General features: G+C 41.3%; 46 protein-coding genes, 1 tRNA gene and 3 pseudogenes (1 of these 50 cut by a window edge). 24 read left to right on the forward strand and 26 right to left on the reverse strand.

Going from position 1 to position 57,671, the window contains the following annotated elements; genetic code table 11:
* The 4 genes from AC1F2U_RS05995 to AC1F2U_RS06010 all read right to left on the reverse strand — a co-directional run.
* A protein-coding gene (locus AC1F2U_RS05995) for a hybrid sensor histidine kinase/response regulator (RefSeq protein WP_480260277.1) crosses the window boundary here: on the reverse strand, positions 1-5,253 show its 5' portion. Its footprint begins 714 nt before the window's first position; 5,253 of the gene's 5,967 nt are visible here — the first part of the coding sequence; the start codon lies at positions 5,251-5,253; its stop codon lies off the left edge, out of view.
* A 497-nt stretch (positions 5,254-5,750) separates the two neighbouring features.
* The gene (locus tag AC1F2U_RS06000; RefSeq protein WP_480260278.1) at positions 5,751-5,933 is read right to left on the reverse strand and encodes a hypothetical protein; all 183 of its coding nucleotides are present in this window, start codon (positions 5,931-5,933) and stop codon (positions 5,751-5,753) included.
* 256 nt (positions 5,934-6,189) lie between these two features.
* Positions 6,190-6,822 carry a response regulator transcription factor gene (locus AC1F2U_RS06005; RefSeq protein WP_480260279.1) on the reverse strand — a complete coding sequence of 211 codons (633 nt, stop codon included), beginning with the start codon at positions 6,820-6,822 and terminating at the stop codon, positions 6,190-6,192.
* Positions 6,819-7,655 (reverse strand): S1C family serine protease, encoded by an 837-nt coding sequence (locus AC1F2U_RS06010; RefSeq protein WP_480260280.1) that lies wholly within the window; start codon positions 7,653-7,655, stop codon positions 6,819-6,821. The genes AC1F2U_RS06005 and AC1F2U_RS06010 overlap by 4 nt, the downstream gene beginning before the upstream one ends.
* 98 nt (positions 7,656-7,753) lie before the next feature.
* Between AC1F2U_RS06010 and AC1F2U_RS06015 the strand changes: the two genes are divergently transcribed.
* Positions 7,754-8,104: a hypothetical protein gene (locus AC1F2U_RS06015; RefSeq protein WP_480260281.1), complete on the forward strand. Its 351-nt coding sequence runs from the start codon at positions 7,754-7,756 to the stop codon at positions 8,102-8,104.
* Here AC1F2U_RS06015 and AC1F2U_RS06020 read toward each other — a convergent pair.
* Entirely contained in the window at positions 8,034-8,936 is a 903-nt protein-coding gene (locus AC1F2U_RS06020; RefSeq protein WP_480260282.1) for a S1C family serine protease, read from the reverse strand. The two genes, AC1F2U_RS06015 and AC1F2U_RS06020, sit on opposite strands and share 71 nt — an antisense overlap.
* Positions 8,937-9,120: 184 nt before the next feature.
* Between AC1F2U_RS06020 and AC1F2U_RS06025 the strand changes: the two genes are divergently transcribed.
* From AC1F2U_RS06025 to AC1F2U_RS06050, 6 genes and pseudogenes are all read left to right on the forward strand, one after another.
* Complete coding sequence (locus AC1F2U_RS06025; protein ID WP_480260283.1) at positions 9,121-9,351, forward strand: hypothetical protein; 231 nt, start codon at positions 9,121-9,123, stop codon at positions 9,349-9,351.
* A 288-nt stretch (positions 9,352-9,639) separates the two neighbouring features.
* Positions 9,640-10,488, forward strand: a complete 849-nt coding sequence (locus AC1F2U_RS06030) for a uroporphyrinogen-III synthase (RefSeq protein WP_480260284.1) — start codon at positions 9,640-9,642, stop codon at positions 10,486-10,488.
* Positions 10,489-10,597: 109 nt separating this feature from the next.
* Positions 10,598-10,897 carry a 2Fe-2S iron-sulfur cluster-binding protein gene (locus AC1F2U_RS06035; protein WP_480260285.1) on the forward strand — a complete coding sequence of 100 codons (300 nt, stop codon included), beginning with the start codon at positions 10,598-10,600 and terminating at the stop codon, positions 10,895-10,897.
* A 25-nt stretch (positions 10,898-10,922) separates the two neighbouring features.
* Positions 10,923-11,126: a hypothetical protein gene (locus AC1F2U_RS06040; RefSeq protein WP_480260286.1), complete on the forward strand. Its 204-nt coding sequence runs from the start codon at positions 10,923-10,925 to the stop codon at positions 11,124-11,126.
* A gap of 154 nt (positions 11,127-11,280) precedes the next feature.
* Positions 11,281-11,490 (forward strand): annotated as a pseudogene (locus AC1F2U_RS06045) (transposase); the annotation flags it as partial.
* 153 nt (positions 11,491-11,643) lie between these two features.
* Positions 11,644-11,716: transfer RNA gene (locus AC1F2U_RS06050), tRNA-Ala, on the forward strand.
* A 129-nt stretch (positions 11,717-11,845) separates the two neighbouring features.
* Here the strand turns inward: AC1F2U_RS06050 and AC1F2U_RS06055 are convergent.
* The 5 genes and pseudogenes from AC1F2U_RS06055 to AC1F2U_RS06075 form a co-directional block, all read right to left on the reverse strand.
* A complete protein-coding gene (locus tag AC1F2U_RS06055; RefSeq protein ID WP_480260287.1) occupies positions 11,846-12,319 on the reverse strand; it encodes a hypothetical protein in 474 nt (157 codons plus the stop codon).
* Positions 12,306-12,485: pseudogene (locus AC1F2U_RS06060) on the reverse strand (transposase); the annotation flags it as partial. The pseudogene AC1F2U_RS06060 and the gene AC1F2U_RS06055, both read right to left, overlap by 14 nt.
* A 372-nt stretch (positions 12,486-12,857) precedes the next feature.
* Positions 12,858-15,443, reverse strand: a complete 2,586-nt coding sequence (locus AC1F2U_RS06065; RefSeq protein WP_480260288.1) for a GAF domain-containing protein — start codon at positions 15,441-15,443, stop codon at positions 12,858-12,860.
* Between the two features lie 760 nt (positions 15,444-16,203).
* Complete coding sequence (locus AC1F2U_RS06070; RefSeq protein ID WP_480260289.1) at positions 16,204-17,148, reverse strand: hypothetical protein; 945 nt, start codon at positions 17,146-17,148, stop codon at positions 16,204-16,206.
* 489 nt (positions 17,149-17,637) lie between these two features.
* Positions 17,638-17,868 (reverse strand): annotated as a pseudogene (locus AC1F2U_RS06075) (transposase); the annotation flags it as partial.
* A 325-nt stretch (positions 17,869-18,193) separates the two neighbouring features.
* On the opposite strand from AC1F2U_RS06075, the gene AC1F2U_RS06080 reads away from it, so the two are divergent.
* The 5 genes from AC1F2U_RS06080 to AC1F2U_RS06100 all read left to right on the forward strand — a co-directional run bounded on the left by AC1F2U_RS06080 (position 18,194) and on the right by AC1F2U_RS06100 (position 25,379).
* Positions 18,194-19,087 (forward strand): hypothetical protein, encoded by an 894-nt coding sequence (locus tag AC1F2U_RS06080; protein ID WP_480260290.1) that lies wholly within the window; start codon positions 18,194-18,196, stop codon positions 19,085-19,087.
* A gap of 12 nt (positions 19,088-19,099) precedes the next feature.
* Positions 19,100-20,077: an SDR family NAD(P)-dependent oxidoreductase gene (locus tag AC1F2U_RS06085; protein ID WP_480260291.1), complete on the forward strand. Its 978-nt coding sequence runs from the start codon at positions 19,100-19,102 to the stop codon at positions 20,075-20,077.
* 57 nt (positions 20,078-20,134) lie between these two features.
* Positions 20,135-20,593 carry a hypothetical protein gene (locus AC1F2U_RS06090; RefSeq protein ID WP_480260292.1) on the forward strand — a complete coding sequence of 153 codons (459 nt, stop codon included), beginning with the start codon at positions 20,135-20,137 and terminating at the stop codon, positions 20,591-20,593.
* Between the two features lie 93 nt (positions 20,594-20,686).
* Positions 20,687-23,026, forward strand: coding sequence for a monovalent cation:proton antiporter family protein (locus tag AC1F2U_RS06095; protein WP_480260293.1), 2,340 nt, complete (start codon positions 20,687-20,689; stop codon positions 23,024-23,026).
* Positions 23,027-23,594: 568 nt separating this feature from the next.
* Positions 23,595-25,379, forward strand: coding sequence for a diguanylate cyclase domain-containing protein (locus tag AC1F2U_RS06100; RefSeq protein ID WP_480260294.1), 1,785 nt, complete (start codon positions 23,595-23,597; stop codon positions 25,377-25,379).
* A 208-nt stretch (positions 25,380-25,587) separates the two neighbouring features.
* Here AC1F2U_RS06100 and AC1F2U_RS06105 read toward each other — a convergent pair whose 3' ends face one another.
* Positions 25,588-25,806, reverse strand: a complete 219-nt coding sequence (locus AC1F2U_RS06105) for an Hfq-related RNA-binding protein (RefSeq protein ID WP_480260295.1) — start codon at positions 25,804-25,806, stop codon at positions 25,588-25,590.
* Between the two features lie 69 nt (positions 25,807-25,875).
* Here AC1F2U_RS06105 and dapF point away from each other — a divergent pair, with 69 nt between their 5' ends.
* Entirely contained in the window at positions 25,876-26,715 is an 840-nt protein-coding gene (gene dapF, locus AC1F2U_RS06110; RefSeq protein WP_480260296.1) for a diaminopimelate epimerase, read from the forward strand.
* 95 nt (positions 26,716-26,810) lie between these two features.
* Here dapF and AC1F2U_RS06115 read toward each other — a convergent pair whose 3' ends face one another.
* Genes AC1F2U_RS06115 through ada form a run of 3 tightly spaced genes read right to left on the reverse strand, consistent with a single transcriptional unit; the run spans position 26,811 to position 29,564 of the window.
* Positions 26,811-27,806 (reverse strand): DMT family transporter, encoded by a 996-nt coding sequence (locus AC1F2U_RS06115; RefSeq protein WP_480260297.1) that lies wholly within the window; start codon positions 27,804-27,806, stop codon positions 26,811-26,813.
* 56 nt (positions 27,807-27,862) lie between these two features.
* Positions 27,863-28,501, reverse strand: coding sequence for a DNA-3-methyladenine glycosylase family protein (locus tag AC1F2U_RS06120; protein WP_480260298.1), 639 nt, complete (start codon positions 28,499-28,501; stop codon positions 27,863-27,865).
* Entirely contained in the window at positions 28,485-29,564 is a 1,080-nt protein-coding gene (gene ada, locus AC1F2U_RS06125) for a bifunctional DNA-binding transcriptional regulator/O6-methylguanine-DNA methyltransferase Ada (protein WP_480260299.1), read from the reverse strand. Before ada ends, AC1F2U_RS06120 begins: the two co-directional genes overlap by 17 nt.
* A 223-nt stretch (positions 29,565-29,787) precedes the next feature.
* Here ada and AC1F2U_RS06130 point away from each other — a divergent pair, with 223 nt between their 5' ends.
* The 6 genes from AC1F2U_RS06130 (at position 29,788) to ureG (ending at position 36,805) form a co-directional block, all read left to right on the forward strand.
* The gene (locus AC1F2U_RS06130; protein ID WP_480260300.1) at positions 29,788-29,970 is read left to right on the forward strand and encodes a hypothetical protein; all 183 of its coding nucleotides are present in this window, start codon (positions 29,788-29,790) and stop codon (positions 29,968-29,970) included.
* A gap of 225 nt (positions 29,971-30,195) precedes the next feature.
* Positions 30,196-32,874 (forward strand): sensor histidine kinase, encoded by a 2,679-nt coding sequence (locus AC1F2U_RS06135; RefSeq protein ID WP_480260301.1) that lies wholly within the window; start codon positions 30,196-30,198, stop codon positions 32,872-32,874.
* 87 nt (positions 32,875-32,961) lie between these two features.
* Entirely contained in the window at positions 32,962-34,701 is a 1,740-nt protein-coding gene (locus AC1F2U_RS06140) for a PAS domain-containing sensor histidine kinase (protein ID WP_480260302.1), read from the forward strand.
* Between the two features lie 327 nt (positions 34,702-35,028).
* Positions 35,029-35,475, forward strand: a complete 447-nt coding sequence (ureE, locus tag AC1F2U_RS06145; RefSeq protein ID WP_480260303.1) for an urease accessory protein UreE — start codon at positions 35,029-35,031, stop codon at positions 35,473-35,475.
* Positions 35,450-36,142, forward strand: a complete 693-nt coding sequence (locus AC1F2U_RS06150; protein WP_480260304.1) for an urease accessory protein UreF — start codon at positions 35,450-35,452, stop codon at positions 36,140-36,142. The genes ureE and AC1F2U_RS06150 overlap by 26 nt, the downstream gene beginning before the upstream one ends.
* Positions 36,143-36,208: 66 nt before the next feature.
* Positions 36,209-36,805, forward strand: coding sequence for an urease accessory protein UreG (gene ureG, locus AC1F2U_RS06155; RefSeq protein ID WP_480260305.1), 597 nt, complete (start codon positions 36,209-36,211; stop codon positions 36,803-36,805).
* A gap of 47 nt (positions 36,806-36,852) precedes the next feature.
* On the opposite strand, the gene AC1F2U_RS06160 is transcribed toward ureG, so the two are convergent.
* From AC1F2U_RS06160 to AC1F2U_RS06175, 4 genes are all read right to left on the reverse strand, one after another.
* Positions 36,853-38,736 carry an ABC transporter ATP-binding protein gene (locus tag AC1F2U_RS06160; RefSeq protein ID WP_480260306.1) on the reverse strand — a complete coding sequence of 628 codons (1,884 nt, stop codon included), beginning with the start codon at positions 38,734-38,736 and terminating at the stop codon, positions 36,853-36,855.
* Between the two features lie 231 nt (positions 38,737-38,967).
* Positions 38,968-39,714 carry a class I SAM-dependent methyltransferase gene (locus tag AC1F2U_RS06165; RefSeq protein WP_322706562.1) on the reverse strand — a complete coding sequence of 249 codons (747 nt, stop codon included), beginning with the start codon at positions 39,712-39,714 and terminating at the stop codon, positions 38,968-38,970.
* Between the two features lie 362 nt (positions 39,715-40,076).
* Positions 40,077-40,649 carry a single-stranded DNA-binding protein gene (locus AC1F2U_RS06170; protein WP_480260307.1) on the reverse strand — a complete coding sequence of 191 codons (573 nt, stop codon included), beginning with the start codon at positions 40,647-40,649 and terminating at the stop codon, positions 40,077-40,079.
* 423 nt (positions 40,650-41,072) lie between these two features.
* On the reverse strand, positions 41,073-42,329 hold the full coding sequence (locus AC1F2U_RS06175; protein ID WP_480260308.1) for an FAD-dependent oxidoreductase: 1,257 nt from the start codon (positions 42,327-42,329) through the stop codon (positions 41,073-41,075).
* Positions 42,330-42,513: 184 nt separating this feature from the next.
* Between AC1F2U_RS06175 and AC1F2U_RS06180 the strand changes: the two genes are divergently transcribed.
* Positions 42,514-43,860, forward strand: coding sequence for an ABC transporter ATP-binding protein (locus AC1F2U_RS06180; RefSeq protein ID WP_480260309.1), 1,347 nt, complete (start codon positions 42,514-42,516; stop codon positions 43,858-43,860).
* Positions 43,861-43,903: 43 nt separating this feature from the next.
* Here the strand turns inward: AC1F2U_RS06180 and cydB are convergent, their stop codons facing one another.
* Together cydB and AC1F2U_RS06190 are read right to left on the reverse strand one after the other, a co-directional pair.
* Positions 43,904-44,917: a cytochrome d ubiquinol oxidase subunit II gene (gene cydB / locus AC1F2U_RS06185; protein ID WP_334837728.1), complete on the reverse strand. Its 1,014-nt coding sequence runs from the start codon at positions 44,915-44,917 to the stop codon at positions 43,904-43,906.
* A 249-nt stretch (positions 44,918-45,166) separates the two neighbouring features.
* A complete protein-coding gene (locus tag AC1F2U_RS06190; protein ID WP_480260310.1) occupies positions 45,167-46,609 on the reverse strand; it encodes a cytochrome ubiquinol oxidase subunit I in 1,443 nt (480 codons plus the stop codon).
* Between the two features lie 106 nt (positions 46,610-46,715).
* On the opposite strand from AC1F2U_RS06190, the gene AC1F2U_RS06195 reads away from it, so the two are divergent.
* Both AC1F2U_RS06195 and AC1F2U_RS06200 read left to right on the forward strand, forming a co-directional pair.
* Positions 46,716-47,039 carry a hypothetical protein gene (locus AC1F2U_RS06195; RefSeq protein ID WP_480260311.1) on the forward strand — a complete coding sequence of 108 codons (324 nt, stop codon included), beginning with the start codon at positions 46,716-46,718 and terminating at the stop codon, positions 47,037-47,039.
* 30 nt (positions 47,040-47,069) lie between these two features.
* Positions 47,070-49,706 carry an AAA-like domain-containing protein gene (locus tag AC1F2U_RS06200; protein ID WP_480260312.1) on the forward strand — a complete coding sequence of 879 codons (2,637 nt, stop codon included), beginning with the start codon at positions 47,070-47,072 and terminating at the stop codon, positions 49,704-49,706.
* A gap of 413 nt (positions 49,707-50,119) precedes the next feature.
* Here the strand turns inward: AC1F2U_RS06200 and AC1F2U_RS06205 are convergent, their stop codons facing one another.
* The 3 genes from AC1F2U_RS06205 to AC1F2U_RS06215 form a co-directional block, all read right to left on the reverse strand.
* Positions 50,120-50,353, reverse strand: a complete 234-nt coding sequence (locus AC1F2U_RS06205; protein WP_480260440.1) for a hypothetical protein — start codon at positions 50,351-50,353, stop codon at positions 50,120-50,122.
* A complete protein-coding gene (locus AC1F2U_RS06210; RefSeq protein WP_480260313.1) occupies positions 50,286-50,567 on the reverse strand; it encodes a transposase in 282 nt (93 codons plus the stop codon). Before AC1F2U_RS06210 ends, AC1F2U_RS06205 begins: the two co-directional genes overlap by 68 nt.
* 132 nt (positions 50,568-50,699) lie before the next feature.
* The gene (locus tag AC1F2U_RS06215) at positions 50,700-50,873 is read right to left on the reverse strand and encodes a hypothetical protein (protein WP_480260314.1); all 174 of its coding nucleotides are present in this window, start codon (positions 50,871-50,873) and stop codon (positions 50,700-50,702) included.
* 205 nt (positions 50,874-51,078) lie between these two features.
* On the opposite strand from AC1F2U_RS06215, the gene AC1F2U_RS06220 reads away from it, so the two are divergent.
* Positions 51,079-52,950, forward strand: a complete 1,872-nt coding sequence (locus tag AC1F2U_RS06220) for an AAA-like domain-containing protein (RefSeq protein ID WP_480260315.1) — start codon at positions 51,079-51,081, stop codon at positions 52,948-52,950.
* A 139-nt stretch (positions 52,951-53,089) separates the two neighbouring features.
* On the opposite strand, the gene AC1F2U_RS06225 is transcribed toward AC1F2U_RS06220, so the two are convergent.
* On the reverse strand, positions 53,090-53,842 hold the full coding sequence (locus AC1F2U_RS06225; RefSeq protein ID WP_480260316.1) for an alpha/beta fold hydrolase: 753 nt from the start codon (positions 53,840-53,842) through the stop codon (positions 53,090-53,092).
* A 68-nt stretch (positions 53,843-53,910) separates the two neighbouring features.
* Positions 53,911-54,423, reverse strand: a complete 513-nt coding sequence (gene fldA, locus AC1F2U_RS06230; protein ID WP_480260317.1) for a flavodoxin FldA — start codon at positions 54,421-54,423, stop codon at positions 53,911-53,913.
* 315 nt (positions 54,424-54,738) lie between these two features.
* Between fldA and AC1F2U_RS06235 the strand changes: the two genes are divergently transcribed.
* A complete protein-coding gene (locus tag AC1F2U_RS06235) occupies positions 54,739-55,041 on the forward strand; it encodes a hypothetical protein (RefSeq protein WP_480260318.1) in 303 nt (100 codons plus the stop codon).
* A gap of 72 nt (positions 55,042-55,113) precedes the next feature.
* On the opposite strand, the gene AC1F2U_RS06240 is transcribed toward AC1F2U_RS06235, so the two are convergent.
* Positions 55,114-57,642 (reverse strand): mannose-1-phosphate guanyltransferase, encoded by a 2,529-nt coding sequence (locus tag AC1F2U_RS06240; protein WP_480260319.1) that lies wholly within the window; start codon positions 57,640-57,642, stop codon positions 55,114-55,116.
* Positions 57,643-57,671: the final 29 nt, after the last annotated feature.

The raw sequence follows: 57,671 nt of genomic DNA on the forward strand, positions 1-57,671 counted from the left end.
ATCAAAGAAGAAAACGCTCCCTTTCCCTAAAGTACTCTTCACCTGGATTTCCCCACCCATCATCTGAACTAATTGACGGGTAATTGCCAGTCCCAATCCCGTTCCTTCTGCTTTGCGATCGCGATCTCCTACCTGCTGGAATGGCAAAAATATCTCTTCTAATTGCTCTGGTGCCATGCCAATTCCTGTATCTTCCACCTGGAACCGAATTCTACCTTCCTGATAGCCGACTTTGAAAGCCACGCCTCCAGTTTCAGTAAACTTAACGGCATTACCCAGTAAGTTAATCAAAGCTTGTCGCAACCGTTTTTCATCAGCCTTGACACCTATAGGAAGTTGAGTAATCTCTTCAAAAATTAAGCAAATACCTTTTTGTTCGGCGCGGATACGGCAGATTTCGGCAATGCCTTCGAGAAATTCTGGAAAATGAAAATCTGTTAGGTGGAGTTCCATTTTTCTCGCTTCAATTTTAGAGAGGTCTAAAATGTCATTGATCAGGTTCAAAAGGTGGTCGCCACACTGATGAATAATATTCACACCATCTTTTTGTGAGTTAGTTAAACTTTTTTCACGCTTGAGGATTTGGGCATAACCCAAAATGCCATTAAGTGGTGTTCTCAGTTCATGGCTCATGTTGGCAAGAAAATCACTTTTAGCGCGGTTGGCTGATTGGGCGATTTCTTCTGCTTTTTGCAGATGCACATTTTTTTCCTGTAACTCTAAAGTTCGCTCTTGCACTTTAGCTTCTAAGTTAGTGTTGGCTAATTTTAAATCTTTATAAAGACGAGCATTTTCAATGGAAATCGCCGCTTGAGAAGATAACAGTTGTAATACTTCTAAGCGATCTGATGTAAATGCGTCAATAGTCAAATTATTTTCTAAATAAAGAATGCCACTAAGTTTTCCTTGATGGATGAGCGGTGTACATAAAACCGATTTAGGTTTATGGGTGACGATGTATCTATCTGTGGTAAATGTTCCTTCACGAGTTGCATTGCTGAGGACAACATTTTCTTTAGTTCGGGCTACATAGTTAATCAGTGAAATTGGTAACTGTTGACTGGTTGATACTGGAATTCCTTGTAGCACAGTTATATCGTTTTTGTCTACTGCTCCTGATGCTTCTATTAACAAGTCTCCTGATTTTTCTAAAATTAAGTAGCCTGTTTGAGCGCCAGCATTTTCTAGCACAATTGTCATTAATTTAGTTAGCAAATTGCTCAAAACTATTTCTCCAGAAAGAGCTTGAGATGCTTTCATAACTGTGGCTAAATCCAGCGAGTCTGAAGCATTTTCACTCGTAGAGTTAATTATCCGAGTTACGTTCGTACTGACGCTTTCTCGCTTTGATATCCGAAATAGTTGAGGATATCTTTTTTCCAAGTCTTTAACTTTTGCCTTGGCTCCCCAGCAACCATATCCATAGTAGGCATCGCTGAGATAGGTATTAGCAACTTTCTCTCTACCACAAGCAAAATAGAACTCTGCTGCTAGTTCCGAGGCTAGGGCTTCTTCTTGAATATATCCATGTTCTCTGGCTCCAGTTATGGCTCGATCGTAAAATGCGATCGCTTTGGCATCTTGTTGCAATATTCGCGCCTTTTCTGCTTCCACTAGATCGTATTTATGCTGATAGTTCGCAGGAGAATGCAACGCCCATTGCTTCATTTTTTTCTGCTGCGCTGCTACTTGACTGAAATATTGTTGGCGATCGCTTTGTGATGCGCTGGGATACAAAGCTAGGAGAGTCAGAGAGGAGTAGAACTTATGTTCGGCTCTGTACATCAACCCTCGTCCACCTTGTTCGTATTTTTCTGCCAGCAAGGCATCCTCAGCAGCGCGATCGTAATTTTTAAATAAATAACCCAGAATCAGTTTAGAAACATAGATCGGATAAATAGCCATATAATTATTGCTATTTATCAGAATTGGCAACATTTTATTTTCATCAAAACTTTCGCCAATTAATCGATATGGTTCCGATGTTTTTTTAATTAAATTCAAGCCTGTCTGTCGAACTATCTTAGCATAAATAATTTGAAACTCTTGTTTCGTTCTTTGCATCAAAGCAATATAATGCGCTTGTTTCTGGAGAGCTATTTCTAGATTTTCACCGATAAAAAACAAATGCGTACAATAAAAACAAGCCGAGTAAGAAGCATACTCTAAATCTCCTGTTTCCAGCCCTTTTTGTACACCCTCAATTAACGGTTCTATAGTATTAATAGCTGGTTCTTTCCAATGCCTGATAAAATAATTAAATGTTTCATAGATTTTCGCCGTCATTTCCTTAGCATTGAATTGATTCAACAGCTTTAAGCCTAGCTGACCAAATTGATAGCCAGAATCTATATCTTCAAAAACGCCACATAGGAACATTCCATAAAGTACATACGTATAAGATGACATAGGAGAGTTCCCATATTTGAGACAGAGATTGGTCATTTTAAAAACGACCTGGGGATAAAGTTCGGGAGCTGCAATATAAACCGGAGGAATCAGGTTGATTAAGACTCGCAGTGCGGCTAATTTATAAACATCAGTCATTTCTGGCAATTCTGTTAAATCCTCAATTCGTTTTCCTCCTAAATTCAATCTAGTCAGTCTCGTCGGAGGGGTTTCCGATAAAGGCAACCCTAGCATTTTTAGCACTTGTAATCCGGTATTTAACGCAGCTTGCATTTGGTTTTTAGCAATATAAAACTGCATTTTTGTCTCATACACCTGGACTCGATCGAGTAGGGTTTTTGCCTGGGATAAAACTACATTAGAAAGTATTTCTGCTCGCTCGAAATTAGTGTTGAGGAATTCTACTGCTGCTGTTTCTACATAGAGGTTGAGTGTCATGTCATACTGACACTGCCAACTATCTGCTGCAAGTAGTTCCAAACCTACATTTAAATATTTAACAGATGATTCATACGCTGTTGCTGCTTTTGCTTTCTGTCCAGCTATAAGATTGAGTTGAGCCAGTCTATCTTTTTGAGGCTGTTGGGTGATGAATTCAGCACCAACATTCAGTTGGTTGACAATTTCAAAAATGTTTTCTTCAATGTCCGTTTCTGAGGTATGTATTAGTAGCAATTCACCAATTTTTAGATGAGTCTGTTTTTTCTGGTCATCTGGAATGAGAGAATAAGACGCTTGCTGTACCCGGTCGTGTAAGAACTTATAGGTAATGGGTGATGGGTGATGATTAATGGGCGATCGCCTGTTCTCAGTCTCCATTTCTTCTGAGTCGAAAACGAGCGGTGTTTTGTAGGAATTGTTGAGGGGTAGAACCAAACCTGATTGCAGAGCTTCCCACAAATCGGCTGCTGTTTCTGACTGAGATGTTTTATTAATCATCGCCAACATATCTAAAGTAAATTTGTCTCCAATGCAGGCGGCAAACTTTAATACATTCTGTGTTTTTTCAGATAGCTTTTGAATTTGACTGACCATCAATTCAACAACATTATCAGTTATATTAACTCCCTGAATAAATTCAATATTCCATTGCCAAAAACCGCGTTCAAAATCAAAGTATAATAAGTTATCTTGATAAAGAGATTTGAGTAACTGAGTTAAGAAAAAGGGGTTGCCTTGGGTTTTTGTAAAAACTAACTCAGCTAACGGCTTTACCTTTAAAAGTTCACTACGAAGAGTATCGGCTACTAACTGATTGACATGAGCGATATCCAAAAGCTGGAGGATAATGTTATTTACGATCGCACCAGTTTGTTGAATCTCCTCCAAGGTCTGAATCAAAGGATGAGTGGCATTTACCTCGTTATCTCGATATGCACCAATTAGTAATAGATATTGGCTATCTGGATCGGTCATAATTAACTGGATAAGCTTGAGGGAAGCTGAATCCGCCCACTGCAAGTCATCGAGAAACAAAACTAGCGGATGTTCGGGTTGACTAAATACATGAATGAATTGTTGAAACACCCGATTAAATCGGTTTTGTGATTCTGACGACCCTAATTGAGGAACTGCTAGCTGCGGGCTAATAATCCGTTCTAATTCGGGAATAACGTCTATAATCACTTGAGCGTTGGAGCCAAGGGCATCTATTAATTTTGATTTCCAAACGGCTATTTGGTCATCGGTTTCTGTTAGCAATTGCCGCATCAAATCTTGAAATGCTTGAATTAGAGAAGCAAAAGGAATATTCCGTTTGAACTGGTCAAATTTACCGGAGATAAAATAACCCCGCTGGCGCACAATCGGTTTGTGAACTTCGTAAACTAAGCACGATTTACCGATGCCTGAGTAACCAGAAACTAGCATCATTTCTGTACTACCAGAACTGACGCGATCGAATGCTTCTAACAAAGTAGCAACTTCTATTTCCCGTCCGTAGAGTTTTTGCGGGATGGAAAATTGGCTGTATGAATCTAGTTGACCGACAATAAAATGGGAAATCTCGCCATCCGTCTGTAACTGAGTCAGACAGGTTTCTAAATCGGCTTTTAGCCCGAGAGAGCTTTGATATCTATCTTCAGCAGTTTTCGCTAACAATTTCATTACAATGTCAGAAACCGCTGAAGGAATTTTGGGATTGAACTCTTGAGGCGCTATTGGTGTTTTGGCAATATGACAATGAACAAATTCTAGAGAGTCAGCGGCATTAAAGGGCAGCGCACCTGTCAGCATTTCATAAAAAGTAACGCCTAAAGAATAGAAGTCGGTACGGTAATCAATTGACCGATTCATTCGTCCGGTTTGCTCCGGTGACATATAGGCGAGAGTGCCTTCTAATAAATTGGGATTGCTGATACTTTGATTTTCTTTTTCTAACCGCGATGCAATACTGAAGTCGATAATTTTAACTTGTCCGGTTTTTGCGTTAATAACTATATTGTCAGGTTTAATATCTTTATGAATAATCTTGGCTTGATGCAGTTGAGTGAGAGTGGATGCTAGCTGAATGGCTATTGTGAGAAATTCTGTTAATGATAATTGGCGATCGCTAATATACTTTTTCAGAGATTCTGCACCAAAGTCTGCCAAAATTAGGGCTAGACCGTTATGATGATTTTCTAAAGCTAGGGACTTGACAATTCCTTCTATATCTACCAATGTCTGCGATATTTTATATTCATGTCTGAGTCGGGTTAGTTCTTCGAGGCTGGGATACTCAGCTTTCAGGGCTTTAACGATCGCAAGACTTCGATCTGACTGCTTGGAAGCTCGATAAATAACGGTATTCACACCTTCATGCAGAGCTTCAATAAAGTTGTAACCGGGAAGGACAGGTATCATTTTTCTAAGCCTAAGTAGTACGATGAACTGGGTATGATGCTAATGAACGTTATCCACAACTGTCAAATAAAAGGACAATCAAGTGCTTTCTTTAGCATTCCCAGCCAGCCCAAAATTTCTCTAAGGCTAAATAAAGCTCAACATTTGGAAATATACGTTTGCGTTAAAGCTTATTATTCTTTCAAGACGCGATAAATCGCGTCTCTACATCTGGGTTTTGTTGCTCATTCTGAACTGTATAGACGCTGCGCTATCGGCTTTTCGGTCAGAATACCCAACTGAATTATGTATTGATAACGATCTCATATTTTTAATAGTAGGACTTACGCAAAAATCGCCCAAAAGCTTAATTTGTCGAACCGCCAAGACGCCAAGACGCCAAGAATTCGTAAAGTGTGCGTAAGTCCTAAATAGATATCTTGCAAAAGTTATTTTTACAAGATGTTGGGGAAAGGTTACTGGGTTTGGGAAAATTCCACACCTTTACCCGAATGGCACTAAAAAAGCCCAAAGGCTTGTGTCCTCTTGTTCCCAGCCTGGAGGCTGGGAATGGATTTAAAAGAGGCTCTGCCTCTTGTCAAGCTACTGGAAGCGGAGCCTGCCAGAATGGGTTCCCTGCCTAGAGGCAGGGAACCAGTCATACCAGTCAGAGCAAGGGCTGTATCTTTTCTTAGTGCCATTACCCTTTACCCCTTACCGAATGGCACGCTTGATAAGCGTAAATCTCTGGTATTACTGGATGAAAGGGTGTGGGGTTGCAGGTTCGGGTGTAGGGAATTAGAAAGATGTTGAACTTTTTGACGTACTCGCATTCAATTGTCTGAAACACACTCAGCCTACACCCTATCCCCAACACCCTGCCCTGACGACGTTTCACCTTTTCTTAGTGCCATTCACCCCTTACCCTTTTCCCCACAATGCCAAGAAGTCTAAAGATTAAAGCATAATCAAACCCAGTCGCACACCCACAGCAACAGCCTCAGTGCGGCTGGAGACAGTGAGCTTTTGAAAAATGGATGAGAGATGAAATTTGACGGTATGCTCAGAAATATGCAGGTGTTTCGCGATCGCTTTATTTCCCAACCCCGATCCAAGCATTCCTAAAACCTCTATCTCCCGTGGTGTCAAGCTTTGTACGGGATTTGTTACTATTTTTTCGCGGATAGACAGTAATTCTACAGCATCCGGGTGCAGCACCAGTAAACCAAAAGCGATCGCTTCCACAGCCGCAACAATTTCTGACTCTGTACTAGTACTGGGCAATATTCCCCGGATACCAGAACGTAACGCTGTCTCTAAGTCGATGCTGTCGAGTTCTTCAACAATGACGATCGTTGCAAATGGATATTGCTGTTCTTGAATAACTAGCAATTTTTCCCACACCGCTTGTTGAAAATTACCGCTCAAATCTACCAGCACGACATCCGGCTGTAATTGTCCAACTTCAATCGCCAAGACATCCAAATCGGATGCACTCCCCACAACCGTCAACCGAGGATTGGTAGTTACCACAGCTGATAACCCTGCGCGCACCACAGGGGAAGTAGCAACTACCATCACTCGGATCATGTCGCCTCCACAGCAGTTCGATCGGACTGCACGGCAACATAAATCACGAATTGCTGTCTACCCCGTAGGAGTTGTAGCGGCACAGATCCTTTACTTTCATGGAGATATTTGGTTAAGTCATTCATGCTAGTGAATAATCGCCCCGAAACTCCAATTAAAACATCGCCGATTTGTACACCAGCATTTTCTGCCGCACTATTAGGTGAAATTGACAGCACCAATAAACCCAAGCTACGCCTACTTAAAAGCACAGGTTGCAGTGTAACTCCCAGCTGCGGACGACTATTTCCCTGTAAAAAACGCTCAACGGTGTTGCTGGGAACTGCCACAGCCAAACCATTAACAATCATCGTATTAATTCCCACGACTCGTCCGAGACAGTCGGCAAGTGGCCCGCCAGAGTTTCCAGGATACAGCTGCAAATCAGCCATAACTGCTCGTGGATTATTTGCATAGATAATTCCAGTTGTCACAGCGCCACTGTCAGCAAAGGGATTACCCACCGCCAAGACTAATTCACCGACTCGTAGCGCTTCAGAATTGCCGATAGTTGCAGCAGTTAAATCAGTGGCAACAATTTTTAGAGCTGCTAAATCTTGCTGCGGATCGAATTGAGTCCGCACCGCATCAAATACCCTTCCATCTGCCAATTCCACAGTTGCGCGGTTGCTGGTTGCGACATGGGCATTAGTGATAATTAGTCCGTCAGGTTGCCAAATGACACCAGAACCGACTCCCAGAGAGCCGCTTTTTACTTTAACAGTGCGATCGCGTAGTTTAGCAGCTACCTCTGTCAATTCAGCAGCGACGTTAATTAATGTTGTGTTTGCCATGTTATACAATTTTTGAGCGTGTCAAAGTAAAATCAGTCAAACGTTCGAGCAAAAAGGTCGAAATTCCAAGTTCAGAAGCTCAACGTTCGAGCAAAAAAGTGGAACTTCCGAGTTCAGAGGCTCAACGTCCGAGCAAAAAGGTGGAAGTTTCGAGTTCAGAAGCTCAACGTCCGAGCAAAAAGGTGGAAGTTCCGAGTTCAGAGGCTCAACGTTCGAGTAAAAAGGTGGAAGTTCCGAGTTCAAAGGCTCAACGTTCGAGCAAAAAGGTGGAAGTTCCGAGTTCAAAGGCTCAACGTTCGAGTAAAAAGGTGGAAGTTCCGAGTTCAAAGGCTCAACGTTCGAGTTCCAAATTACGAATTACGAATTACGAATTACGAATTACACAGGTCGTTCGCCAACTGCGATCGCTAACTCAATTAAGACTCCACCCCGGACAACTTGCACATTGATAGCTTTACCAATGCGATCGCTACTATTGAGCAACGCCAACACATCACCTGTATCGCCCACAGTTACGCCATCGAATGTTACCAAAACATCGCCAAGCAGTATACCTGCATTGTCAGCAGGCCCCGCAGCCTCAACGTTGACAACAATTACCCCAGTTGCCGAACTTAAATTGAGAGCAGTTTTCAGGTTATTTGGTAAACGTACAGGTTGCATTCCCACACCCAAGTAGCCTTTAGAAATGCGTCCTTTTGCTACTAATTGGTCAACCACGCGATCGACTGTCGCAGTGGGAATTGTCAGAGCAGTACCACGCCGCCCCGATGTATTCATCCCTACCACAAAACCAGCCGCATCTACGAGCGGCCCACCCGCAAACCCAGAGTAAAGGGTGATGTCTGGGCGGATAAATTGGTCAATATTCCCGCCATTCATACTCCGCCAAGCACCGCTAACCACACTCACTGCACCCATAGCCGCCCTTAAGTCACCTTCGCCACCTCTTGCCAGTCCCAGTACCAGATGACCAACTTTGAGCGTTTTAGCATCGCCAACTTTTGCCACAGGTATTTCTGTATTTTCTAGTTTAAAAACAGCGATATCGGTGCTAGAGTCATGACCGACGAGTGTTACTGGTGCAGTACTACCATTTGATAAGGTAATCGTGATATCGTCATAGCGCTGGAGGCACTCATCAGAGGTAACAATAATGCCATTACGCCAATGAATGCCGCTTGGGGAAACACGTGTACCCCCATTCACCGCAACCACAGCACTTCCAGCTTGTTCTACGGTATCAGCTAAACTGTTGGACAAAGCTAGTAATGAAGACATAAGATTTTTGTGCGAACGTTTTTAGATATTCAGATCGTGCCGTTTTCTCAACACAGATGACATCAGAAAAATGGGGAGTAATTCACCCTAGAAAAATGGCTAGGATTTACATTATGTCCGGGTAATTAGTTGTGATTCCCATAGTCATTGCACCCCACCCCCAGCCCCTCCCCGCCGGCCTACGGTGTATACACAAGTCGCTTCATCTGCACGTTTGTTGTATCGCCCCGCACGTTTGTTGCATCGCCCTGTACGTTTGTTGTATCGCCCCGCACGTTTGTTACATCGCCCTGCACGTTTGTTGCATCGCCCCGCACGTTTGTTACATCGCCCTGCACGTTTGTTGCATCGCCCCGCACGTTTGTTGCATCGCCCTACAAAAATTAACCCACCCAACGTTACGCAGCAACTTTAAAAGATTTGTGTATACACGGTAGCCCCGTTGGCGGGGTGGGGTTCTTGGGGTTTAGTAAGTAATCAAGCGGACATGATATTACACCAGCTTTTTGGTGTTGCTGAATTCTTGTGCTTATTGGTGTAGATAATTGGTCTTTCAAGACGCGATTGAATCGCGTCTCTATATCTTGATATTGCGCTATATTATTCAGCTTACGACGACTAGAGTGAGCGCTCAATTTAGCCGTCATACAGAATTCATGCTGAATTCTGACTCCTGACTCCTGAATTCTGTTTCAAGAAACAAATGCACACCCAATCAAAACAAATCAACCTGCTGACTCCATCGAGAAATTTACCTCTCTATGGCAAGAGAATTTTAGTAACAGCACCGAGAAATTATGCTTATAGGTTATCCGAACAAATCATCAAACAAGGTGGTTTACCTATTCTCATGCCTACTATCGAAACCTGCTATTTATCAAACTACACTCAGTTAGATGCCGCTTTAGCCGATATAAACGAATTTGATTGGATTCTCTTCACGAGTCGAAACGGAATCACAGCATTTTTTCAGCGTATAAATGATTTGAATATTCCTATATCTTTAGTACAAAAATGCCACTTATGTGCATTAGGAAAAGATGCAGAAAGCTTATTGTCTTTTTCTGGCAAGGTGGATTTAATTCCAACAGAATCTAGCCCAGCCGGAATTGTAGCTGAATTAGCGAAAATTCCGCAAATTCACGAAAAAAAAGTGCTAATCCCGGCTCCAGAAGTTGTGGGTTTGCCTGAACCTGATGTTGTACCCAATTTGATTACGGATTTGCAACAATTGGGCATAGAAGTAACTCGCGTACCCACATATATTACGCAGGCTTTAGACAAAACTATCTACGGTATGGAATTAAACCTGATACGTGAAGGAATTATTGATGTAATTGCTTTTAGTAGCACGGCGGAAGTAGAAAGCTTTTTGACAATGGTCAACTCGCAAAGCGATTACGAACATTGTGTTGTTGCATGTTTTGGCCCTTACACCACTGCTAATGCCCAAAAGTTGGGTATGAATGTCTTTATCGTAGCTAGAGATTATAGTTCATTTGAGGGATTTGCTGAAGCGATCGCAGCATTTTTTACTCTTACTTCCGATTAAAACGAAGCGTCTCAAGATGTAAAATAATCAACCAGATTTCACTCTAGACTAGCTGCACATAAACCCGTAGTATCGAAAATGGAGTTTATATTGAGTTAGGAATTTTTACATGGCAACTTACAAAGTTACATTGCGTACCCCAGACGGCGAAAAAGTAATTGACGTTCCTGATGATGAGTATATTCTAGAGGTCGCTAACGAGGAAAATGGTCTGGACTTGCCCTATTCCTGTAACGCTGGTTCTTGCTCTACCTGCACCGGCAAGCTGATTTCAGGTTCAATTGACCAATCAGATCAGAATTTCTTAGACAACGATCAAATGGACGAAGGATGGGTTCTCACCTGCGTTGCCTACGCTACTTCTGATTGCGTTATCGAAACCCATCAAGAAGAAGCGCTTAACGCTTAAGAACGGGTAAGGGTTAAGGGGATTAGTGTCATACTTAAGCCCCAACCCTTTTAAAATCTTATTTCTCCGGCTGAAAATGCTGCTCATTGGGTTACTGCCTCCGTTGCTGGCGGTAGAAGGTGTCCATTGTATACGTTACTTCAAAAAAGGTGTGGAAATTAAGCTGCGATCGCAAGTGGTTATAAATGTGCAGCAACGTTTTGATAATTTGCATTCTTTGAAGGATTAGCTAAAACTTACAACCGCTTCCACAATTCCACCACCGACATTCAACAACTACGCGCACAATAGGCGAAGAGTACTAGGGCGTGTCATCAATTAGGTAAACTGGAATCAGAATTGCTAAAAAAGAATCAAGATTCTTGACAACGATGACACGTTGATATGCACTACGAGATGACCAGTGGGAGAAAATCAAAAACCTGCTACCTGGGCGAGAGGGTTATGTGGGAGCCACAGCAAAAGATAATCGATTGTTTGTCGAAGCAGTGTTATTTCGTTACCGAGCAGGCATTCCTTGGCGTGACTTACCATCAAGATTTGGCGATTTTCGTGTGATTCATACTCGCTTCAGCCGATGGTCTAAAGCAGGGCATTTTGATAACAAGCGTAACTGATGACGATCGCATCCACAGAACTTAATATAATTGTCTTGACTTAAATTGCATAAACTTGCATAATAATAAAGCTAATACAATTTATCAAACTAATTAGTAGGCTTTTTAAGCTTATCTACTAGTAGTTTTGGGGTTATAGCGCAGTTGGTAGCGCACCTCAATGGCATTGAGGGGGTCAGCGGTTCGAATCCGCTTAGCTCCACTATTAAAACATAGCTACTCAAAACCTGTTTGTTTTGTGTGAATTGAAGGATAACTTGGACAAGTTGTGCAATAATACCCTTCCAAATCAAGCAAGATTATGCTTGAAATCACAACTAGTTTCAGTTTCTTAAATACGCCCCCACATTAAGATGCGCTTGTAGGGAAAAAAGAACGGGCGCTCATCCTCTAACAACTCGAATAGCTTCTGCTGATAGCGTTCCACAAATCTCTCATAGGTTTGAACATCCAGTAGGGACTCATAAGCCGTTAGCAATGTCCCGCGATACCACTCCACTACGGCTGCTCGTGAGGGCAACACATGCCCATAAATTTGAAGCTTGACTTCCTGCTTGACAAACCCCAATTTATAAAGCATTCGGGCGTATGTTTCTGGAGGAAGTACCTCTAAACGCCGCACATATCCTCTTAATTCTGGACTGAATTCCTGTGCAGTCTCAACTGCTATCTGATGCACTGGCTCACTATCCATCGTTGGTATTTGTACAGCAAGCTGTCCACCAGGTCGCAGTTTTGCCCGCAATTTCTCAAATAAAACCTCATGTCCTGTCAACCACTGCAATGCGGCAAAAGTCCAAGGCAAGCATATCCCATTGACATCCCGTTTTCAAGTAGTAGTATATTGCGTTGCATACTTCTCTAATATCAGTGGTTCGAGGATGCCCCCCGGATTTCGCTGGTGGGATTAAGGGAGCTAGAATTGTCCATTCTGAGTCACTCAGGTCAGTAGAATAAGCCTTTCGAGTCATCTTTTCTACGTAAATACGCTATCTAAACTGTATCGTAGCGTTCTTCTTTTTTCTAATTTCCCATCTTTAGATTTACTTTATAAATAGCCTCTAATATAGTAAGTCACTCCATTGAAACAGCCTATTATTTTAGATATTTAAGGTTGAATATTATCTGCTTCACTATCATTCTAGTTATAAAATATTGTCTGAGTAAGTTAAACTTAATTAGTCATTCTCTTATATCATATCCGGCTAAATACTTGTCATTACTAACGCAGCGATCGCGGAGTGAAATAATCGCATCCGAAGTGATTGCAACTCTTAGAGACGCTCCACTCTGTTCCACTCGCAATGACATATCGTAAGCGATCAAGCTAAAAGTCAGTAGGGTTATTTTTCCTGAAATGTCCAGACTCCTTCATCCCAATCTGATTCTGTTGGGGGTGATTGTAACCAATGCTGACAACGCAACAGATGCAACATAGCAGCTTTGTCCTGGCTGTCTGCTGCCAAAACATTAGCAAATTCGGCTCTGGCACGAGAAAACTGTCGCTGGAGGTAATATTCACGCCCTTTATGATAGTGCTCAATCACTTGCAATTTTTCGCTTTCAATTGGATTGGAACGCAAACCCAGTAATTCGTATATGGCTACTGGTTCGTTTCTACCCTTGACACGAATGTAATCTAGTTCCCTAGCCCAAATATTATCTTGGCAAGGTTTAAAAGTGTTATGGCTAATAATAATATCGCAACCATACTGTTTACTAACACTTTCTAATCGGGAGCCAAGATTAACGCCATCACCAATGGCGGTAAATTCCATCCGTTTACTAGAGCCAATATTCCCACTAATCACGGTATCTGAGTTGATGCCAATACCGATTTTAATTCTGGGCTTATCATCTGTATGGCGACGTTGATTAAATTCGTGTAGGCGATCGCGCATTTCTAAGGATGTTTGTACTGCCATCCAAGCGTGTTCTTCTAATGGTAGAGGAGAACCAAATACAGCCATGATGGCATCGCCGATATATTTGTCAAGAGTGCCTTTATGTTTAAAAACTGCCTCCACCATTGATTCAAAATATTCATTGAGCATACTCACCACTTCTTCTGCTTCCAAGTTTTCTGTTAATGTGGTGTAGCCGCGAATATCGGAAAATAAAATCGAAACTTCTTTGCGATCGCCTCCTAGTTTAGCGTCATCTAATTTCAGCAATTCTTCGGCTAATTCCTGGGTCATGTAGCGGTACATTGTACTCTTGAGCCGCTTTTCATCACTGATGTCTTCCATCACCACCAGCGCCCCCCGGACTTGCTCTTGGTCGCTAGCATCGGCGATTGTGTTAATCGATAAATTGATACTATGTTGTTCTGTACCAGTGGTGATAAGCGTGCGATCGGGGTAATATTGCTGGCGACCTTTTAAGTCAACTGCATGTAAAGCATCCTGATACCACTTGCTAAAGTCGCCTTCTTTGATGGCGATCGCGTCAGTAACTAATTTACCTTCTAAACGGTCATCTACTCCCAGTCCTAGCAAACGTTGAGCGCTTTCATTGGCGGCGATAATTAACCCAGTTTTATCAGTGGAAACCACGCCATTGGAAAGACTACGCAGAATATCCCGTTGCATTTGTTCTTGTTGCTTGACTGTGGCAAACAACTGAGCATTTTGCAGCGCGACTCCCGCTTGAATATTAAAAGCTTCCATGAACTCTTCATCGTTGCGGTCAAAGCTAGCTTGGAAGCAGTCAGGAGCTTTGGGCCAATCAGCTGGATTATAAGGGGGAAAATCCCCGGATTTCTTTTTATTTACGAGTTGGGTAACACCAATCAGTTGTTGATCGGCATTAAATACTGGCATACAAAGCAAGCTACAGGTGCGATAGCCATTTTGCTGGTCTAGTTTTTGGGCTGTTTCTGAGTCAGGATCGTAGTACAAATCAAAGCCAATATTCAGTTTCTTGCCAGAAGCCGCGACTATCCCGGCAAAGCCTTTACCTACGGGGACTCGTAACTCTTTGGTTGAACCATCATCTTGAGTGATTTTCGTCCACAATTCATGACGATCGCGGTCTATTAACCATAGTGTACTGCGATCGGCATTCATCAGTTCCTTGGCTTCATCCATCACCCGCTTGAGGGTGTCTTCTAAGTCAAGACTGCTTTGAGAGAGGGACTTGATTGCCTTCATTAACGCCGCTACTGCTCTTTGTTTTTGAGTAGCTACATAAAAAGAGCGCGAGGACTCTAAAATCAGACAAATCGAAGGGGCAAATTCTTGAAATAATTGTTCGTCAGCACGGGTAAAACCTTTGGTATCAATGCGCTCTGCAAGTGGAGCATCATGATTATTCTTAGATTTTAATTTATTCAGTAATTGTACTACTGCAACTAATTGCCCATGTTCATTTAAGAGTGGCAAAGCTAACATCGTGTAGGTACGGTAGCCAGTTCTCTTTTCTTGTTCTTGGGCAAAATGCGATCGCGGATCGTTATAAAAATCAAAGGGAATATTGATAACTTCTTTAAAAGTGGCGACTTCACCACCAATGCCTTTATTTGCGGGGATGCGAATTTCTAAAGAGCGACCGCCCTCGCCCTCAGCTAGAATTGACCAAAGTTCTTGTTTTTCTTCATCCAACAAAAATATCGTTGTCCGATCTGCCCCCAGTAATTCCCCGGTTTTCAAGGTAATCGAATGCAACATTTCTTGCAAAATAGTTTCAAACCCTTGAGAATCAAGCATTGATAGGGTTTGATGAACAATTTGTAATTTTTGCTCGACATCCTTAACGACCTGTTTAAAAGTATCCTGAGTCAAGGGAGCAAGAAACGTAGAAAAAGTTCCTTGTCTTGTGGCAAGAGCACCCACAGGAGCAGATTTTGCTGGTAATTCGAGGTTTTCTTGGTTGTGAACACCAATAACCAAATCAGTGGTCTCCCCACAACTTCCTTGATACGCTGACATAACTGGTATTTTATATAACAGGATGAGGTTTTAGATTTAACAATGAGATTAAATTTATGTAAGTGGTGTTAAAAGCAACAATTGCTCGACATTATCCATAGTTTAATCGCTTGTTTAGCCAGCGTCATCCTGTGAATAAACGCTCAAGCTGATTACCAACAAGCATGGCTTGACCAAAACCCCTTCCTACTGCGATAAGTGGAGGGTTAGACCCCTCATGTAAACGAGAAAACAATGTTTTCCGCAGGCGAGAGATTGTTAGTGTTGCGTTGTAAGATTTTGCAAGGGCACACTAATGAGCATTGCTGTATCCGTAGGATATAGTTGATTTATCTGAAAAATGCTGAATTTTATAAGTAATTATACGGTCATAGTCTTAACTCTGGCTCAACTGCGATCGCTTCCTGTCGCATATATGTCAGCCGGAAAAAGAAACTGCTGAGTAAAAAATATTAGTACAGGTCGGACCGTAATAAACCACTCTATTTGTCTGTGGTGATGCCTGTGGCCGACTACCAGGGCAAACGCATCTTATTTCCTAATAAAAACTAGACATATAGCAGTCCTAAATCATTTGTAAAAATTATATATCTTTTTCTTTTTTTTTCCCTTTGCGTCCTTGGCGTTCTTCTCTACGAGACGCTGCGCGATGGCGGTTCGTTTCCTTATCTATATTTTTCACGACTCATTTAGGATTGCTATATAAAAGCACATTTCGCATCGATGTTTTTGGTCTAGTCGCTCCCTTGTTTACATAAAATCAGTCAGAATCAGAACTCGAAAAAGGATTTGTACAATAGAAAGAATAAGGATTATCATAATCACGATAGTGAGGTACTGTAAACTTATTATTATCTTCAGAAGCTTTTATTCGACAATATGGTTCTAAATTGAGGTCTATCATATAATCGTTACCACCTCCTAAAGAAGGTTTAACTTCTTTGGTTTTTTTTGAAACCGAAAAATGACAAACCCATCGATGTACTGGATAAGCATGTGGTTTGTTTGTTAAAATCTCAGCCCTTCCTGGTTTTATAGTATCTCCTTTACTCTTGTCAAAAAGAGAGTTATATTTAGCATATTTTTCCATCTGCACTACTATAGTACTGTGCTTACATACTTCGTTCATTTCCATTTTTTTATCAGCATTCTTCTTATTATACTCTTCATTAATATATTCACTAAAAACAGGCGTATATCTCAAATGAATTTCCCTTTTAGATATATTTTTATTGTCATCTTCTATTGAGTATTCACAACTAAATGGTAATAAATTCACATTCTTACTATTCTCGAATGCTTTATAAGAACCAGTTACATTACCTGATTTTTTCTTGGTTTCTAATTCTTCTTCTATCAGTTTTGTGGTCTCTTGACATATTTTATTTTGGTAAGTAGAATCGGAAACTCTACTGATTATAAAATTTTGATATAAATTTCCACTAGTTAAACATACAATCAAAAAAATTAATGAATTGGCAATAAAAGGGTGATTACTTAAAAAATGTGCAAAAAATGTACTATTTATAAACTTAAAATAAGGGGAGTTAGGAAAAACACTATTAAATAAGTTATAAACAATATTATTTTGCTTAGAAGAATTCGAGTCTGGTGTATTAGAAAAATTCGGATCTGGTGTATTAGAGGAATTCGAGTCTGGTGTATTAGAGGAATTCGGATCTGGTTTATTAGGTGTGTTGGACATAACGTTAATTTTTAATTATTTGGATATTTGTTCATTTAATTAAAAACATTGAGAACAAGAAAAAAATTACTCCAGTTATCAAAAGTGATGTTCATGGAAATACATTGAGTCTAATGACGATCCATTTGGTTAAAATCCCTATGTGCTTTCATACAATCTACCTTTATTGACTCATTGTAAGTGCCATCAATCATATCGATTCGGCAGTTATTAAACTCGTGATTTTTAGTCACAGTAATTTCTTGTTCGTTGTAATAGTTTTCACTATTCACACTTGAATACAAATCCTAAATTACTTATTACGTTTTGCGAGAAAAAAATCTATCTTAGGGAATAGTGAGAATGAGAGACCATTTATACAGTAAATCTTTAAGCGGCTAGACGATGTAGCATAATGCCAGTCATAACAACATATATAGTAGGCTTACTCATTTCACAAAGACGTTCGTAATCCTTGCTGAGACGATGATACTGATTGAGCCAGTATCAGTAAACTGTTGAACTGGGTGGGAAGTCTCCAGGAAGCATATTCCATTGGCATCCTGTTTTTAAATGGTAGTAGATGGCATTACATACTTCCCGCATATCAGTTGTGTGTTCGTAAAGCGTCTCCCCTTGGGAGAAAATACCCTCCAGACTTGGCTGCTGGAATTAAAGGAGCGAGAATTTCCCTTCCCATTCTAAGTCGCTAAGGTCGGTAGAATAAGCTTTTGGAGGCATTGCTTACTAAGTACATACACTGTCTTCAAAGTATCCTATCTTTGCCATTTCCCTTAACCCACCACCTTTATATTTACTTTATAAATAGCTTCTAAGGACTAAAGTCCTTACTACCAACTTGCTTATCCATCAATTTAGTCTTGACAGAGTACTACTAGCTCATAGATATGTATTTTTCTACAGATAGAGTTAATTAAAAATATTAAGCACAATATTATCTCAGCCAAACATAAATATAAAATCAGATTCAATCTTTGAGTTGAACCCATATATTACATGGGCTGGAACATTTACCCTATTATTGGAAACCCACAGGATTATTTTAATGAAAAAATTAAATACTCAAGTATTTTTAGGGTTGACAGGTGCATTTTTGGCAGTCGGATATTCCAGTTTGCTAGCTAGAGAAATTCCCATACAGAGTACATCAAACCTCAGAAAGGATTTAGTAGCGCAATTAGAAACCAATCCAAATGTCAATGAGTATTTGGAGAAAAATAAACCAGAAAGTTATAACGCTCTGAAAAGGCAGTTAGATGCAGCGATTGAGGATGCGAAAAAACCGAGTGAAGATAAAGTAATAAAAAATCTTTGGTCATTGTCAAAAAGTAATTCTCAAATAAAGTGGAGAGAAAATAACGGCAAAATTGAATATCTGATGGCGAGTTGGAAATATGTCAAAAACCCAACTGAGGATTGGAAAGTAGGTACAAAAAAAAGCATAGAAGCACGGACTTGGTTAACAGCCGTTCCTCAAGTTAAAGAATTTTGTCAAAACTGTAAGGGTAACGGTATAAATATTCCCGGTAATATTATGCTTTCTCTGAGGTTACAGCAGTATTTAGGCTTAATTTTAAATAGAAATTCAAATAAGACGCATTTTGTCGAAATGTGGGTGAAAGCTGAAGATTTAAGTAGACCATGTGTCGATCCAGAAATTAATGATTCTAGTTGTAATGTTTTTGGTATACCGATTCCTGCTAGTTATCCGATTTTGCAAGAGATATACACAACTTCTTATGCAGTTGCTAATCAAGAACATTATCCTTGGACGGGTTTAGGTTACACCTATGATTGGGGAAATCCGAAAAAACCTCGTGAAGGAGCTAGTGAGTTTCTGATCGATGGAACTAAAGAAAAACCGATAGAAGTAGAAGTTGTTTCAGTCACAGCTACAAAAGAATATTGTAATAATCAATATTTAACGGTAAAAGATTAGAAATGAGCGCTCATGAAACATCTTGAAGGTAAAGTGGCTTTAGTAACAGGTGCTACGCGGGGAATTGGTAGGGGAATTGCCATTGGCCTTGGTGAAGCAGGTGCAACTGTATACATCACGGGTCGCAGCCTCAACAACTCCTCCAGTGATGGGGTTTCAGGGAGTCTTAGTGAAACGAAATCAGCCATTGAGGAAGTCGGTGGTGTATGCATTCCCGTCCAAGTAGACCACAGCGATGATGAGCAGGTGCGTTTGCTTTTCGATCGCATTCAAGATGAGCAAAATGGCCAACTCGACCTACTGGTAAATAATGCCTACTCAGGAGTTCAGGCATTAAAAGACGCTCATGGACAGCCCTTTTGGGATTCTGAACCTAATCTTTGGGATGCTAGTAACAACGTTGGTCTTCGGAGCCACTATGTTGCGAGTGTTTTTGCAGCCCGAATGATGACTAAGCGTAACTCTGGACTCATTTGCACCATTTCCTCATGGGGTAGTATGTTTTATCTCTTTAATACAGTTTATGGCGTTGGCAAAGCAGCTTGCGATCGCCTAGCTGCTAATATGGCTGTTGAGTTAAAACCCCATAACGTCACTTCTGTTTCAATTTGGCCGGGTATTGTTGGTACTGAGCTTTTTTCGCGTTTTGCTTCTGAAATGAATCAAAACAATGCTACTGAAAATAATTTCTCATTTTTAAGCGATCGCTACAATTGGGAAACTCCCTTATTAACTGGACGAGCGATCGCTGCACTTGCTAGTGAGCCAAATATAATCCGCCATACAGGACGCGTGCAGATTGTTGCCGAACTAGCTCAGAAATATAATCTTGTAGATGAAAATGGCGATCGGCCTGCATCGTTACGCTCTCTACGTTTTGTACTACCTGCTGCATTGCCTCTACTGAGAAACTACTCATGGCTCATACCTGATATTAAACTGCCGTGGTCGCTGCTATTATTGAATGCCCTCAGTTCGCCTAAAATTTAATGGGCATCGGGCATGGAGCCAGAAGAGATGCGTCTTAAATAATGCAATAATAAGTCTTTGAACTCCGTTGACGAGTATTTGAACTGGATGAATCCACCTTTTATCTCCGTTGACGAGTATTTGAACTGGATGAATCCACCTTTTATCTCCGTTGACGAGTATTTGAACTGGATGAATCCACCTTTTATCTCCGTTAACGAGTATTTGAACCGGATGAATCCACCTTTTATCTCCGTTAACGAGTATTTGAACCGGATGAATCCACCTTTGAACTCCGTTAACGAGTGTTTGAACTGGATGAATCCACCTTTGATCTCCGTTGACGAGTATTTGAACTGGATGAATCCACCTTTGAACTCCGTTGACGAGTATTTGAACTGGATGAATCCACCTTTGAACTCCGTTGACGAGTATTTGAACTGGATGAATCCACCTTTGATACTCGTGAATCAAAATACCTTCAAACACCTTGATGTATCCTTACTGCTCACCTACTGTCCACCCACTTCAAAATAAGCAAATTTTGTCACCCCTTCACTAAATAAGCTGTTTGAGATCGTAAAACTTTGTATCCTGAATTAATAGGTCACAATAGTTCTTTTAAAACTGGTGCAAGAAGATTTTCGGTTAATTGTTGATTTAGTTTTAGTTCTAGGCGTTGCAGCTTGTGGCGGACTATTAGCGGCACTTTTGCGACAACCCGTGCTGCTGGGTTATCTCATTGGCGGGATAATCATTGGGCCAACGGGACTGGGATTGATAAAAGAACTAATTCAAGTAGAGACTCTGGCACAGTTCGGGGTCGCCTTTTTGTTATTCGCCTTGGGTGTGGAATTTTCCTTTGCGGAACTCAAGAAGGTAAAAGCGATCGCTCTTGGTGGAGGTGGACTCCAGATTGCTTTGACGATTTTGGTGACAGTTTTAGTATGCGGGTTAAGCGGGGCCTGGGGAGCTTTACCTGCGAAGGGGATGTTTTTGGGGTGTATTCTGTCCTTGTCTTCCACAGCGGTTGTCCTTAAGTGCTTGATGGAGCGCAACGAAACAGAAACTCCCCACGGGCAAGTGATGCTAGGGATTTTGGTAGTTCAGGACTTGGCACTGGGACTAATGTTAGCAGTCTTACCAGCCCTCAACCAACCAGCAGAAACTATTGGCATCGCCGTCCTCACAGCGCTAGGTTCGATTGCTTTATTTGCTGCTGGGGCAGTAGCTGCGGGGATTTGGCTGATACCGCCTTTGTTGCAACTGCTAGCCCGTACTGAAAGCAAAGAACTATTTTTATTAGGGGTTGTAGCCCTGTGTTTAGGTATTGCCCTGTTGACAGAGCATTTGGGGCTATCCATTGAAATGGGGGCATTTGTCGCGGGTTTGATGATTTCTGAGGTAGAGTACGCCGACCAAACCCTGACTTATGTCGAACCACTGCGAGATATCTTTGCCAGTTTATTTTTTGCCGCCATTGGGATGTTAATTGACCCAGTGTTTTTGTGGAACAACCTGGAATTAATTTTGGGGTTGGTAGCAATAGTTTTCGTCGGTAAATTTTTGATTATCACGCCCTTAGTGAAACTGTTCCGCTATCCTTTGAAAACAGCCATAATCGCCGGTTTGGGACTGGCGCAAATTGGGGAATTTTCCTTTGTTCTCGCTAGTGAAGGGCAGTCTTTGGGGCTGGTGTCCCGACAAATATACTTGTTAATTTTGGGAACCACCGCAGTCACTCTGATGCTGACTCCTTTTGTACTGCGGTTAGTGCCATTTTTATTTAACTTTGCCGAATCAATGCCCTGGTTAAAACCGTACTTAGAAGAAGATGAGGTGCGGGATGTGTCGGAAGATTTGCCTCTCAAAGACCATGTAGTAGTTTGTGGCTATGGTCGAGTCGGCAAGAATTTGGTGAAGTTGTTGCAGCAACACGACCTACCTGTGGTAGTAATCGACCAATCGGAGAGGAGAATTCAGCAGTTGCGCGAGGCTAAGGTGTCTTATGTCTATGGTAATTGCGTCAGTTTACACGTTTTGGAAACTGCCGGGGTGAATCATGCTAAAGGAATGGCGATCGCACTCCCAGATCCCATAAGTACTCGTCTTTGCTTGAAACGCGCTTTGGAATTGCGCCCAGAATTAGATTTGGTTGTCCGTGCTACCCAGGATAAAAATATTGAGGTGCTGTATCAATTGGGAGCCAGGGAAGTTGTGCAACCAGAGTTTGAAGCCAGTTTAGAAATGGCAACCTATTTATTAACTGGCTTAGGCTTGTTGTCGCCAGCTGTCGTCCAACGAGAAATGCAGCAAATCCGCAACGATCATTATTTAGATTTGCGGCCAGAGCGCTCTGCTACTGAAGTGGCTCGTGATTTGCGCCAAGCCACCCGCGATTTAAATCAGCGCTGGTATCCTTTACCATCGAATTCGCCCTTAATTGGCATGAGCATAGAAGAGGCGGATATGCGCTATTTAACAGGAGTGAGTTTGATGGCAATTCGCCGCGCTAACGGCGATGAAATCGATTATCCCAATAATCAAACCAAATTGGCAGAAGGCGATCGCTTGTTGGTAGTGGGAGCAGATGAAGAACTGGCGGCTTTGGCAGAATTCGCTAAGGGACAAGCGGCTGTACCCGGAGAAAATAGTGCTTGTCAGTGGGTTACAGTCAATGCAGACGCGTCAACACTAGGTAAAACCCTTGCAGATTTAGATATCGCCAAGCAATATGGAGTACAAGTACAGGCGATCCGGCGAGATGGCAAGTTTATCCGCTATCCTGATGGCGGCATGGATTTGCGAGTTGGCGACCAAGTATTATTATGTGGTGGTTTGACAGGTCTGAGTCAACTACAACAGTTATTTGCGATCGCTAGTTCAGTACCCCTGTCTATCCCAATGGTGAAAGCTGGTGAAGCAGAAGCGCTCAAAGACTTTCTACCTGTCGATAGTGTGACTGATTGAACTTTAAGACTCCGCAAGCTAAGTGATTCAATATAGCGATCGCCCCTTTGGGATAGTAGTGACTTGGCTATTTGGGGCGTTTTTTTCATGTTCTTCTAGGATAATATCGCTTCAAGCTTGGCGACTGGCGATCTTTTGGCTTTGACTACTCTAAATCTTGAATCTCTCTTACAGAAAAGTACTTAATGGGGTCATCTGCTTGATCTTTATCAATCGCAGAAGTTTTCGGTCTACTGAATTTGATTAACTTGTTTAATAATTGAATTTCCCTAAGAATTGAGCTTTACTTTTGACAAATTTATTCTATCTTTACAATACTTTTTTATCTCATCTCTTCAGTTATCAGATACTTTGGCGATAATGATAATTACTGTATATACTGTGCTTTATCCAAAATCCTTTGCGATACGAGCAAGCTTTTTAAGACTTAACGACAAAAGCCAGATAGAGAGAAGCGATCGAGAAACTTCTTTGCGCGATAATAGCTATAAACTATGAAAAATAATGTTTTTATAAGCGTTGTAAGTGTCTGTTTTAATCTCTAAATATTACTGAAACTATAATTATAATGTTGTACACAAGTTTACGTATTATTACGAAAGTATTTGCGAATCTACTCTGTAAGCTTTTAGGACAGCCTAGTGTTACTAATTTAGAAACTCAACTCTACGAGCGACAAGTTCAAATTCAGCAGCTAGAAGAACAAGAAAGGGCACTTTACCGAGTTATTAGTAAAATTCGAGCTTCTCTTGAGTTAGAAACAATTTTTCGTACAACCACTAAGGAAACTTGCAAGTTACTCCGCGTCGAGAGGATTGCTGTTTATCGTTTCTATGAAAACTGGAGTGGAGAATTTGTCAGCGACTTTGAATTTGCAGAGACTGGATGGGAAGATGTAGAGACATTAGGAAATAATACAGTTTGGAATGACTCTTATCTACAAGAACATCAAGGTGGACGATATCGTAATAATGAAACTTTAGCTGCTTCAGATGTCTATGCAGCAGACTTGTCTCAATGCCATTTAGAAATTTTAGAACAGTTCCATATTCGAGCTTATGCAACTGCACCAATTTTTGTTGGAAAAAAACTGTGGGGAGTGCTTGCTGCTTATCAACACTCACAGCCACATGAATGGAAAAAATTAGAAATTCAGTTTCTATCTCAGATTGCAACGCAGCTAGGATTTGCAGTTAAACAAGCAGAATTTTTGGCTCAAGCAGAACAAAAAGCAGCAGAACTGTATAAAGCGAATCAACAGCAGGATATTCTGTTTAATTTAGTTGCTGAAATTCGTGAATCTCTGAATCTAGATACCTTGTTTAAGACTACTGTACGAGAAATTCGTAAGGCTCTCCGTAGCGATCGCGTCAGTATTTTTCGATTTAATCCGGAATCGAACTATACCTCTGGTGAATTTGTCTCCGAGAATGTATTGCCTGACTACGATTCTACGATCGCCATCAAAGTAAAGGATCATTGTTTTGGTGAAAAATATGCAGTTGCTTATCACCAAGGGCGTATACAGGTAGTATCAGACATTTATCAAGCTGGGCTAAAGGATTGCCACATTCAACTCTTAGAGCAATTTCAAATCAAGGCACAAATTGTTGCACCTTTAATGAAAGGAAAAACTCTATGGGGATTACTATGCGTTCATCAGTGCCATTGTTCGCGTGAGTGGGAAAAGTCAGAAATTCAATTTATCCATCAGTTAGCCACTCAGTTTAATGTAGCTTTAGAACATTCTGAATTATTAGAGCAATTCCGCTCTCAAGCAAATCAACTTGCTCAAGCAAATCATGCTTTAGAAATAGCAAATTCTCAGCTAGAAAAACTTAGTAAGCTAGATGCTCTAACCCAAATCGCTAATCGTCATTGTTTCGATCAGTTTTTAGAACAAGAGTGGAATCGACTAAGACTAAGTGAAAATTATTTATCTTTAATTATATTTGATATTGACTATTTCAAGGATTATAACGATTCTTATGGACATCTAGCTGGAGATGAATGCTTAATACAAGTTGCTCGTGCAGCACAATCTGTATTAAAGCGTCCTACCGATCTACTAGCTCGTTATGGTGGTGAAGAATTTGTTGTAATTTTGCCAAATACGAACGAATCAGGTGCGATTAAGATAACTAAGTTGATTCAAAAATCTATTCAAGAATTAAAGATTCCTCATAAAAAGAAGAATAACTTTCAATATTTTGTGACCGTCAGTTTAGGTGTTGCAATTCAAAAACCAACAGATAAAACTTCATCTCAAGATTTAATTAACGCCGCCGACAAAGCTTTATATAAAGCTAAAGAACAAGGACGCAATAGGTGGGTTTTTGCTGCAAAAGTCTAAGTCTAATGATGAAACAATTAAAAATATAAAATTAAAAATACACAACTTTAATTATGGGATACAAGCCCACAATAAATAAAGAATTGCTCTCAGATGCGAGGCGCAAGACATCTTTATTCCAAGCTCACGGCTTAAGCCGTGGGCTTGAATTTTTAATTCGAGTGAAGCAAGTGATAAAGCGATAGGTTGTGATGTTTCTGCCTCACTGCTAACTCACTTTCGGCTTGATGTAGGCGATCGCTTGTTTCCAAACGGTGGTTTGCTGACTGTTTTCATCTGCAATACAGATACACTGTGGATCTTGCCATACAACCTTTCCTGTGAGTACATCCTGAGTCACCAGCTTTAACTCAACTGGCGTTGTTTGTTTAATCAGGTTTTGGACTTGTCTAATACTGGGTAAAGTGGTGTCAAATTCGGTAAGCATTTTTAGTAAAGATGAACCTACAAGGCAAAATAAAGAGTAACTAATCCTTGATAATTCATCCTTGAAGAAATGGCAATCGAATTTACTAAGTATCATGGTCTAGGCAACGACTTTATTTTGATTGACAATCGCTCGTCATCTTTGCCTGTAGTGACTCCAGAGCAAGCGATCGAATTGTGCGATCGCCATTTTGGTATCGGTGCTGATGGTGTAATTTTTGTCCTACCTGGAGAAAATGGCACGGACTACACCATGCGGATTTTTAATTCCGATGGTTCAGAACCAGAAATGTGTGGCAATGGCATTCGCTGTTTAGCTGGCTTTTTAGCAGATTTAGAAGGCGAATCCCGAAATCAAGACTCATATCGCATTCATACTTTGGGTGGTGTAATGACTCCCCAACTCTTATCTGATGGTCAAGTTAAAGTAGACATGGGTTTACCCAGGTTACTCGCTAGCGAAATTCCAACTAATCTTGCACCCGCCGAAGAAAAAGTAATTTCTCAGCCGTTAGAGGTGGCGGGGAAAACTTGGGAAGTCACCTGTGTAAATATGGGAAATCCCCACTGCATTACTTTTGTGGAAGATGTCGCAGCAATTGAGTTAGAAACCATCGGCCCAAAATTTGAGCATCACCCAGTTTTTCCCCAACGCATAAATACCGAATTTATTCAAGTGGTACGCCGTGACTATTTAAAAATGCGGGTGTGGGAACGGGGTGCTGGGATTACATTAGCTTGCGGTACTGGTGCTTGTGCTTCTTTAGTAGCTGGAGTGTTAACTGGGAAATGCGATCGCACCGCGACTGTAGAATTACCTGGTGGCCCCTTGCAAATTGAATGGTCAGAAATTGACCAACGCGTTTACATGACAGGCCCGGCCCAAAAGGTATTCACTGGTAAACTGTAACCAGCTTCTCATTTACATTACTCAACTATTTCGAGGTTTGTAGTAAGCACTTTAGTGCTTAATAAATCAGGACTAAAGTCCTTACTACGAACTTTTTAAGATTCATTTTCTGCTGGAGTTTGAATTTGGGGATTAATTTTAGATTGCACAGATTCTTTATTAGAAATTGCGAGATATATACCCCCGACAATTAGAGCCAACCCTAACAAGTTAAAAATACTCAAGTTTTCCGAGAAAAGTATCCAAGCAAGAATCGCAACAATTACAGGATTTAGTAGTAAGAGTAAAGAGATAAATCCTGATGAAAAATTTTTGAGGCTGTATACAATTAGCCCATGACCCAAGGCTTCGCAAATAGCAGCTAGCGCAAATACTACTAACCACCCCGATAAAGTAACTGGTAAAACTTGTTTTTCTAAGATTAATACTACTGGTATCATCAATGAAGTTGCGATCGCACAGCGCCACAGGAGGATAGCGATCATTGAAAACTTATTGCCGATCTGCTCAATAAGTAAAAAGTTTGCTGCATAAAATATCGATGATATGAGGGCAACAGCATCACCTGTAAAATTATGATTAGAACGCAACAAATCTTCAAATACAACAGCGATCGCACCGATTATGGCTAAAATTAGACCGATGATAAATTTGCGCCCAAAAATTTGATTAAAAAATAGCCATCCTCCTAAAGTAGTAAATAGCGGATTGAGGCTACCTAACGCATTAGCATTAGCAGCACCAGTCTGAGTTAGCGACCAAGTCCAAGATAATCGACCTAATACATGAACTAGACCCACTGCGATTAAAAGCGCTATCTCTTTGATTGGATAAGGCTGCTGTGGTAATACAGGTTTATCTTCAGTAATTTGAGTCCGTACTTGGTTAATTCCACTCCATAATCCAAAGATAATTGTCGCTATCCATAAGCGATTAAATAATGTAGCAACAGGGCTCATTTCTCTAACAGCGACTTTAATAAATATTGCTGTTGAAGATAAAGCTAATAATGCAATTATTACTATGATTATCGGCAGGATTTTTGAAGTTTTATCATTTTCTGGTGTTAGGCTTAATTGATTTTCTGCCATTTAGTTTATATTTATTATACGAACCGCCAAGTCGCCAAGTGCGCCAAGGGGAGTAATTATTTGGGATTACTCAGGTAATAGTGCCATAGAAGTCTTGCAGCAACTGCTCGCCACGGTCGCCAGTGCTGTGTCATTGCTTCTAGTTGTGCGGGTGTTGGACGCGTCGCCAAGTTTTTGAGTTTTTGTAGAGCGATCGCGATCGCTAAATCGCCTTTAGGAAAGACATCAGGACGTTGCAGCGCCATGAGCAAATAAATATCAACTGTCCAGTCTCCGATGCCTTTGAGGCGCTTTAACTCAGTTCTGATAGCAGTTTCGTCCATTGTTTGGAGCTTGGTTAGGTCAAGCTGACCAGTTGCAATAGCATTCGCCAACCCACGACAGTATAGAATCTTTTGCCGACTGAATCCAATCGCTCTTAATTGAACATCATCCAATATTAGAAAATTTTCTGGCGTCAGAGTTACAACAACCCCACAGAGTCTTGTAAATACTGCCCTTGCAGCCGCTACAGAAACTTGCTGTTCCAGAATTATACACAACAGCGTTGCAAAACCCGCTTCTCTTGACCATATAGGTGGAGGCCCCAGTGTCTCTAAAATCCGAGCCAAATCGCTATCAAGTTTGGCAAGCACCATTAAACCACGGGTAAGACTTTCTTCAGTCAGCGATTCTAGTTCAGGTGTTTGAGTCATGTTTGTAAAATTTCGACTCTTGTGTAAGCAGTTTTTGTTTGCGCTCAATTCCCCAGTGATAACCACCAAGACTGCCATCACTCCGCAGCACCCGATGACATGGTACAATCAGCGCGATCGGATTAGCGCCACAAGCATTACCCACGGCGCGGACTGCTTGGGGTTTGGCAAGATTACGGGCGATATCGGTATAAGTGCGGGTTTCTCCATAAGGAATTTTTTGTAATGCTTGCCAAACCTGTTTCTGAAATGCTGTCCCACGCACATCAAGTGGTAAATCAAGATGTGCCTCGCCTCCCGCAATGAAGTCGAGGATTGCTTGTATCCATTCCTTGTGTATGCGATCGTCACGCACGATCTGCGCTTGGTGAAATTCCTGGTTTAAAATGTGTTCAAGCTTGTCTGCTTCATCACCTAGTTTAACGGCACAGATACCCTTCTCTGTAGTTGCCACAAGCAAATATCCTAGTGAACATGGAGCGATCGCATAAACAATGCTAATTGTTTTTCCAGCTTGTTGGTAAATTTTTGGTGTCATTCCTAATTGTTTAGGTGCTTTCTCATACAGTTGACTACTTGAACCATACCCCGTATCGTAAACTGCATCAGCAATTTCTTCCCCCGACTGAAGACGCTGTTTCAATCGCTGGCTACGCAGTGCATCTGCATATTGAAAAGGCGATACGCCAATTATCTGCTTAAATATTCTTTGCAGGTAACTGGGACTCATTTTCACCTGAGAGGATAATTCCGAGAGGGTTGGGATGCGATCGCTTTGTGCTTCAATATATCGACATACTGCTAAAATTTTGGCTGTATTTGGAACTATTTCAGATTGTGGCTGACAGCGCTTACAAGGTCGAAAACCTGCAATTTCAGCATCTTGTACCGACTGAAAAAAACAAACTTGATTTCGATTTGGTCTGCGACTAGGGCAAATAGGTCGGCAATAAATGCCTGTAGAGCGAACACCATAGAAAAACTTACCTTCAAAAGCAGAGTCTCGATTGAGAACTGCTTCCCATAGTGTTTCTTCTAAAAGTTGTGTCTGTTGTAATTGCATTCATCCCTCCTCAAATCTATTGCAAAGTACTCCTACTTTGGATTGCCCATGATTAGTTTTTGCCTTTAGGTAAAACTAGATTAAATGTATCGTTCAATTACTTTCTATCTGATTGTTGCGTTCAAAGTTAATTATCTCAGTTTTTTAATGTACTAACTCGCTGAATGAGTTCACTACTCGATAAAACCGGGAATCTTAAATTAGGCAACACAATGGAGTTTTTATGAGTGGTGGTATTTACCTGATTCAGGATAATTCTCAATTAGTTGAGATAAAGGAAAAACCCTATGAATCAGAAGATGGGCTACAAAAGCTACTAGCATTTTTTTCCATTGTTGCAGTTGTCGATCGGTTATGCAGAAACTCTTACGCAAAGACACGGAGATGCGATTTCAATGACGATTAGCTGACTACAAAATTTTATCGTACAGAATTCAGGAGTGCTGACAGAATTCAGTTGCGTATTCTGTCAGCACTCCTGAACTGATTTGCTCTTTGACAAATGGTTCACCCGATTGGGTGAATGCGATCGCAGCATCCAGAACTACTCTGAAAGTAGAGCCACTTTTTTGTTGTGAGCGATGTCTACGACGGACTACGCCTACGCGCTGACAGCTAAAAAACTTTTACAATGGCTATGATTACCTTGAATATTATGCCAATTGCTTATATATCAAAGGGTCTAAGAGTGGATGAAATTCTAAAATCACCGCAGAAACCAGATTTTCTACCAGAGAAGATCCCTCTGTTGGAAACAATTTCTGCCAATTTACCGGGGATGATTTTCCAAATTCTGCAACGGCAGGATGGTTCTGTATTTATTCCTTATATTAGTTCTGGTTGTAAATATTTGTATGAATTAGAACCAGAGGCTGTACAGCCAGACTTTCAAGTGTTATGCAAACTGATTTATCCACAAGATATAAAAGCTTTTACAAAATCTATTGCTGTTTGTCGTACTACTCTTACACCTTGGCATTGGGAAAGTCGGATTGTTACGCCTAGTGGCAAACTTAAATGGATTCAAGGTACTTTGCAACCAGAATTACAAGCAACAGGTGATTTTCTTTGGCATGGCTTGGTTATGGATATTACAGAGCGAAAACAAGCCCAAGAAAAATTGCTTGAGAGTGAGGCACGATATAAAGCAATTTTGGATGCTATCCCCGATTTGATGTTTCGGATCAGCCGCGATGGCGAGTATCTAGATTTGAAAAGTGAGGGTGCAAATATCACTCTTTCGAGAGAAGAAATAGTTGGAAAAAATCTGCAAGAGTTATTGCCGAGTGATGTTGCAGCCATTAGCCAAGTAGCGATCGCTAAAACTTTAGATTCTGGAATTTTGCAAACTTGTGAATATCAACTACCAACATCTTTGGGAATCAGAGATTATGAGGCGCGGTTGGTAGTTAGTGGTACAGATGAGGTACTAGCAATTGTCCGAGATATCACAGATCGCAAACAAGGGGAAGTCGTCTTACAAAATCTTGCCCAAAAATTTGCTAAAGCTTTTAGTTGTAGCCCCGATTCAATTACCATTAGCACGCTGCAAGAAGGACGCTTTATCGAAGTTAACGACAGTTTTGTGAATCTTTCAGGTTATGGGCGAGATGAGGCAATTGGTAAAACTTCTTTTGAGTTAAATCTTTGGGTAAACGATCGCGATCGCCTAAACTTAGTGCAAGAGTTGCAAAGCACGGGAGTTGCTCGTAACTTAGAAATTGATTTTCGGCAAAAATCTGGCGAGATAATTACAACGCTGCTGTCAGCCGAAGTCATAGATTTGAATGGTATTCCTGCCATTTTAGCAGTGCATCACGATATTACAGAACGCAAACAGGTAGAAGCACAATTACGCTTTTGTGCCCAACGCGATCGCTTGTTGGCAGAAACCCTAGTGCGAATTCGGTCTTCGCTTAATTTAGAGCAAATTCTTCAAACCACCGTGACGGAAGTTAGGCAATTTCTGCAAGCAGATCGAGTTTTCATTGGTTTAAATAATGCCAATTTAGGAGTCAAAACTCTTGCCGAATCAGTAGATTCTAAGTATCCATCAGTCTCAGGTTGGTCTACTAATGATGAAGCTTATCTACAAGAATTAAGAAACTTATTAAAAGATAATCGCGTACGTGTGGTTGAAGACGTAACGCAAATATCAGCATCTCCCAAAGTAAAAGCACACTGTCAAAAATTCCAAACGAAGGCTAGCTTGGCTGTACCAATTATGCTAGGTGACGAATTATTTGGTGCGTTAATTGCCAATCAATGCTCAGGGCCGCGTCATTGGCAGCTAATAGAAATTGATTTGTTACAGCAGATGTCAGAACAGCTAGCGATCGCGATTCAACAAAGTCAGATATGCCAAAAGCTAGCAGAACTCAACACTAATTTAGAATACCAAGTCCAAGAACGGACAGCACAGTTAGAGCAGAAAATGCAAGAAGTTGAAAAATTGCATCGCGTCAAAGATGTTGTTTTACACACAGTTGCCCACGATTTACGAACTTCCGTGATGGGTAACTTAATGGTGTTAAAGAATTTGTTAAATCAGGGAGTGGAGAGCAAGGGAGCAAGGGAGCAGGGGAGCAGGGGAGCAGAGGAGCAGGGAAGCAGGAGAGCAGGGGAGCAGGGGAGCAGGGGGGAAATTACAGCAAGTCTTTCTCCTCTGCCCCCCATCCCCTCTGCCCCTCTGCTTCTTTCCCATGCCCAATCTTCAATTCCAATATCTCGCTCAATCATCGAGCGAATGATTCAGGGCAACGATCGCCAACTAACAATGATTAACTCATTGCTAGAAATTAATTCCTGTGAAAAACAGGGTATTGAGATCAAACTCGAACCAGTGCAATTTAACAGCCTACTGGGAGACACATTTGTTCAGTTGGAACCCATGCTGACACAAAATCAAGCGACTCTGAAGAACTTGGTTCCCGCAGACTTACCATTAGTAATGGCAGATGGGATTCGATTGCAGAAAGTTTTGGTCAATTTGATCGCACATAGCTTGCAAAATAATCCGCCAGGATTAAATTTTACCCTGCGCGCTACCGTTGAGGGCGGAATGATTCGCACTCAGATTCAAGATGACGGTGTGGTAATGAGTAAAGTAGAGTGCGATCGCCTGTTCGATCTCCATGTCCGCGATCCTCAAGATTGCTGCTCTACAAGCATTGGCTTAAAAATGTATCTTTGTCGGAAAGTTATTAAGGCGCATGGCGGCGAAATCGGGGTTATGAGTAACCGCAAGCGTGGGTTAACTTTCTGGTTTACACTACCTTTGGCAACTTCATCCGCAACAAATCGCCCATAAATTACCAAAAAATGAGAGGGTGTTATTTATGGCAATGTTGAGTAAAGGAAACACCCTCAAGGTATGGGCAAAGTTGCTCGGATGCTAATGGCTACTCCATTGACAACAGTCCAAAGGTGGTGGAGAAAAACCTTTTCTGCACCAACAACAGATGAAATCATTACTCTTTACAGAGTTTGGCGTAACCGTTTTTTGTGGCAAAGATTACGTTTATGGTTATGGCTGGCGCTGATCTGTCTGTTGTCTTTTACTTTGCGAGACATTTACGGCCTGTTTTTTCCTTTCGCAGAGTTGCAACCGCTGCCAGAAGTACTTAGAACTCAACGCCTGGTAATTAATGTTGCAATGCTTGCAAGTATAATTATTTGCTTTGCTTTACATAAAACTAAATTAGGTCGTCATCGTCCAGATTTATTATTTTTAGGGTCTTCTTGGTCACTTAGTTTAGCGTCGCAGTTGTTTGCAACCATCAGAGGTTTCGCACTACCCGATACCATCGGCTGGTCGCTGTTGTTCTTGAGCCAAGCTGTGTTGATGCCTGTTTGCTGGATTCTTCACTTGCTGACTCAAGTGAGTGTGCTGATTTACTATTTTGGTGTGAATACAGTACTTGAGCTAAAAACACCAATCCCCGACCACCCAGAAATATATAATGTAACGTTCATTTTATATATCTTCTGGTTTTGTACTATATGTGACATCGGTGTTTATCTGTACGATCGCCTGCAACGTTCTGAATTTTTCGCCCGCCAAGAACTAGAATCTGCCTACCAAAAACTCAAGGTTGCCGAAGCTAAATATCGCAGCATTTTTGAAAACGCTGTTGAAGGAATTTTTCAAAGCAGTCCCGATGGACATTACATTACGGCAAATCCTGCTTTAGCGAGGATTTATGGCTACTCCATAGCACAGGAAGTGACAGCAAATTTCACTGATATTGAACAATTGTACGTTGACCCGAACCGCCGAGCAGAATTTGTGCGCCTGATGGAAAAGTATGGTAGCGTTTCCGATTTCGAGTCTCAAATTTATCGCCAAGACGGGAGTATTGTCTGGATTTCCGAAAAAGCCTACACAGTCCGTGACGAACAAGGAAAACTGCTTTACTACGAAGGTTTGATTGAAGACATTACCCAGCGCAAGCAAACTGAAGAAGAACTACGAGTATTTTTCCATGCAGTTTCCCACGACTTACGCAACCCAGTACTAGGTACTTTAATGGTGCTGAAGAATTTGCTTGCACGTCCAGAAGATAATATTTCGATTTCCCGCTCAATTTTAGAGCGGATGATTCAAAGTAGCGATCGCCAACTGAACTTAATTAATTCGTTGATGGAAACTCATATCAGCGAGGTGCAAGGTGTTGTTTTACAACGTGAGCCTGTACAATTACTGGCAGTTGTCGAAGCTGCGATCGCTGATTTAGAACCATTGCTAGCACAAAATCAAGCCAAGCTGACAAATCTGGTGTCCGCAGATTTGCCATTAGTGAATGCTGACCCTACACAATTATGGCGAGTTTTTTCTAATTTAATTGTCAATGCTTTGAAACATAATCCCCCCGGATTGCTCTTGACAATTAACGCTACCCGTAAGGATGACAAAATTTATTGTACTGTTAGTGATAACGGCGTGGGTATTAGTCAACAACAAAGCGATCGGCTTTTTGACCTTTACTTTCGGGGTTCAAGTATCGGCAATTCTGTAAGTTTGGGATTAGGATTGTATCTGTGTAAACAAATCATCCATGCTCACGGTGGTGAAATTGGCGTAAACAGTGCATTGAATGCAGGGGCAACTTTCTGGTTTACATTACCTATTAACTAACTATTAGTCAACCTGCACCTTTGTTGCATTGACCTGCACCTTTATTACATTGACCTGCACCTTTATTACATTGACCTGCACCTTTGTTGCATTGACCTGCACCTTTATTGCATCAACCTGCAACAATTAACTTATCGCTCTTTAATCACTATCACCAGAAAATAAAACAATAATTCTTGCTATAAAAGACTTTCATTTCAAAGAGATGATTTTAGCCATCATGTTAGAAAATCAAGCTCCAAACCCAGTTTTATATCATGTCCAGGTAAAGCTATGGTGTTTAAATTAGAACCATAATGAAAAGCGGAAGATCGGGCGAAACTCTGTATGCTGACATTTACCCAACTTAAACCACCTAATGGCGATGCTGCGGTTACTTTTACTCTGGCACTGACAGCAGAAGAACGCACCCGCAGTCGTCATCGTTTTGAAACTGAAGATGGTAAGGTTGTGTTTTTACATTTACCTAGAGGAACTGTCTTACACGATGGCGATATTCTGCAAGAAGAAACCCATAGTAGTTTAATCAGAATTACTGCCAAACCAGAACTAGTAATGACTGCTTTTGCCCAAACATCACTTTTATTATTACGGGCGGCATACCATTTGGGAAATCGCCATGTATCTGTAGAAATTACTCCAACTTATTTACGCTTATCTTCAGATTCAGTTTTACGCACGATGTTGGAACAATTGGGGTTAGAAGTTAAAGAGGAAATTTTACCGTTTCAGCCAGAATTAGGAGCTTATGGACAACACCATCATCCTCACTGATAGTCATTTTCTGAGTATTTTGCAGCTGGCTAGCCCCGCTTTACCTGTAGGAGCATATAGTTATTCTGAAGGCTTGGAAATGCTGGTAGAAAATGGTACGATCGCTAACCACACACATCTCAAAGATTGGTTAAAAGCAGAGTTGCTCTATGGGGCAATTCGGTTAGAGGCGGCGGTGATGGTACGATCGCAGCAATCCGCAAAAATGGGTGATGTAGAGTCGCTATGCCGTTGGAATCTGTGGTTATCCGCCGCTAGGGAAACAGAAGAATTACGCGCCTCTAGTTGGCAGATGGGGCGATCGCTGATCCAATTACTTGGTAAACTAGAACCGCAGATTATACCAATTGCCAATGCTGTGGGTAATCCTTGCAATTATGCGATCGCTTTTGGTATTGCCGTTGCCCATTGGCAAATCAGCATCCAAGCCGCATTACTCGCATATCTGCACAGTTGGGCAAGTAATTTGATTACTGCTGGCGTAAAACTTATTCCCCTTGGACAAACAGCAGGACAACAGTTATTGCTAGATTTGCAACCATTACTCAGTGCTGCGGCATTAGAAATTCTTACGTTGGAGGACGATCAACTCGCCTGTTGTACTTGGGGTTTATCGCTGGCAAGTATGCAGCATGAAACGCAGTATACAAGGTTGTTTAGGAGTTAGTCAAAATAATTCGTAATTCGTAATTCGTAATTCGTAATTCGTAATTATTACAAAGGACAAATGACAATGAATGCATTTAGAGTAGGGGTTGCTGGACCAGTAGGTTCGGGGAAAACTGCTTTGGTTGATGCTTTGTGTAAGGGATTGCGCGAGCAGTATCAGATTGCGGTGGTGACGAATGATATTTATACTCAAGAGGATGCTCAGTTTTTAGTGCGTTCTCAGGCGTTGGCTAGCGATCGCATTTTGGGTGTAGAGACTGGTGGTTGTCCTCACACTGCTATCCGCGAAGATGCTTCGATGAATTTGGCGGCAATTGAACAGTTAGAAGAACGTTTTATCGATTTAGATTTGGTATTTTTGGAAAGTGGCGGCGATAATTTAGCAGCTACCTTTAGTCCAGAATTGGTAGATTTAACAATTTACGTCATCGATGTTGCGGCTGGCGATAAAATTCCTCGCAAAGGTGGCCCCGGTATTACAAAGTCTGATTTATTAGTGATTAACAAAACTGACCTAGCACCTTATGTTGGTGCAGATTTAAGTGTGATGGAACGAGATGCTAAAAAAATGCGTGGCGATAAACCTTTTATTTTTACTAATTTGAAAACTCAGTCTGGACTTGCAGATATAATTAACTTTGTTTGCACCAATATCTGTTGAAAAAGAATTCAGAAGTCAGAATTCATGCTGAATTCTGAATTCTTTTTCTATAAAGCCTTCTGATGACGACTTCGCACCCGTTCAGCACTACCAGTAGGAATCGCAGCAATTAATTTTTGCGTGTATTCCTCTTTAGGTTCTTGGTAGATGCTTTCGGCTGTCCCTTCTTCAACAATTTGACCGCGATTCATGACTAAAATGCGATCGCTCATAAATTTCACTACACTTAAATCGTGAGAAATAAAAATATAGGTAAGCTGAAAGTCTGACTGTAATTCTTTGAGAAGATTTAATACCTGCGCCTGTACTGAAACATCTAGCGCTGAAACTGACTCATCGCAGATGATAAACTTAGGATTTAACGCCAAAGAACGAGCTATGCAAATCCGTTGGCGTTGACCGCCAGAAAACTGATGAGGATAGCGGTTAATCGCATCTGCACTCAACCCCACCCGTTCTAAGAGTTCGACTACTCGCTGGCGTCGTTGTTGCTTGCTTTTCCCAACGGCGTGAATTAACAAAGGTTCCATTACCGCGTCCCCAACCTTCATCCGGGGATCGAGCGAACTAAAAGGATTTTGGAAGACTATTTGCATTTCCCGCCGCAGTTTTTGCAACCGTTCTCCTTTGAGACTAGTTATATCTTGTTTCTCAAAGATAATCTGACCACTCATCGGTTCAATTAATCGCAGCAAGGTTCTGCCAAGGGTCGTTTTACCGCAACCAGATTCTCCCACCAAACCTAGTGTTTCTCCTGGTTTAACATCAAAAGAAACGCCATTAACTGCCATATTGTAGCGTTTTGTACCACCAAATACCCCGCGCACTGGAAAACCAACTTTCAGGTTGCGGATTTGCAGCAGAGGTTCTTTCTCATTAAAGTTTGCCAATCTTGCAGCAATCTCTTCTTTGGTGACTTCTGTAGGTTGTGCGGGTTCTTTCGGCTGAATTACTACTTGTCCCGTTGGCGTCTCTTCTGCACTCATGTAGTCGGAAACAGTGAGTAATTTTTGGGGGCGGCGGTCAAGTGTGGGGCGACAAGCTATCAAACCTTTAGTATATGGATGCTTGGGACTGCTGAAAATTTGCCGAGAAGTACCAGATTCGACAACTTTACCTCTATACATCACCGCTACTTGGTCAGCAATTTCTGAAATTAGTCCCAAATCGTGGGTGATGAAAATCATTGCCATGTCACGGCTTTGCTGCAATTCTCGCATTAACTCCAAAATAGTCGCTTGCACCGTTACATCTAAAGCTGTGGTTGGTTCATCGGCGATTAAGATTAATGGGTTGCAAGAAATTGCCATTGCAATCATTATCCGTTGCAACTGACCTCCAGAAAGTTCATGAGGGTAGCGTTCCAGCATGGCTTCTTTGTGTTCTTTAACCAACTGTGACAACTTTGGTGCATCTGGTTTCGATGACTTGTTGGTTTGATGCCAAGTTTCGATATACTGCTGCTGGATCTCCTCATCGCTAGGTAGAAGTTTAACCTCTTGCAGACCTGCGATCGCAATTTGTCGTGCTTGGGCTGCTGACACATTTTGATGCCGCATAATCGCTTCTGTTAGCTGAAACCCGATGTTATAAACCGGATTAAGCGAACTCATCGGTTCTTGAAAAATCATGGCGATGTCGCCACCCCGGTGTAATTGCATTTGCTCAGGAGGCAATGTTACCAAATCAATGGGGTTGCCATTTTCCTGCGGACGAAACCAGATTTCACCGCCAGTCACTATGCCAGGAGTTTGCAACAAACCCATCACAGCTAAGGCTGTCACCGATTTACCACTTCCCGATTCTCCTACTATTCCTAGAGTTTCACCTCGATGTAGCACAAAGGAAATACCATCCAAAGCTCTGACAGTGTTGCCATCACCGGGAAATTCAACTTGGAGATTGCGAACCTCTAGGACAGTTTCTCTCATAGGAGTTGGGTATGAATATTAACTTAAAATTATTTGGATTTTAACAATAGTTTTGATGTATATGTCTGTAAATTTGGTTTTTACACTTCTTGGCAGTTTTCACTGCTTAAACTTTAACCACAATTGACATCACATACTTCCACAATATACATGCATTTGCGATGTAGAACTGCTTGCGATCGTCCACAGCCGTAACTTACAGTTAGCCATTATCTGCCGAAGTACGAGACTTTATCTATTTTTATAAGCAATAACCAACAGTTGAGGAGCATCAAAACCACCCTGAAGCACAAGGTCGTGTACAATCTGCCATCCCTTTCGAGTAAACAACAATTCCCAAAACGATGGGCTGGATTCTGAGTATAGTTGTCTCCAGTAAAGCAACTCACGACGAGTCAAAAAACACTGGTCACAACGGTAATAATCTATACAAAAACCTGTTGTTTCCAGAAGCGTAAATATTTGCTCCTGAGTGAAGGCATGAAGGTGGTATGGATCAAAATGACGCGTCTCACCTAGCGGTACAGACATCATCAATACACCATTGCTAGTTAAATAATTACTGAGTTGTTTTAAAAAATAGGTCGGATTTTTTAAATGTTCTATCGTCTCAAAGGAGATAACAACGTCAAAACGCTCTGAACACTCAAATTGCTCTGCATCAGCGCAAATAAAGTTTATTCCGGGTATTTGGTAGTGTTTCTTAGCGTATTCCACAATTTGGGAGCATATATCGACTCCAACTACACTGCTTGCACCTGCCACACGAAGCATTTGGCTACCATATCCACTGCCACATGCTATATCTAGAACTCTTTTTCCCAAGACATACTTAGTTGCAGTTTCGTAGCGTCCAAGATGTAGCTCCACGATCTTGCGACTAGCCGAATCCTTAGCCATGCGCTTGGGAATCAAGCGTTCCCAAGTTACAGCCAGGTTATCCAAAGCTTCAACTGAACTGCTAACAAAGTTACTCATATAATTTGCGGTTGACAAAGCGCTAGTGTTTTTTTGGTGGTTCTCAATTATACATAGCTGTCAGTAACCCTAACCCTGCATTCAGACCAGATGCTCTTGTATACGATCTGGCTAGGGTGTTGATTTTGTTGGAAATACCATCATAATTTCTCACGTAATTTTTGTGTCGTTAGTAGAATCAGAAAAATTAGTATAAGCGATGCCTCACAATCAAACGTAATATCATACTAATTATCCGGATATGATATAAAGCGTCAACGCAGAAGACAAAAAAATAGCACATCCTCAAGGATGGCTATTTGTAGAAATTGTCTAATCGTAATCATTAGTTAGCAAATTGAATACACGCTCAACTACCAACTTTAGAAGGGAATATCATCTGGATCTGGTTCTTCCTCTTTCACTGCTGGGTAAGTTGTTCGCTCATAATTTGTGGGTTGGGGTACGGGTTCGTAAGTTTTCGCTTGGGGAGCAACGCCAACAGGATTTGTTGCTGGGGTAGGCGCTGGACGTGGTGACTCGTAACTGGGAACCTCTTTCTGTGCCGGACGAGATGCTGATGGTTGTCGTGGAGCAGTTTCAGTCAATGATGGAGTTACGGTTGCTGATGGCAATGGATCGGTATTAAAACTACCTCCAACAGATTGAATTTGTTGTACTGTCAATTCAGCACGTTTTTCTTTAAAACCTTCTTGACGATCGACAGTATTCATAGTTAAACGTCCTACCAAGATGACGCGATCGCCTTGGTGGTAGTTTTGCTGAATTTCTGTTGCTAAATTCCCCCAACCAACAACTTTCAGCGTGGCTGGCGGATCTTCTGGTTTCTGAGAATTGGGAAACTGCACCAGCATTTCCGTGACTCCCAAACTATCCGCTGTATAGCGGAGTTGCGGTTCGTTAATAATTTCCGCCATTAAAACGCAGCTGTTCATTAAAATTACTCCTGACTGCAAAAAGTACTGATTCCAAAAGAGAAGGTTTTTCTATGTAGTGCCAATTAATATCTAGATAGGCTTAATTTTTTGCATTTTTTAATAATGTTTGAACAAATTTTCTACATTCATTTTGAGAACATAATTCAGGAGCCAGAATTTAGGACAACACTTGATAAATGAATATATCAATCATACTAAACTCCTTATCAATTCTGACTTCTGACTCACCTCGGCTACGCTCGGCGACCACCTGGGCGCTGAATTCTTTTTAGTCATTTCTAGCATAAAAGCCAAGCGATCGCTTTGAACAGCATTGAGTATACCGTTCGCCACCCTCGCTTGACTAAATTGAGCATTCAATTCTGCATAGAGTAGTATAATTGTACCACTTAATTAATTAAAAAAAATTCTTGCCAAGAATTAAGCCTTGACGTGAACTGGAAAAACACCCAAGGCGATCAACCTGGCTGGAAGGTCGCGCAAGATGGGTAAGCGCAAAAACGCAGGTGGTACAAAGGTGCGATTTGAGGTGATAACCGGGGCCAATACCCGTTTCTGGATAAAAGTTTGAAACGCCTGAATGATACGTGTAGGCAACTCGCGTTGACGCTGTACTTTTGCTAAGTCGCTAAGTTGTACTTCTCGGTTCTTGAGCGGTTTGCTGAGTACATTTGCCGCGACTACAGCATCTTGAATCGCGTAGTTAATGCCAACTCCACCAACAGGGGACATTATATGAGCTGCATCACCGATGAGTAATAGTCCCGGACGATACCAGCGTTTGACACGGCTGGACTCGACTGAGAGAAAAGCTATTTGTGACCAATCATGTAAATTTTGAATGCGTTGCTGGAATTCTGGCACAACTTCGACAACAGATTTTTTTAATTCCTCCAAACCCGCAGCCCTTAGTTGTTGATAGCCTCCTTTAGGAATAACATAGGCAAGTTGCCACTCATCACCACGGTCAAGCATGGCGATTAGCTTACCTTGACCAAAGCGCCCCATTCCCCCTTCAGGGTCTTCTGGCTGACGCGGTAGGCGAAACCAGAGGACATCCATTGGCGGCGAAGTTTCGATTGACTCAAACTCACCCAAGTGGCGTAAACGTGAGTGGCGACCGTCTGCACCAACTGTCAGTATTGCCCGAATTTCATGCCAACCACCGCCTCCTCGATAGCGGACACCTTGAATCACGCCATTTTCGGCAATTAATTCCTGCACATTCGCACCCATCACCAGATGGAAACTAGGATATTTTTGTGCTTCTTGGGTGATGAACTCCAGGAATTTTACCTGGGGAAGCATTGTAATGTAGGGATAATGGGTTTTCAGATGGCTAAAATCTGCGAATGTGACAGTATCTTGAGGAGTTTGAATACTAATTTGCCGCATTTTGGTATGGGGAAGTCTTAGCAAGCGATCGCTTAATCCCAATTCCTCCATAATTTCCATCACCGATGGATGAATCGTATCGCCGCGAAAGTCGCGATCGAAGTCTTTGTGTGTTTCCAGCAGCATCACAGAAATGCCTTGACGCGCTAACAACAGCGCCAATACTGCTCCTGCTGGCCCCCCACCCACAATGCAACAATCTGTGGTTTGTCCGTCTACAATGTCATGGACAGGATTAACGTTTGGGTCTTGGGAAAAATTTTTAGGTACATCGGTAGTCATCACAACACCTCCTGACAGCCCTAAAATTTAGAATAGTTTGCTTTTTATGGTAAAAGCTGTTTTTTTAACTTTTCGTATTTACCCTGAACGTGTATTATGATGGGCGCTAAACTGTCATTGGTCATTAGTCATATTGTCCAATGCCCAATGCCCAATGCCCCATGCCCAATGACAATAATTAGTTGTGTCCCAAGTTATTTTAGAAAACGTTTATAAAAGTTTTTCCTCACGTAAAGGGGAAAGTGTTACCTCACAAACCCAATCTCCTCTCACACTTGGGGAAAAAATTGACGTAGCCCAAGAGCGGGCGGAAAGTGTCAATGTCTTGCGACGGATTAACCTGACGATCGCAGACGGCGAATTTATGGTGTTGGTAGGCCCTTCTGGTTGTGGTAAAAGTACCTTGCTGCGGTTAATCGCCGGGTTAGAAGTGATGACTGGCGGTAATATCTGGATAGGCGATCGCTTGATCAACGACCTACCACCCAAGGAACGCGACATCGCAATGGTGTTTCAAAATTACGCCCTCTATCCTCACATGACGGTGTACGATAACATCGCTTTTGGGTTGCGCCGTAGGGGAAGCAGGGGAGGAGAGGAGCATACTTCGACTGCGCTCAGTAACCGGCAAAGCAGAGGAGAAATTACTTCCTCGTCTCAATATCTTCAGGCGTGGGCGGAAAATCTTGTTGTGGGGGCGACCAGAAAGTTACCTAAAGGATTGCGCTACACTTCTGACAAAGAACGGGCGGTGGATGAACAGGTGCGTAGTGTTGCTCAACTGTTGCAAATCGAAACATTGCTGAATCGCTTACCCAAACAGCTATCTGGGGGACAAAGACAACGGGTTGCATTGGGACGAGCGATCGCCCGTGACCCGCAAGTATTCTTAATGGATGAGCCGCTTTCTAACTTAGATGCCAAACTACGGGCGGAAACCCGCGCTCAAATTGTCAAATTGCAGCGCCAATTGGGGACAACGACAATTTACGTTACCCACGATCAAACAGAAGCGATGACAATGGGCGATCGCATTGCAATTATGTCTGAGGGTAAAATTCAGCAAGTCGCTTCTCCCCTAGAACTTTACAACCGTCCTGCCAACCTTTTTGTAGCAGAATTCATTGGTTCACCACCGATGAATTTTATTCCTGTGGAATTTCATGCCCCGCAGTTGATTACTCATTCCCAGTTGCGTTTCACCCTGCCAGAAGTTTGGGGAAAAGCTTTACAAAAATATGATGGGAAAACTCTAATTTTAGGCATTCGTCCAGAACACTTTAACTTGAGTATGCCTGCCACCAAAAATCTACCAGTGCAAGTAGATTTGGTAGAGAATCTCGGTAACGATTCCTTTCTCGCTGTTAAGATTGCCGAACCGGGATCTCAACCTGCTACTACAGCTAAATCCCTACAAGTGCGAATCCCACCAGACCGATTTGTACAACCTGGAGAGCAACTTTGGTTATCGCTAACTCCAGAAAAAATTCACTTTTTTGACCCGGAAACGGAATTAGCGATATTTCCCTAGAATCAATCTAAAATCTAAAATCTAAAATCCAAAATTGTGTCACCTATTCCCCATAATGTGTGCCTGCCACTTTACCTCGAAACACAATGTAATTGTAGATGTTGTAGAACAACATAATGGGAATCAGAAATCCAATGAAGATAATCATGAACACTAATGCACTAGGTGCTGCGGCTGCCTGATAAATGGTGATACCTGGGGGAATAATATAGGGAAAAACAACTAATCCTAAGCCCACAAAGGTAAGCAGAAAAAGCAGTACTGTCCAAACGAGGGGAGTAGTTTCTGCTTTGCGGTTTAGGCTTTGAATCAATAACCAAATCAGCAGCACACCTAACACGGGAATGATTGAAAATAGATACACTTCTGGCTGATGAAATAACTTTGCCCTGGCATTTTCATACACAACAGGAGTGGCGATCGTGATTAAGATTGCACCTAAAAGCGTTGTCCAGGCAGCGATTTTTGCTGTGCGGTAATGGGATGTTTGCAGTTCTCCCTCAGTTTTTAAGATGAGATAGGTGGAGCCAATCAATACATAACCCTGGATTAATGTCAAGGCAACTAAAAGCGATCGCCAATCGAGCCAATCCCACATACTGCCGATAAAGTGACCCGCTTCATCCACCTTAATGCCTTCCAAAATGGTGCCCAAGGCGAATCCTTGAAATAGCGCCGCCATGAAACTACCGACTCCAAACGCCACATTCCAAAACACTTTGTTTGTAGAATGCTCTCGAAATTCAAAGGCCACAGCCCGAAAAATCAAGCCAAAGATCATGCCAAAAATGGGAATGTAGAGCGCATTCAGGATGGTGCCATAAGCAAGAGGAAATGCCCCAAACAACGCACCCCCCATCAACACCAACCAGGTTTCATTAGCATCCCAAATATTACCCAAACTCGTCATTAAGATGTCGCGTCGGTCGTCATTGGAACTGGTTAGCGATAGAATACCTACGCCTAGATCAAACCCGTCTAACATGACGTAGAGAAATAAAAACAGAGCCAAGATAACAAACCAAACTTGTGCTAAAAAGTGTTCTAGATTCTCCATATAGTTACCTATTGATTTACCCAAGAAAGGCAGAGGGCAGGAGGCAGGAGGCAGGAGGAAGAAAATATATTTTTTGCCCTCTGCCACTTTCTTTTAAAGCCCCTAAATTTATTTATGAAGAGAGTGACAGCAGATTTTTTTCAAGACACTCAGTGTAATAAAAAAGTATTCTTGTTTCAAACCCCGAAATTTATTTATGGGTTTACCTTCTACCTTCTGCCTCCTGCCTCCTGCCTCCTGCCTTCTTATCTATTGCTCTGCTTCGACAGGACGTTGATCTGGAACAAATTCAGCCGGAGTAGTTTCTGCGGCAGGTTCGGTGTCAATGCCTGGAACCGGAAGTTCCAGATTGGGGCCTTGACGAATGATCCGACTACCAAAGAATAAGGCACAAATAAACAGGGCTGTATAAACTCCAGCAAAAATCACCAGAGATGTTAAAACCTCACTAGCAGGTAGGTGGGAAACTCCATCTGCCGTGCGAATTTGCCCATAAAGCACCCAAGGTTGCCGCCCAACACAACGCACAATCCAGCCTGATTCGACAGCAATGTAGCCCAGTGGAGCCGCCAAAATCCAGATTCGCAGTAGCCATTTCTGTTGAGCGATCGCTTCTGCTGAGAGTTTGCCCCGCAACCACTGAATCACACTCAGTCCCATCAATCCAGCTAAGAAGAAGCCAATGCCGCTCATAATACGGAAGGAATAATAAATCAAACCCACCATCCGGGGGCGATCTTCAGGCTTCCAATGTTTCAGTCCGAGAACGGGTTTAGAGAGGTTCTGTTTAAATTCCAAAATGTAGCCTAAGCCGTTGGGAATTGAGAGTTCCCAGTCATTTTGCTCAGTTTGATTATTGGGTAATGCCACCACACTCCAGGGCGCGGGCTGTCCGGCTGGAGAGGTTTCCCACTTCGCTTCCATCGCGGCGAGTTTGGTAGGCTGATAATCAGCCACTTGCTCGGCGCTGAGGTGTCCGATATAGATTTGTAATGGAGTGACTGCGATCGCTGTTGCTAAGACAATTTTAAGCGATCGCGCAAAAAAGGCCTGATGACGCTTGTTGAGAATATACCAGGCGCTAATTCCCCCAATCACAAATAGAGAAGTTTCCAGCGTCGCCAAAAACATATGCGAGACGCTGTTGAGCATGAAGGGATTTAAAATTGCCTGAAAGTAATCATCGACAACAAACTTTCCGTTGACCATTTCCCCACCTGCCGGGGTCTGTAACCAAGAGTTTGCCGCTAAAATCCAGAAGGTAGACAGGTTTGCGCCAAAGGCAACCATAATCGTGGCAAAATAGTGAATCACTGGGTTTACCCGTTCCCAGCCAAACAGCATAATCCCCAAAAATCCGGCTTCTAGCATGAATGCCATCGAAGCCTCAAAGCCTAAAATGCTGCCAAAAAAGTCACCCACGGCTTCAGAAAACGGTGCCCAGTTCGTGCCAAATTGAAACTCCATCGGCAAACCGGATGCTACACCAATACCGAAGTTCAACACGTATAGCTTTGCCCAGAAACGAGCATGGTGGTAGTAATCGGGATTGCGTGTTTTGAGCCACATTCCTTCAACGATGACTAAATAAATCCCCATCCCAGTGGTGAGAACAGGCCATAGCATGTGAAAGATCGCCGTCAGTGCAAACTGCATCCGTGAGAGGGCAACGGTGTCCGAGAGAAAATCCATGAACTAACCTCTGAATTCGTTTAAATCTTTACTTGCACAGCATCTTTGGGTTATAGCCGAATGCATTAAAGATACCACTGAGAAACAAAAGAGGAGTACAAAAATTTTGTCCGTTGTAGCTGAGTCTGCCTACACGAGCATTTTGTGGTACTGCGATCGCGGTGCGACAAAGTTTAGAGTACCTCAACACGACTTTGAAGTACCTCAACACGACTTTGAAGTACCTCAAAACGACTTTGGAGTACCTCAAAACGACTTTGAAGTACCTCAAAACGACTTTGGAGTACCTCAAAACGACTTTGGAGTACCTCAAAACGACTTTGGAGTACCTCAAAACGACTTTGAAGTACCTCAAAACGACTTTGAAGTACTTCAATACGACTTTGAAGTACCTCAAAACGACTTTGAAGTACCTCAAAACGATTTCTAGGTATAATTTAAACGATTAGCCATATAAAGTATGACTATAAATTCGCCTGTTCCCCAAGATTATCAATATCAATTTGGCGGTAGTCTTCCTGCTAATGCACCTACCTACGTCACACGCCAAGCTGATGCAGATTTGTATCAAGCTGTGAAAGCTGGAGAGTTTTGTTTTGTCCTCAACTCTCGACAAATGGGTAAATCTAGTTTGCGTGTCCGCACAATGCAAAGGTTACAGGGTGAAGGAATTGCTTGTGTATCTATTGATTTAACCGCAATTGGGATATCAGGGCTAAAGTCTGAGCAATGGTATTCTGGGATTATTGATACTATTTCTGGTTCTGAAAGTTTAAACTTAGGTGAGCAGTTTGATTTAGATGAGTTATGGGAAGAAAATTCCCAATTTTCTGATGTGCAGATTTTCGGTAAATTTATTGATAAATTACTAAAATTAATCTCTACACAGATTGTTATTTTTATAGATGAAATTGATAGTGTTCTCAGTTTAAATTTTTCGGTTGATGATTTTTTTGCTTTAATTCGAGCTTTCTTTAATCAAAGAGTTGATAATCCTGAATATCAACGCATTACTTTTGTGCTCTTGGGAGTAGCTACCCCTTCTGAGTTGATTCAAGATAAAAAGCGCACTCCTTTTAATATTGGAAAAGGAATTGAATTAACAGGATTTGAATTTGCAGAAGCTTTACCTTTAATCAACGGATTCTCTGGACAAACTAGCAACCCGGAAGCCGTACTAAAAGCAATTTTAGACTGGACTAGAGGACAGCCATTTTTGACTCAGAAAGTCTGTGAATTTGTTCGTCAATCTGCAACTGTAATTCACCCAAGTGAAGAAGCTGCTTTTGTCGATAATTTAGTCAGAAATAGAGTGATTCAGAATTGGGAATCTCAAGATGAACCAGAACATTTTAGAACGATTCGGGATAGAATTTTAAAAAGAGATGAACAGAAAGCACTATACTTATTAAATTTATATCAACAAGTATGGCATTCAGGAGGAATTGATATTGATAGTAGTATCCAACAAAGTGATTTACAGTTAGCGGGAATCGTTGTTAAAAAAAAGAGGGAATTAAAGGTTTATAACCTGATTTATCAAACCATTTTTGACAACTTATGGATTGAGAAAACTTTAGCCAGTTTGCGTCCTTATACAGAGAATTATCGTCAGTGGATATTATCAGATAAACGGGATGATTCTAGGTTATTGAGAGGAAATGCTTTAGTAGAAGCGGAAGTTTGGGCAAATGATAAAAGTTTAGGTTTTCAAGATTTAGAATTTTTAGCAGCTAGTCGTAAAGGAGAGCGAGAAGAGGAACTAGCAGAAACAGAAATCCAGGCAGAATTAGAAAGAGAAAGGAAAGAAAGAGAAGCAGCAGAAAGGGCTAGACAAATTGAAGGTAAAGCTAAACAGAAAGCAGAAAGGCAATTGGTAACTGCTAGAAAAAGAATGCGTTTTGGAATAGTGGTTTTATTTATCACTTTAGCGATTACAGGTTTATTAGGAATAGCTGCATTTATAGGACTTAAAACTGCTAAAAGAAATACAACTGCACTCAACGAATCAATTGCTAAAATGAAAGAACTATCAGCAGTGGCTTCTCAACTTCAACAAAAGGGGAAAACAAACGAAGCGAATCAGTTTTTGAATATTGCAGGTTTAGTAGTGCAAAAGAAAATTAATAACCCCAAGCTAAAAGAGGCTTTATTAGATAGTTCTCTGGTTTTAGGATATCAATACCTAGTTGATGAAAAAAAGGAGGTAAATAAAACAAATGATTTAAAAAAGGCTGAAATAAATTTTCATAAAATTATGCCAGAGTTATCAGAAATAGAAAATAAAATTGAGAATAATTCAACCAATATAGCTACTTTAGTTTATATTAACTATGTTCAAGGTAAATTAGAAGAAAATTCCAATAAAACTAAGGCTTTAGCATATTATAAGAAGGCATTTAATAATATTAGCAGTCTCCAATCTAAGTTTAAATCTAATCTTGAATTATTTAGTTTAGACCTAAATATTCTCTACAATGGCAATGCTGATATTGTGGCTTTGCTTTATCGTAAACTTAAAGAATTAGACGGCTCAAATCCAGTTTATGAGCAATATTTAAAGGAACATTTATTAAATGAATTAGACTATTTGATGAAGCAACAAAGATGGAAGGAAGCAGATTTAAAAAATTGGCAGTTTATTGTCTATTCAGCAAGAAGAGAAGAACAAGGTTCTTTAAATTTAGCTGATATCAGAAACTTTAATTGTAATGATTTGAAAAAACTAGATAGACTTTGGGTCAATAACTCCAAGGGGTATTTTGGTTACAGTATCCAGAAAGAAATATATTTGGCTAGTGGCAATTCTCTCGATTTTGATTGGGAGAAGGAAAAATGGATAAATTGGAACGATAAAGGGTATAATTATTTTACAAAAAGTGTAGGATGGAGAGGAAAGAATGGGTGGTGGAAAAGATATGAGGAATTACCCATGAACCTTATTTCGGTGGATGATGAGGATGGGAATGAGGTATCTATGAGGGGAGAACTTCCGCGCATGGAAAAGGAAAGATATAGGGAGAGTATCTTCCAGCCGGAGAAGACAAAAAGATTTAGAATTAGAGAGTATCTCTTTTCTTCTTGCAGAAACTTGTAAATTGTAGCAAATAAGGCTTTTAGAAAATTGTTAAGATTTATTTCGGCGGGATTTTCCACGCAATAATACTAGGCAATGCACAACGCAAAGAAAAAAACAAACAACACAAAGGGAATTGAGAAGAGCTAATTATGAGTCGTTGATATTAGCAAAAAGTAGCAAATTACTCTAAAAAAGACATTTATCGTGATAAATAGAGACACTGCTCCTATCTTCATCTCAAATCATTGACTGTGATCTCGAAAAATCATCCCTGCAAGTTGTGAATTGTAACAATTAGCAAAAATAAATTTCTCAGCCACATCAACCATTTATGGATTATTTGCCTCCCAACTATCCCAAGGTAATCGCATCTGTCCAAGTGATGCTTTTTTACCTTTGTCTTTAATTACTTTAGGCAAAAATTGATTAACTCAAAAATAGCGTTTTTCTGTTTTCGCTTTTGGTTTGTACTTATTACAAAAACCTCGATATTTAGCAGCACATTTATTCAAAGTTTTACCCAGCTCCAAAAAAGCCGGATGCCAAGTTGTTAAACCATCATCCCCAAGTCGGTCATAGACTCCATAATTACTAAAATCATAGAAAAAGCCTTCTTGGATTCCTGCTGCTTTCGCATTGGCGTGAATATACCGCAGCGTATTCAATGCAATGCCCGTTGATGGTCACTTTTATCAAATCCTGTGCTATGAAACGTTTTTCCCAAAAATGTCCTGTACGGTTCAACATTCGGTTAAAACACATTGCCGTGTACCAATTTATCCAGTGCATGATTTTGGGCAATTCTTCTGGCTGTAATGGCTCTATAAGGTAATGGACATGGTTAGACATAAGTAAATAGACAAAAATATTTACAGTCATTGCGAGCGTTGGCGAAGCCTCTCGAAGAGAAGCGTTCGCGGAGCGTCTCGAAGAGAAGCAATCACAAGGGCTAGGATTGCTTCATTCCGCTTCGCTCTATTCGTAATAACATTGTGTAATTAATTTGTCGGACTACTTAATACATAGGGCATAAAGCTTAAATTGGAACTTAGCCAATTCCTTTTTGAGAGCATAGAGAAACACCTGACGGCATTCGTGACGCGTTAATTTAAACTCGCGATTATTGCACCGAGTAGTGACGCGATCGCTGTATCCTAGTTTTAAGTCGCGCTGCGATCGTGGCATAAGAAGAATTTGTCATCCTAAGAGGATGTTTGAAAAGTTCTCTTGTCGGTAGCAAAACGTTCTAGATCCCCCTAAATCCCCCTTAAAAAGGGGGACTTTGATTCCGGTTCCCCCCTTTTTTAAGGGGGGTTAGGGGGGATCTAAAAGCGCCTAAAATCACAGCGAAACACTTTTCAAACATCCTCTAATTCTCCCCATAATATCTATGCCCTTTAACTTTTTTCCTAAACCCCCAAAACCTGAACCCGCAGAGATGACTGGTTTAATCAAAATATCGGGATGTGACAACCCAAAGCGGCGCGGGGATGTGATTTTTGTTCACGGGTTAGGTGGCCATGCACGAGGAACTTGGCATCCGCAAGAACTACGCAACGATGATAATTTCTGGTTAACGTGGCTTGCACAAGAAAGGCCAGATTTAGGTATTTGGTCTTTTGGCTACAAAGCTGAACCCTTTGAGTGGAGAGGGTCAACAATGCCACTTTTTGATCGTGCTAGTAATTTACAAGAATATTTAGAAGTTAATGATATTGGAGAATACCCAATAATTTTTATTGCTCATAGTATGGGTGGATTATTAGTCAAAGAAATGCTGCGTAATGCTCAGACTTTTCAAAAAAAAGCAGTTATTTTACAGACAAAAGGCATTGTATTTCTATCCACTCCTCACACTGGTTCTCATCTCGCTAACTTAGTCGATAAAATTAGTATTTTGGCACGAAGCTCTGTTAGTGTTAATGAATTGAAAGCACATATTCCTCAACTGCGTCAACTTAACGAGTGGTATCGACAAAATGTTGATTCATTGGAAATTACTACAAAAGTTTATTATGAAACTAAGCCCACTCAAGGTTTTTTAGTTGTAGACCCAGATAGCGCTAACCCAGCCATCAAAGATGTCCAACCTACCGCTACAGATGACGACCATCTTTCTATCACCAAGCCAAAATCAACAGAGAATTTAGTCTACAAGGGAGTGAGTCAGTTTATTAAGCAACAATTGCTAATTAATCTAGGCATTGTTGAACAATCAACACCAAAAGTAAAACAGAACAACTCCTCAGTGATTTTTGAAAATACTGATGGTCAAGTTCCTCTTAACTCCCCCTTTTATATCGAACGTCCAGAGGTGGAAATTAAATGTTATGAATCTATCCTCCAACCAGGGGCGTTAATCCGCATCAAAGCGCCGCAAAAGATGGGTAAAACTTCTTTAATGAGCCGCATTCTTAACCATAGTAAACAAAGAGGTTATTGCACAGTTTCTCTTAATTTATGGAGTCAAGAAAATCTTACCGATCTCAATAATTTTTTACAGGCATTCTGTGCAATCCTGAGTGAAGAATTAGGGCTAGAAGAACAAATAGATAAATATTGGAGAAAGCGATTAAGCAATCAAGTAAACTGTACTAATTATTTCAAAGAATACTTATTAAAAAATATTGACACTCCCCTAGTATTAGGCTTAGATGATATTGATAAAATTTTTCCCTATCCCGAAATTGCTCAAGAATTTTTTGCTCTACTTCGAGCTTGGCATGAAAACGGTAAAAATGAAGAAATTTGGCAAAAATTGCGTTTAGTAATTGCTCATTCTCAAGAAGTATATGTTTCCTTAAATGTCAGCCAATCCCCCTTTAATGTGGGTTTATCTGTCGAAATAGGAGAATTCAACACCACACAAATAAAAGAATTAGTCCAACGACATAAATTAAATTGGTCAGATACAGAAATCGAACAGTTAAGGGGAATGATTGATGGTCATCCTTATTTATTAAGGGCTGCTCTTTATCAAATTGCCACAGGTAATTTAACTTTAGAACAATTTCTGAAAGTTGCTCCCACTGACGAGGGATTATTTAGAGGCTTTTTACATCCCTATCTTTCACTGCTGGAAGAAGATAAATTGTTAAAAACAGCTATCCAAAAAGTGATTAAGAGCGATATTCCTGTTAAGTTAGACTCTGTACAAACTTTTAAATTACGCAGTTTGGGCTTAATTGAATTTAAAGGAAATGAAGTTCAATGCCTTTGTAATTTATATCGCCTTTATTTTCGAGAACGCCTATCCGAATGATTACACCCAGCTTGAGAGGATGAACCATCAATAATTAGCGATGTCTACGGCGGCAAGCTACGCACCCCCCCATTAAACCCCAAATTTCACAAGTGCGTAGCCATAAGGCTTGTCCTTAGACATCGCACTCTCAAAGTTACTAATTTGTAGAACCGCTAAAAGATAGTGCAGATGCTTCCAGTAAATGCGGATGGTGGTGTTGCCAAAAACTCAAAATCTGTTCGCCAACCTGTTGAGGATAGAAGTAGTGAAAAAAATGATATCCTTCTGGGCATTCCCAGAGCTTATCTTCTGGCTTCAACCAATTTAACCAATCATGCAATACAGTTGAGTTGACTACCGGATCGCTCTTGCTACCACATATCATCATTGGCATAGAAACTCCACCCTTGGGTAAATAAACCAACTTAAATAAAGAGTGTGACGTGGGAGATTGTTCTAAATCTTTATCTAAGGCAGCTACTAACTTTTTAGTAGTATGAGGTGGTTGATTTCCAAAAAGACTGCGAACGCTACTTGCCAAAACTAACTCACGGCTGATGCTAAAAAGTTGTCGTTGAAAGTAATAGTGAGCTTGCCAATTGTTTGCAGGTTGAGCTGCTACAGCGAGTAGAGTTAGCGATCGCACTTTTTGCGGAAATCGCCGCGCAAAGGTTAAAGCGATCGCACCACCCATAGCATGACCTGCTAAATGCACGGGGCGATCGCGCCATTCTAAAAATTCATACAACAACTCCACAGCTTGATCTATGGAACTGGCTTCATCTTTAGTTTGCTGATATTCCCACTGGGCGACATTTATATACCCAGATAAATATTCAAGTAATGGTTTATCAAAACGCTGTAAAACAGGACTGGCACTTAACCATAAAATATCAAATGAATCAGACATAAATACCTATATACTTCTAAATTATCAATTTCAATAAAGGCGCACAGCTAGCTGTGCGCCCCAAATCTCTACAAACCAAATTCTGTCTTTAACTGAGCAACCCAAGTTTTAATTCGCTCGTCTGTTAGATCGGATTGACTACCTTCATCAAGTGCCAGCCCTACAAACTTGCCATTTTTCAAAGCTCTAGAATTCTCAAAGTCATAACCCTCAGTTGGCCAGTAGCCAACTGTTTTACCGCCTCGCTGGGAAATTTTTTCTTCTAGAATTCCCATTGCATCTTGGAAATTATCGGCATAGCCATATTGATCTCCATCACCAAAATAGGCAACCAGCTTACCACTAAAATCTATTTCATCCAGATCGGAGAAAAAGCCTTCCCAATCGCTCTGAAGTTGACCAATATCCCAAGTAGGAGAGCCAATAATCAGCAAGTCATACTCATCAAAAGTACTAGTATCCGCCTCGTAAATGGGATGTAATGTTACAAGATCGCCACCAAACTCATCCCGAATTTTTTCAGCATCAGATTCAGTGTTGCCAGTTTGAGTACCGTAGAACAGACCGATTTTTTTCGACATAATTTCACCTGATATATAGTTTTGCGATCGCCAGGATACCTATTTGCCTTGTTGAAATATGTTCTTTACTTAATGAGTATCTATCTCAATAAGCTTGAAAATATCTTACCAAACTTATTGAGACTTTTTATCATTTAATTTAAGTAAAATTTTGTAAAGGTTTCAGGAAAGAAACCGAAAAGGCGGATGGCAGTTTATTCAAGCCAAATTCTTGTAAGTGGCTTACGATATGCTGACACAATATTCCGAAGTATTACTGGTTTCAAAACGTACATCGGTAAAAGAAGCTAGAGAAAGTAAATTTCTTGTGCATTTATGAAATTAATCCAAATACTAAAACTAGCTGTAATTCCTATTTTTACTGTATTGAGCTTGTTGTCTGCATCAAATAAAGTACTAGCTGACTATTTAAATAGTCAGGGTTCAGGAGGTGATTACCGTTATGAATTATGGTCTACCGATGATAATAGTCGTTACTATTTGAAAGTTTGGTTATATGAAGCAAGTTCAAATAGTGACCGATATACCACAACTACAACATTCCCCTCTACTAGAGAAGCTTTAATTTATTTTGATTGCAATTACGCTAACAAAAATTTACCAGAGTGTTCTCAATAATAATTTTGAACGCTTCTCAATATAATTCGTAGTTCGTAATTAAATTACGAATTACGAATTACGAATTACGAATTAAACTTCTGCGGGTTGATATTCTTGTTGTCTTTCCACAAAAGTCTGAACACGGGTGCGGTAGTTTCTCACAGTCTCATCTACCCATTCGCGATCGTTGCTATTTGCATACAAATGCACCAGTGGTTCGCTGGCATCTGGTAAAACTAACAGCCAACTGTCATCGTAGGGTTGACAAATTTTTACTCCATCGATGAGTTCTAGGTTTTGGGCTGGGTGAGTTTCCACTAAGTAACGCATCAAAGCACCCTTAGCTGTCCACGGGCAACGGACTGTATAACTTTTGTGAATTACACGGGGCAATTCTGACCGCGCAGCAGCAAGCGATCGCTCCTGTATAGTCAACATCTCAATAATTTTCGCAATGCAGAACATGGAATCAAATCCCGGATGCAGTTGCGGGAAAATAAAACCAGTCTCTCCACTACCTCCCAGCACCACATTCGGGTTTTTTTGGCAAGCTTCCATTAAGGCTGTAGGGTTGGCTTTAGTGCGAATCACTCTGCCATCGTGGCGACGGGCGACTTGTTCAATAGCACTAGAAGCATGAACTGGCACTACTACGGTTCCTCTGGGATTAGCCGTTAAAATCATGTCTACCATCAGTGCTGTTAACATTTCCCCGCGAATTGGGTAGCCTGATTCATCAACTAAAATTAGCTGTTCTCCATTAGCGGATACTTGCACACCAAAGTTAGCTTTCAATGCCTCTACTACATGACCTAACTGAGTCAGCAATCCTTCGCGGTCAGTAATTGACATTGCCGTTTTATTGACACTGGCATTCAGTACGACTGCATCAGCGCCAAATTTATCTAACATTTGGGGTAAAACTGCCCCCGATACTGCATAAACATAGTCAATCACCACTTTTGCGCGGCTGTTGCGGAGTGTATGAACATGCAACAGTTTCTCAAAAGCAGTACAGTAACGATCCATGACTTGGCTGGGATAAGATACATCGCCAATTTCATGAATTAGCGCTCGTCGCATATCCTCCTTAAAGTAAGCCCCTTCAATTTTCTTTTCTAGGGCTTTGGAGATATTAATGCCCTTGGCATCCATGAATTCAATCAGAATGTAGTCAGGGCGATCGGGGTGTACCCGGACGTGGATACCACCAGCTACCGACATTGTGGGTATAACCGTGCGGGCAATGGGGATAGCTGTAGCATCGAGGTTTTGAATGTCAACACCTACTGACATTAAACCTGCAATCAGCGATCGCGTCACCATCCGAGAAACATTACGCTGGTCGCGGGAAACCGTTACTTTAGAACCAGGTTTCAAAGTAGAACCGTAAGCAGCTCCCAATTTCACGGCAAATTCTGGAGTGATGTCGATATTAGCTAATCCTTGAACACCACGTTGACCGAATAAATTTCGTTGGGCAGTGTTCCCCCAAATTAAGTTAATGTTTAAAACTGCGCCTGACTCAATCTTTTTACTGGGCCAAACACGCACACCAGGGCTAATTTGGGCTTCTTCTCCCACCGTGGAAAGCGAACCCACAACAGCAGCTTCTAATACATGGGCGCGGCGGTCTACACGAGTGCCGCGAGAAATCACACAGGCAGAAAGATGTGCTTCATCGCCAATAAATGCCCCATTCCACACGATGGGACGTTTGAGATTAGCATCAGCGCCAATAGTGACATTATCCCCAATTACGGTTCCTGCTTCAATCTGTACTCTTGCCCCAATACGGCAATTGTCACCAATCACTGCCGGGGTTTCAATCACAGCTGTACGATCGATGTAAGTATTTTGACCTACCCATAATTCATGAGAAACTTCTTTATAGGCAAAATCCAACTGCACTTTCCGATCTAACGCGTCATACTGAGCCTCACGATAGGCATCTAAGTGACCGACATCACACCAGTAACCTTGAGCAATGTAACCATACATTGGCTCATCTTTTGCTAGCAGTAAGGGAAATAAGTCTTTAGAAAAGTCACATTCAACGTTTGCTGGCAGATATTCCAAAACTTCTGGTTCGAGAATATAAGTACCAGTGTTAACGGTATCAGAAAAAATTTCACTACTAGAGGGTTTTTCTAAAAATCGCCGAATCCGTGTCTCCTCATCGGTAATCACCACTCCAAATTCAATCGGATTGGGAACCCTGGTTAAAATCAAAGTAGCTTTTGACTTCTTTTGTTTGTGATATGCGATCGCTGCCGTCAGGTCAAAATCTGTTATGCTATCCCCGCTAATAACTAAAAAGGTTTCATCAAGAAGTTCGGCAATGTTTTTTACACAGCCTGCTGTACCCAAAGGCTGATCTTCTTCGACAGCATAGGTCATCTGGACGCCAAAATCGCTGCCATCTTGAAAATAGTCTCGCAAGACATCAGGTAAATAATGCAATGTTGCAATAACTTCTGTAATTTGATGTCGTTTGAGGAGATTGATAATATGTTCGGCAATTGGTCGATTTAGAATCGGCACCATCGGTTTTGGCAGATCGCAAGTTAACGGGCGAAGCCGCGTTCCCGAACCCCCTGCCATCAGTACTGCACGCATAAATCCTCCTTAACTAGTTACAGCTTTCG

This window comes from Nostoc sp. LEGE 12454 (genome assembly GCF_056620565.1).

Bases quoted from the DNA above. Each gene is read 5' to 3' on its own strand.
- AC1F2U_RS06000 (WP_480260278.1), bottom strand. From the start codon at position 5,933: ATGGCACTAAGAAAAGATACAGCCCTTGCTCTGACTGGTATGACTGGT.
- AC1F2U_RS06005 (WP_480260279.1), bottom strand. From the start codon at position 6,822: ATGATCCGAGTGATGGTAGTTGCTACTTCCCCTGTGGTGCGCGCAGGG.
- AC1F2U_RS06010 (WP_480260280.1), bottom strand. From the start codon at position 7,655: ATGGCAAACACAACATTAATTAACGTCGCTGCTGAATTGACAGAGGTA.
- AC1F2U_RS06020 (WP_480260282.1), bottom strand. From the start codon at position 8,936: ATGTCTTCATTACTAGCTTTGTCCAACAGTTTAGCTGATACCGTAGAA.
- AC1F2U_RS06030 (WP_480260284.1), top strand. From the start codon at position 9,640: ATGCACACCCAATCAAAACAAATCAACCTGCTGACTCCATCGAGAAAT.
- AC1F2U_RS06035 (WP_480260285.1), top strand. From the start codon at position 10,598: ATGGCAACTTACAAAGTTACATTGCGTACCCCAGACGGCGAAAAAGTA.
- AC1F2U_RS06065 (WP_480260288.1), bottom strand. From the start codon at position 15,443: ATGTCAGCGTATCAAGGAAGTTGTGGGGAGACCACTGATTTGGTTATT.
- AC1F2U_RS06070 (WP_480260289.1), bottom strand. From the start codon at position 17,148: ATGTCCAACACACCTAATAAACCAGATCCGAATTCCTCTAATACACCA.
- AC1F2U_RS06080 (WP_480260290.1), top strand. From the start codon at position 18,194: ATGAAAAAATTAAATACTCAAGTATTTTTAGGGTTGACAGGTGCATTT.
- AC1F2U_RS06085 (WP_480260291.1), top strand. From the start codon at position 19,100: ATGAAACATCTTGAAGGTAAAGTGGCTTTAGTAACAGGTGCTACGCGG.
- AC1F2U_RS06100 (WP_480260294.1), top strand. From the start codon at position 23,595: ATGTTGTACACAAGTTTACGTATTATTACGAAAGTATTTGCGAATCTA.
- AC1F2U_RS06105 (WP_480260295.1), bottom strand. From the start codon at position 25,806: ATGCTTACCGAATTTGACACCACTTTACCCAGTATTAGACAAGTCCAA.
- dapF (WP_480260296.1), top strand. From the start codon at position 25,876: ATGGCAATCGAATTTACTAAGTATCATGGTCTAGGCAACGACTTTATT.
- AC1F2U_RS06115 (WP_480260297.1), bottom strand. From the start codon at position 27,806: ATGGCAGAAAATCAATTAAGCCTAACACCAGAAAATGATAAAACTTCA.
- AC1F2U_RS06120 (WP_480260298.1), bottom strand. From the start codon at position 28,501: ATGACTCAAACACCTGAACTAGAATCGCTGACTGAAGAAAGTCTTACC.
- ada (WP_480260299.1), bottom strand. From the start codon at position 29,564: ATGCAATTACAACAGACACAACTTTTAGAAGAAACACTATGGGAAGCA.
- AC1F2U_RS06130 (WP_480260300.1), top strand. From the start codon at position 29,788: ATGAGTGGTGGTATTTACCTGATTCAGGATAATTCTCAATTAGTTGAG.
- AC1F2U_RS06135 (WP_480260301.1), top strand. From the start codon at position 30,196: ATGGCTATGATTACCTTGAATATTATGCCAATTGCTTATATATCAAAG.
- AC1F2U_RS06140 (WP_480260302.1), top strand. From the start codon at position 32,962: ATGGCTACTCCATTGACAACAGTCCAAAGGTGGTGGAGAAAAACCTTT.
- ureE (WP_480260303.1), top strand. From the start codon at position 35,029: ATGCTGACATTTACCCAACTTAAACCACCTAATGGCGATGCTGCGGTT.
- AC1F2U_RS06150 (WP_480260304.1), top strand. From the start codon at position 35,450: ATGGACAACACCATCATCCTCACTGATAGTCATTTTCTGAGTATTTTG.
- ureG (WP_480260305.1), top strand. From the start codon at position 36,209: ATGAATGCATTTAGAGTAGGGGTTGCTGGACCAGTAGGTTCGGGGAAA.
- AC1F2U_RS06160 (WP_480260306.1), bottom strand. From the start codon at position 38,736: ATGAGAGAAACTGTCCTAGAGGTTCGCAATCTCCAAGTTGAATTTCCC.
- AC1F2U_RS06165 (WP_322706562.1), bottom strand. From the start codon at position 39,714: ATGAGTAACTTTGTTAGCAGTTCAGTTGAAGCTTTGGATAACCTGGCT.
- AC1F2U_RS06170 (WP_480260307.1), bottom strand. From the start codon at position 40,649: ATGAACAGCTGCGTTTTAATGGCGGAAATTATTAACGAACCGCAACTC.
- AC1F2U_RS06175 (WP_480260308.1), bottom strand. From the start codon at position 42,329: ATGACTACCGATGTACCTAAAAATTTTTCCCAAGACCCAAACGTTAAT.
- cydB (WP_334837728.1), bottom strand. From the start codon at position 44,917: ATGGAGAATCTAGAACACTTTTTAGCACAAGTTTGGTTTGTTATCTTG.
- AC1F2U_RS06190 (WP_480260310.1), bottom strand. From the start codon at position 46,609: ATGGATTTTCTCTCGGACACCGTTGCCCTCTCACGGATGCAGTTTGCA.
- AC1F2U_RS06200 (WP_480260312.1), top strand. From the start codon at position 47,070: ATGACTATAAATTCGCCTGTTCCCCAAGATTATCAATATCAATTTGGC.
- AC1F2U_RS06210 (WP_480260313.1), bottom strand. From the start codon at position 50,567: ATGACTGTAAATATTTTTGTCTATTTACTTATGTCTAACCATGTCCAT.
- AC1F2U_RS06215 (WP_480260314.1), bottom strand. From the start codon at position 50,873: ATGCCACGATCGCAGCGCGACTTAAAACTAGGATACAGCGATCGCGTC.
- AC1F2U_RS06220 (WP_480260315.1), top strand. From the start codon at position 51,079: ATGCCCTTTAACTTTTTTCCTAAACCCCCAAAACCTGAACCCGCAGAG.
- AC1F2U_RS06225 (WP_480260316.1), bottom strand. From the start codon at position 53,842: ATGTCTGATTCATTTGATATTTTATGGTTAAGTGCCAGTCCTGTTTTA.
- fldA (WP_480260317.1), bottom strand. From the start codon at position 54,423: ATGTCGAAAAAAATCGGTCTGTTCTACGGTACTCAAACTGGCAACACT.
- AC1F2U_RS06235 (WP_480260318.1), top strand. From the start codon at position 54,739: ATGAAATTAATCCAAATACTAAAACTAGCTGTAATTCCTATTTTTACT.
- AC1F2U_RS06240 (WP_480260319.1), bottom strand. From the start codon at position 57,642: ATGCGTGCAGTACTGATGGCAGGGGGTTCGGGAACGCGGCTTCGCCCG.